Genomic DNA, 57671 nt, shown 5'->3' with positions numbered 1-57671 from the left:
GGCAAGGTGTGAACGCGAAAATGGCTTCCGGCGGCCCCGAAATCGAACAGCTCATCCAACTCCTGGCCCGCCTGCCGGGCCTCGGTCCGCGCTCGGCCCGCCGTGCCGTCTTGCAACTGATCAAGAAGAAGGATCAGCTCATGATCCCGCTCTCGGCTGCCCTCGACCGGGCCGTAAGTGCCGTCAGAACCTGCGAAATTTGCGGCAATGTCGATACGATCAGCCCTTGCTCGATCTGCTCGGACCCGCGCCGCGCCGACAGCGGCATGCTGATCGTGGTCGAAGACGTCGCCGACCTCTGGGCCCTGGAGCGGGCGGGCGTCGGGGCCGTCCGCTATCACGTCCTGGGCGGCGTCCTGTCGCCACTCGACGGCGTCGGCCCCGACGACATCTCCATCGATGACCTGCTGAAAAGAGCAGGCGATTTCAAGGAGATAGTCCTGGCCGTCAACGCCACCATCGAGGGCCAGACCACGGCGCATTACATCACCGACCGCCTCGCCGGCTCGGGCGCCAAGGTCACCCGCCTCGCCCACGGCGTCCCCGTCGGCGGCGAGCTTGATTATCTCGACGAAGGCACCCTCAGCCAGGCGCTCAAGGCGCGCACCGAGATTTAGTGTTAGTGTAAGTCCTTGTCGGGCCTGAATTCCTCGCCGCCGTCCCAGCGCTCTTCTTCAAGCCTATCGTCGTCCTCCTCGTCGCCCTCGATGGCTTGGCGGGCGTCCTCATCGTCCGGTGACAGGGCGTCCAGCCGGTCGGAAGGATCATTGTCGAAATTGGTGGCCAGCCCGGCATAGGCCTCGCCGTCCTCGCCATTGGCAATGGTGGCGCTCAATTCGTCTATGGCCCGGTCGAGTTCATCCAGCATGGCGGCGGGATCCTGGCCGCCCCAGTCGCCGCTTTCACGGATGGCGCTCTCGTCGCGCAATTCCCGCAACCGCGCCAGCCGCTCCTCGGCCGACCGATCGTCGCCATACAGCAGTTCCTCGATTTCGGTCTGCGTATAGGGCTGGGAAATGCCCGGCTGGTCGGCATTGTCGAAATTGGTGTCCTGCGGAACCATGGTTCCGTGATGGTCGTGATGCTGTGCCATTCTCGTCTCCCCTGGCTCGATAACCAAGGCAGAACGCGCGGCGCGGCAACCGGTTCGACCATTGTGATCCGATTATTCCCCGGCCAGCCGCTGCGGCTCTTCGAAGTCCATGGCATCGATGCGGTCGCCACGCTTGGCGATCTTGGCGGTGGAGGTAAGAATATTGCCGATATCGGCATTGGCCTGGGTGAAGTGGGCCTGCAGCTTGTTCACCCGATCGTCCAGCCGCGCAATGTCGCCCAGCAATTCACGCACTTCCTTCTGGATCAGATGCGCTTGCTCGCGCATGCTGACATCGCGCAGCAAGGCCTGGATCACCTGGATCGACAGCATCAGCAATGCCGGCGAGACGATGACGACGCGGGCCCGCGACGCCTTCTGCACCACATCCTCGAAATGCTCATGCAGGTCGGCGAAGATCGATTCCGAGGGCACGAACATGAAGGCGGTGTCCTGCGTCTCGCCGGGCAGCAGGTATTTTTCCGAAATGGCTTTGACGTGGACCGCAATGTCCGAGCGGAAGCCGGCATTGGCCTGCCGCACCTCGTCGGGCGTGGTCGCTGCGCTGATCCGCTGCCAGCTCTCCAGCGGGAACTTAGCGTCGATCACCAGCTTGGGCGCGTCATTGGGCATGATGATTAGGCAGTCGGGCCGGTAGCCGTTCGATAGCGTGGTCTGGAAGGAATAGGCATTGGGCGCCAGCCCATCGCCGATGATGGCTTCCATGCGACCCTGCCCGAAGGCGCCACGGGTCTGCTTGTTGGCCAGAATCGACTGCAGCGAGATGATGTCGCCTGAAAGCGATGTCATGGTCGATTGGGCCCGATCGATGACGGCCAGCCGCTCATGCAGCTTGTTGAGCCCCTCATCGGTCTTGGCCCGGCTTTCCTGCAGCGCCTGGCCGACGCGCTGGCTGGTGGAATCGAGCCGCTCGTTGACCAGCCGCGCCAGGTCCGACGTGCGCGAACCGAAGATTTCCGACATGGTCTGCATCCGGCCGGTCATTTCCGACTGTACCTGCATCAGGCCGGCCAGGTGGCGCTCCATTTCGGCCGACCGGTTCAGCGCCGCCTGCGCTTCTTCGGCGCGGGCACGATTGGTCCGCAGCGAGGCCACCAGACCGATAACCAGCAGAACCGCCATCACGGCCACGCCGGCGGCCATGGCGGTCGCCAGCGTCACCGGAAAATCGCCGACTACAAAGAGCACATTATCCATCCGTGCATCTTACCGCGATTCGCACGTTCGCATAATGTTCTCATTCGCGCCGCCCACAAGAGTTGACCGGACGCGCGGAAATACCATATCGAGGGGCAACTCCCTTTCTGCCGGACCTTTGCCATGGCTGTTCGCCCCATTCTCGTCATTCCCGATGCGCGCCTGCGCGCCGTTGCCGATCCGATCATCGAGGTTGACGATGAGATCAAGTCGCTGGCCAAGGACATGCTGGACACCATGTATGACGCGCCCGGCATCGGCCTTGCGGCGACCCAGCTTGGTGTGATGAAGCGCATCGTGGTGATGGACCTGGCGGCGGAAGGTGAACCTCCCGATCCAATGGTGCTGATCAACCCCGAAATCACCCATTTCGGCGACCAGATGCAGGTGACCGAGGAAGGGTGCCTGTCGATCCCCGAACTCTATTACGAGGTCGAGCGCCCCAATGAGGTCACGGTGAAATACACCGACCTCGACGGCAAGGAAGTCGTCAAGGAAGCCGAGGGCAAGCTGGCCGTCTGCATCCAGCACGAACTCGATCACCTCGATGGCGTGCTCTATATCGACTATCTCAGCCGCCTGAAGCGCGATCGGGTCATCAAGAAATTCGATAAGCAGGCCAAGCGCGCCGCCGGGTAGTGGCCTTTCTGCCGGCCGCCGGTCCTCCCTCATCACCGGGCTTGTCCCGGTGATCCATTTCCGGGCCAATGGATTGCCCGGACAAGCCGGGCAATGACGGTGGTTGGAAAATCCGGGCACGGCCCGGTCTGAGGAGCAATCAGCATGCGCGTCGTCTTCATGGGCACGCCGGATTTTTCCGTTCCCACCCTCACCGAGATCGTCTCTTCCGGGCACGAAGTCGTTGCCGTCTATACCCGTGCGCCCAAGCCTGCGGGACGCGGCCAGGAAGAGCGCAAGTCGCCGGTGCATCTGGCGGCCGAAGCGTTCGGCATTCCGGTCTTCACCCCGAAATCACTCAAGGGTGAGGCCGAGCAGATCGTCTTTGCCAGCCATGGCGCCGAGGTGGCCGTGGTCGTGGCCTATGGCCTGCTGCTGCCCAAGCCCATTCTTGATGCGCCCGAACAGGGTTGCCTGAACCTGCATGGTTCGCTCCTGCCGCGCTGGCGCGGCGCCGCACCCATTCAGCGCGCGATCATGGCGGGTGACCGGGAGACCGGCGTCATGGTGATGCAGATGGATGAGGGACTGGATACTGGTCCCGTTGCCCTGATTGACATGATCCCCATCAGCGCGGACCTGACGGCGGGCGAATTGCACGACCAGATGATGCGCGTTGGCGCCGATCTCATGGGGCGGGCCCTCGCCGCCCTGGAACGCGGAAGCCTCGATTTCAAGCCGCAGCCCGAGGACGGCGCCATCTACGCCAAAAAGATCGACAAGGCCGAGGCGCGCATCGATTGGTCGCGTCCGGCCGAAGATGTGCACAACCGTATCAGGGGCCTCTCGCCCTTTCCCGGCGCCTGGTTCGAGCTGGACCTGGGCGGCAAGCCGGTGCGCATCAAGGCCCTGCGGTCGACATTGGGGCAGGGGAGAGGTGCCCCCGGCGCGCTGCTCGACAACCTCACCATTGCCTGCGGCAGCGGCGCCGTGCGGCTGACCCAAGTGCAGCGCGAGGGCAAGGGCGCCATGGATGCGGCGACCTTCCTGCGTGGGGCGGGGGCGCTGCCCGCGTCCGTCAGCTGAACGCAAATGCTTTGCGCAAAATCGTCACCAATGCCTCGGCGCCCTGGCGATCAAGTTGGATGACCTGTGATACTTTGCCAGGAATTTCGCGATCAGGTCGTCCATACGTGTTGATCTGGACAAATCCTTTCCCATCCCGTTCAAACACAGCGTACCTAGCGTCGACCTCTTCGTGGAGTTGGGTCCGTTCGCTATCCAATTTTTCAAATTTCCTGACTAGAGCCAAAGGTTCCTCCTATTTCCGCCTACAGGTATAAGCTCACCATCGAATATGACGGAACCCCGTTTTCCGGCTGGCAGCGGCAGCCCGAGCGGCCGAGCGTGCAGCAGGCGCTCGAAGAGGCAATCTACGCCATGTCGGGCGAGGCGGTGACCACCCAGGCGGCGGGGCGCACCGATGCGGGCGTGCATGCGCTGGGACAGGTGGCCCATTTCGAGCTGAGCAAGACGTGGGATCCGTTCCGCATCCGCGAGGCGCTGAACTATCACCTGCGGCCCGATCCGGTGGCGATCATCGAGGCCGAGGCGGTCAGCGACAGCTTCGAGGCCCGCTTCTCGGCCACGGCGCGACACTACGAGTACCGCATCCTCAACCGGCGTGCGCCGCCGGTAATCGAGCGCAACCATGTGTGGCACATTCCCAAGAACCTCGATGCCGAAGCGATGGACCATGCGGCCGGCCTGATCCTGGGCACTCATGACTTCACCACGTTCCGCTCATCGGAGTGCCAGGCTAACTCGCCTTTGCGGACGTTGGATAAGTTTTCGGCGCGGCGGGAGCTGGACCACATCGTGATATCAGCCAGTGCCCGCAGCTTCCTGCATCATCAGGTGCGATCCATGGTGGGCTCGCTTCGCATGGTCGGCGAAGGCAAATGGTCGCCCGCCGATTTCCGCGCCGCGCTCGATGCCAGGGATCGCCGTCGCTGCGGCGCCATGGCGCCATCTTCGGGGCTCTACCTGACCCGGGTAGATTACTAGACAGGCGGTGGGCCGAGGATAACCGCGACCACGGCCAGCGCCAGGAACACGCCGACCGCCTGCGAAATGAACAGGATGCCGATCTGCAAGGCCGTCAGTGTGACAATGAAGCGGCCGATATTGATGAAGGTCGCCAGCGCCAGGATCACCACCAGCACCAGGATGACGATGCCGGCGGGGCCGAGCAGCGTCGAAAGCAGCAGCAGCAATGCCGAGGCCAGCGTCACCCAGTTGGACGCGACGAGATAGGGGATGAAGCCATCCTGCCGGCCCATCTGCCGCAGGGCGACGAAAGCAGTGGCGGCCTGGGCGACGAACAGGGCGCCATTGACGATGATCGACTGCGTCGCTGCCCCCGGCGGCAGGTCTATGCCGGTAAGGCGTGGCCCGAAGCCTGCCAGGCCGATGGCGATGATCGTCGCGATGAGGCTGCCGATCAGCCCGCGCTGGCTGAAATCGAAATAGGACGGCGCCTGCCGGTTGCCGATAAGCAGCGCGACGCAGCCGCGTGCGGCAGCCATCAGTTCATCGAGGAAGGTCGTGGTCGGCTGGGCCAAGGGCTTGTCTCGATAATCAGGTGGGAGAACCGGCAATGCTGCTCAGCATGTAGAGCGCCTGTCGCATGGCGACAAGCAGCAGCACGGTCAAAACTGCAAAGCCTATGGATATGGCGGTGGGCCAGCCGGTGGCCGCCCGCGCCAGCCGATAGAGCAGATAGCCCAATGCCAGCCAGCTCAGGATAACGATCGGCCCGCCGATCAGGCTCGCCAGCAGCCCCTCGATGACGATGAAAGCCATGAGCGCGTAGGTGGCGGGCACCACCAGGTCAAGCACCGGCTCAGTGCCGCGCACGACATTGCGCGTGCCCAGCAGCACCAGCACCATAGCGACAAGTGGCAAGGCCAGGGCGAACATGCCCGCCAGGATGGCGAACAGGCCCGGAATATCGGTACCGATAGCCACGATGATGACAGCGAGGAAGGTGACGAAGGCGAAGATCGCCAGGGCCGTCGCCAGGCCCGGCGCCGTACGCGTGAAGCGCTCGCGCCAGCCGGCCTTGCCGCCGAGCAGCATCGTCCAGCCGATGACGGCATTGCGCAGCGCGGCCCAGATCTTCATATGCTCACTCCAAAGAAGCGGACCATGAAGGCGCGGTAGATATCGGTCAACCCGATGAGATCGGCGATGGCGATATGCTCGTCCGCCTTGTGCATGGAGGGGCCGACAAGGCCGCATTCCACCACCGGGCCATATTGCGCGATGAAGCGGGCATCGGACGTGCCGCCGCCGGTGGAGAATTCGGGCCGGCGGCCGGTGACGCTGGCGATGGTATCGGCCAGGCTATCGACATCGCCGCTGAGCGGCGACAGGAACGAGCGCGACGGTATGCCGGCGACGGCAAAGGTCACGGTCGCACCGGCGGCATCGACGCCGGCGACGCGCCCGCGCACCCAGTCAGCCAGCGTGTCGGGTGTCCACAGGTCATTGTAGCGGATGTTGAACTTGATCGTGCCGGCAGCCGGGATGACGTTGGAAATGGCATTGCCGACATCGATCGAGGTGACTTCGAGATTGGTCGCGGGGAAATGGGCAGTGCCGTTGTCGATGACTGTATCCAGCGCTGTCACGATGCGCGCCAATGCCGGCAGCGGGTTGTTGGCCTTGTCGGGATAGGCGACATGGCCCTGAGTGCCGGCGACGGTGATGGTGCCCGAAAGCGAGCCGCGGCGACCGATCTTGATACTGTCGCCCAGCAAGGAGGCCGAGCTGGGTTCGCCGACAATGGCGAAATCGAAATGGTGCTGCTGCGCCTCGGCCCATTCCATCAGCTTGTCGGTGCCGTTGATGGCGTCGGCTTCCTCGTCATTGGTGATGGCGAGCATGATCGTGCCGGCATCATCGGGAATGGCGGCAGTGGCGGCGACGAAGGCTGCGATGCCCGACTTCATGTCGGCGGCGCCGCGGCCATAGAGCTTGCCGTCGGCCTCGCGCGGGGTGAACGGATCACCGGTCCAGTTGGCCGGATCGCCCGGCGGCACCACGTCGGTATGGCCGGCGAACAGCAGCCGGCGGCCGCTATTGCCCCTGACGGCGAAGAGATTGTCCACCGGATAGGAACCGTCACCCTCGAAACGCAGGCGGGTGACCGAGAAGCCGATCGCACTCAGGGCGCGATCGAGAACATCGAGAGCGCCAGCGGCCTCGGGCGTCACCGAAGGGCAGGCGATGAGCTGCTTGAGCAGATGGACGGGATCGTCCGCGATATCAGGCAAACTTCCCGCCTTTATTCTCAGTGTTTCAGGACGATGCGACCGGACGTTGCAGCACCCGAAAAATGTGCCGCGAGGCGGCTATTATAGTCCTGAAGCATGCCCGGAATGAGGAACGCGTCTACCAGCACCCAGATGCCGACAATGATAAAGCCAAAAATGCCGACGAAAACGATCGACAACACGATCGACAGAAGGGTGATCACCAATTGGGCAATAGCTGGGCCAGTGGAGCCCAGGTAGAAGCGGTGTGCGCCGAAGCCACCAAGAAAGAACCAGAGTAGATAGGCCACGACGCCACTTTTCTTGTTGGCGTCGTATTGCATGCTTGCCTGCGCATCACGGCTCACGCCATTTGCGGTTGTGGAACTGTAGTCGCTCATTATCTGCCCCCAAATCTTGACCTGCTATTCAATAGAGAGGAGCCTGCGGCTAAGCAACTGCAACCTTTCCGCCTTAATCGCGCAGCAGGTCGTTGATGCCGGTCTTGCTGCGGGTCTGGGCGTCCACCGTCTTGACAATGACGGCGCAATAAAGGTTCGGTCCCGGATTGCCGTTGGGCAGCGGTTTGCCGGGCAGGGAGCCCGAGACGACGACGGAATAGGGCGGCACCTTGCCGATATGGATTTCCCCGGTATTGCGATCGACGATCTTGGTCGAGGCGCCGATGAATACGCCCATGGAAATGACCGAGCCCTCGCCCACCACCACGCCTTCGACCACTTCCGAGCGCGCGCCGATGAAGCAATTGTCCTCGATGATGACGGGGCCCGCCTGCAGCGGTTCGAGCACGCCGCCAATGCCGACGCCGCCCGAAATATGGACATTCCTGCCGATCTGCGCGCAGGAGCCGACGGTGACCCAGGTATCGACCATGGTGCCCTCGTCGACATAGGCGCCGACATTGACGAAGCTGGGCATCAGGACGACGTTGCGGCCGATAAAGGCCGGGCTGCGCACCACGGCGCCCGGCACGGCGCGGAAGCCGGCCTCGCGGAAGGTATTCTCGCTCCAGCCCTCGAACTTGGTGGGCACCTTGTCCCAGTAATGCGAACCGCCCGGCGCGCCTTCGACCAGCTTGTTGTCGTTGAGTCGGAAGCTCAGCAGCACGGCCTTCTTGAGCCACTGATTGACCTGCCAGGCGCCGTTCACCTTCTCGGCCACGCGCAATTCGCCCTTGTCCAGCAGGCGCAGCGCCTCGCCGACCGCCTCGCGCACCGCACCCTGGGTGTGGAAATTGATCTCGGCACGCGCCTCGAAGGCGTCATCGATGGTCTTGGCGAGGTCGGTATGGGACATGAAGAAATTCCTGGCTGGGATGCGGAGCGGACCATAGCCGGGAGGGAGGCGGTGTCAATCGGACATACGGAGACGCCGCCTGCAACGCGGTTGTCGATAGACGAGCGGATCCCGAGACGGCCTTCGCCTCTGGTAAATTTAGTAGTGAGACGGAAGCCGTCTCGGGATGCCGGGACTTGCTCGGACGGCGCGATCGCAGACCCTGGCGGTTAGCCGTAGCACCCCGCCCAAACGCCTCGTGATACGCGCGGTTTTGGGGTGGGGGATAAGTTTTGCTTTTGGGCACCACGCTTTCCTCATGCGCGGTGTCATCCCGGCTCAAGGCCGGGATGACATCAAGGGTGGGGTGCGATTGTGCCACGTCCACAGCATGCCGTTTCCGGGGCAATGACGAACGTCCCGCTGGCATTTTGCCTTGCATAGTCATAGACTTGCCGCCGATTGGAGGGGGCGGTCATGTCGGAACAATTCGATGCCATTGTTATCGGTGCAGGCCAGTCCGGCCCCTTCCTGGCCGCGCGGCTGGCAGGGGCCGGACGCAAGGTGGCGCTGATCGAGCGCGAACATCTGGGTGGGACCTGCGTCAATGACGGCTGCACGCCCACCAAGACACTGGTGGCCAGTGCCCGCGCGGCCTGGGCCGCCCGCCACGCCGCCCAGTTCGGCGTGGTGGTCAAGGGGCCGGTCACGGTGGACATGGCGGCGGTCAAGGCGCGCAAGGACAAGGTGGTCGGTGCCTCGGTCAAGAGCCTCACCGAGTGGATCGGCGGCCTGAAGACACTCGAATATATCAAGGGCGAGGGCAGCTTTGTTTCGCCCACCGAGGTCAAGGTGGGCAAGCGGGTGCTGACCGCGCCGCAAATCTTCATCAATACCGGCGCCACGGCCAGCGTGCCCAACTGGCCCGGCATCAAGAGCGTGCCCTACCTGACCAACACGTCGATGATGAACCTCGACACGCTGCCGGGGCACCTGATCATCGTCGGCGCCAGCTATATCGGGCTCGAATTCGCGCAGATGTATGCACGCTTCGGCTCCAAGGTCACGGTGATCGAGCGCGGTTCGCGCCCGGCCATGCGCGAGGACGCCGATATTTCCGCCGCCATCCGATCCATCCTCGAAGCCGAGGGCGTCACCTTCATGTTCGGCACCACGGTCGAGGCGGTGGCCAAGGCCGGGCATGGCGTGCTGCTGTCGCTCAAATGCGGTGACCGGCTGGCTTCGATCGAGGGCACCCATATGCTGGTGGCTCTGGGGCGCACGCCCAACACTGCCGGCCTCAACCTGGCCGCTGCCGGTATCGAAACCGATGCGCGCGGCTATATTCCGGTGGACGACCATCTGCGTACCGGCGTCAAGGGCATCTGGGCCATGGGTGACATCAATGGCCGCGGCGCCTTCACCCACACGTCCTATAATGATTTCGAGATCGTCGCCGACAATGTCATCGATGGCGGCAAGCGCTCCATTGCGGGCCGGATCCCGGTCTATGGCCTGTTCATCGATCCGCCGTTGGGCCGTATCGGCATGAGCGAGGCCGAGGTCCGCAAATCGGGCCGCAAGGCGCTGATGGGCGTGATGCCGATGGCCAGGGTCAGCCGCGCCAAGGAGCGGGGCGAAACGCAGGGCCTGATGAAGGTACTGGTCGATGCGCAGAGCAAACAGGTTCTCGGCGCGGCCATATTGGGCATTGGCGGCGACGAGGTGGTTCATTCGCTGCTGCAGCTCATGGCCGCAGGCACGCCCTATACGACCATGATGCACACGGTGCATATCCACCCCACGGTGACAGAACTGATCCCGACGCTGCTGGCGGATTTGAAACCGCTGCAATAGCGTAGGTCCTTGAATGCCGTTATGCGCCTCCCTCCCCCTTGTGGGGAGGGATTGAGGGTGGGGGTGATGAGCGTCGAGCGGGCACGCCAGCTACGGATGCGCATGACCGCATTCCGAGTGTCACCCGTTGCTTCAACAGCCGCCGACTAGGCTTCCCTCCCCCTTGGTGGGGAGGGAATGAGGGTGGGGATGTTGCGCCGTCCCATGCCTGATGTTTTGAAGGTGACCCTCACATATCCCCGAACGACACCGCTATCCCCCGCCCGCGGGCCTTGGCGGCGTAGCACGCCGCGTCCGCCTCGCCCATGAAGCCCAGGGGGGAGGCTGGTTCGCCGGTGACCATGGTGAGGCCGACGCTGGCGCCGATATGGTAGGTGCGGCCGGCCCAGCCGAACGCGAGGGCAGCGATGGCGCGCACCACCTTTTCAGCGATGCGCTGGCCCACTTCGGCCGGACAGTCGTTGAGCAGCACGGCAAATTCGTCGCCGCCGATGCGCGCCGCCACATCGTGGCTGCGGCAGGAGCCTCTGATAGTCTGGGCCACCTGCTTGAGCAGGGCGTCGCCGGCGGCGTGGCCGGCATTGTCGTTGACCGGCTTGAAGCGGTCGAGGTCGATATAGAGCAGGCAATGACGGCGGCCGCTATCGCGGGCCGAGCCGATGGCGCCGTTCAGCGCCCGCTCGAAGGCGGCACGGTTGGGCAGGCCGGTCAGGTCGTCATGGGTAGCCGAATGGGCCAGTTCGCGCTGCATGGCGCGGCTCTGCGTCACGTCCTGGAACACCAGCACGGCGCCGGTGAGCTTGCCCGTTGGCGTGCGCACCGGCGCGGCCGTGCAGCGGATATCCCGCTCGCTGCCGCTCTTGCCGATCAGGATCATGTCATCGTCGAGATGCGCCGGCCGGTCGGTGGCGAGGCAAATGGCGACGGGGCAGTCCTGCGCCTCGCCGGTCATGCCATCGCGCAGGGTGAAGATGGCCCTGACTTCCTGGCCGACAGCCACAGCCGAGCTATAGCCTGTCAGCAGTTCGGCAGCCGGATTCATGAATACGACGCGACCATTCTCGTCGGTCGAGATCATGCCGTCGGCGATGGAATCGAGGGTGATACGCAGCCGTTCCTTCTCGGCCGCCAGCTCAAGCTCGATGGTCTTGAGACGGGTAATGTCGGTATCGGTGCCCAGGGTGCGCACGGCATTGCCATGCTCGTCCCATTCCACCGGCTTGCCGCGGCTGAGAATCCAGATGTAGCTGCCGTCGCGCGTGCGCTCGCGATATTCCAGCGCATCGAGTCCACTGTCGCCCTTGTCCTGGCGGTCCACATTGTCCTGAATATATTGCAGGTCGTCAGGGTGGATGCGGGCCAGCCACTTGGCCTGGTCACCATCGACATCCTCGTCGGGCGGAATGCCGCGCATGACGCGCCACATGCGCGAGTAAAACATGGTGTCGGTGCGGATATCGTGATCCCACACGCCCTGGCGCGCGCTTTCCAGTGCGAAATTCCAGCGGCTCTCGGAATGGGCGAGAGCCTCTTCGGCCTTTTTCTGCAATTCGATGCTGGTGATCTGGGTGATGAGGTAGAGCGGCTGGCCGGTCGTGTCCGAGCGCAACACCGAGGCGGCGACCATGACCCAGAGCGGTCCGCCATCGGCATGGCGGAAGCGATGCTCGCCGCGATACTCGCCGGACTCGCCGCGCATCAGCCGGCTCAGGCGCTGCCTTGCGGCGGCGCTGTCATCGGGGTGGATCAGCTCGAGGATATTGTCATTGGAGGCGTCGTCGACGCGGTGCCCCAGCAGCTCGACAAAGGCGCGGTTGGCATAGACCATCCGGCCGTCCATTTCGGACACCACCATGCCCACTGCGGCATTGTCGACGATCTTGGCCAGCATCGAGCCGATCCGCTCGAAGCGGAGGATGGTCGGAGCGACAGTTTTCGACACACGAGCGGGCATTTGCGCACTCTGCGTGACACTCCCTTAATAACTGGCTTAAGCGGAGTCAGACATCGCGCGATGTGATGAAGTCGCGCTCGGTGGCCAGACCATGCCATTCGCCGGGGACTTCGCTGTCGAAGATCAGCGTATAGGGGCCCTTGTAGCCGGCCTCTTCGGCCAGGGTGACGCAGGCGCCATAGTCGGCCTCGTCGAGCTCGCCGTCGATGAAGCTGGCCTTGGCGTGGCACAGTTCGGCCCGGCCGAAGATCGACTTGAGGTCGGCATATTTGGCGGCCCCGCCCCAATTGCCGAAATCGCCCAGCAGGCCGATGCGGCCATCGAGCTTGTCGAGCAGGTAGTGGACATGGGCCGGCTCGGCCAGCAGGTCGAACCAGTTCTCGGTGACGAGGCGCACCGATGAGCCGGCATTGCCATCGGCCAGTGCGGTCAGTGCCTTGACCGAGCGATCGAGCGCATCGCGGGTCGGCTTCTGCTTGCCGGCGATGATGCGGGCATTGTCGGCGCCCAGTTCATTGGCGATCTCGATCCAGCTCGCAATCCAGGCGGTGTCGCGGGCGCCGTGCTGGGGATGGCTGATATCGCCGGCATCGATCAGCAGGGTCTGCAGCCGGACATTGGAAATCTTGAGCTGGTCGCGCAGTTCCCCCAGATAGACCCTGTCGCGGCTGCGCAGGTGGAAGGAGACGATTTCGAGCCGGTGATAGCCGTGATTGGCCAGCACCGAAGGCAGGCCGAGCAGCGATTCCTCGCCCTCGCCATAGGCCTGCTGCTCCGCCCCGATCTCGGTGGTGGTGAGGTCGTGCGGATAGATGGCGCCCAGCAGGCGGTGCAGCGACCAGGTGGAAACGGCAATGCGATCGGGGCTGACACTGGCCATGTTCTGGCTCTCCTGTTCGTGGCGGGTCTACATGTTCCGGAGTTCGAATTCGAAGGTCTTGAGCAGGCGAGTACCGGCTTTGACGTCGATGCGATAGGCGCCTGCGGGATCGCCCTCGGCAACGCACCAGCCACTCCAGATCCAGCCGTCTTCGGGCGTGAGCGTCAGTGGCGTGGTGGCGGTGCGCTGGTCGTCGGAGATGACCGTAAGGCTGCCCTCGCCGAGGCCCCAGCTCGCGGGTGCTGCGGGAAGGGTATAGACCTCGGTCACCTCCACCGCGCCCTTCACCTTGCCGAGGTGCAGATGCCAGTCGTAGCAGGTGCCGGCGAGCAGCGGCACGAGCGTCGTGCTTTCCACAAGGTCGTCCTGCCCAGGCATGCGCGGCACCGAAATGGTGAAGTCGCTGTCCAGCACGGTCTGGGCCAGAGCGGGCTGCGCCAGGACGAGCAGGCTCAACGTCGACAACAGTTTCTTCATGCCGCTCCTCCCTGGCGCATTGGCTGTCAGTTGGCCCACTCGCCGCCGCGCATTACCGGTTCGGTGGTGCCATCGGCATGCACGCCATCGATGTCGATCTTGTCCGAACCGATCATCCAGTCGATGTGGATATTGCTCGTATTGCCACCCTGGGCGCTGATCTGGTCCTGGGTGAGGTCCTTGCCGCCGACGAAGCAGTCCGAATAGCACTGGCCCTGCGCGATGTGGCAGGAGGCGTTTTCGTCGTAGAGCGTGTTGAAGAACAGGATGCCCGAGGCCGAAATCGGCGAGGAATGGGGCACGAGTGCCACTTCGCCCAGGCGCCGGCCGCCTTCGTCGGTATCGAGTACCTTGTTGAACAGGTCGCCATTCTTGCTGGCCTTGAACTCGACCAGCTTGCCGCCCTCGAAACGGGCCTGCATGTCTTCGATCAGCGCGCCATTATGGCTGAGCGGCTTGGTGCCCGAGACATGGCCTTCCACGCGCAGCTTGTGCGGGGTGGTGAACACTTCCTCGGTCGGGATATTGGGGTTGCAGGTAATGCCGTTCTTGGCTTCCGAGGCGCCGCCCTTCCACCGATGGCCATCGGCGAGGCCAACGGTGAGATCGGTGCCGGGGCCGGTATATTTGAGTGACGCGAAGCTCTTGCCGTTGAGCCAGGTCCAGCGCTTCTTGAGGTTGGCATTGTGCTCCTTCCAGGCGGCGATGGGGTCTTCCTGGTCGACGCGCGATGCCTTGAAGATGGCATCGGCCAGCTTGGAGACGGCTTCCTCGTCGCTGTCATTGGGGAAGACGAGCTTCGCCCAGGCGGCGCTGGGATAGGAGACGATATTCCAGTTGATGTCGAAGCCGGTGATGAGCTGGAGGGCCGGCTTGTAGGCGGCCGAATTGGCGCGCATGGCGCGGGTCACCTTGTCGGGGTCCTGACCGGACAGCATCATCGGATTGTCGCCGGCGATGGCGAGGCGTGCCGCATTGTTCCTGAAAGCCTCGGCCATGCCCGAATAGAGCCAGCCGGCCGCCTTGTCGAAGCTGGCGGCATTGGCATGCTTGTAGCGGGCGAGGGTAGACTCCTCGTCCGAATAGATGGTGGTGACCAGCCCGGCGCCGGCCTTGTAGGCATGTTCGGTGATGCGGCGGACCAGCGGGGCGGCGGTCATCGGCGCGGTCATCACCAGATCCTGGCCTTCGGCCAGTTGCAACCCGACCTTGATGGCAACCTGGGCGAGCTTGTCGAGCTTGACGGGATCGATGGTCATTTGGGCGAATGCCTCTTGGTTTTGAATCGGTTGGCCGGAGGGTAATCCCGGAAGGGGGCGGGACGCCACAGGGGAGGGCGGGGAAATTTACTGGCTGCGACCGCCAACCATCTCCTCCCCACCCACCGGGCTTCCCGCGGACTTGATCCGCGGGTCACTTTCAATCTGGCACAAGCGACGAGAGACCCCCGGATCAAGTCCGGGTGAGGCGATTGTGGGTGGGCAACCTCACACTCCGGGACGAAACGTCCTCTGTGGCTTTCCTGCATCACCTGTTGTGACGTTGCAAAATACCCCGTTGGCAAGTCCGAACGGTTTCGTTACAAACCGTCCACCGCTTCAGATCGAACAAGGGAGGCGTTGTATGGCAGTGACATTCATGCTCTCCCCATCTGGCGACACTCGACGTTAGGTCGTCGCCATCCGCGGCCCGCCTGTGGCCGCCCGCGGTTTTCTTCTTCATCACAGCCCGATTGATCTGACGGGGATCATTTCGTCCTCGGTACCGGCTGTGCCTTCATCTCTCTGTCTTTGAGGGCCGGTTGCCGGATAACGGGACCGGGCTGCCAAAATGAGTCGCAAGAAACTCGATTTCCGTGCCGATGCCTATCGCAACGTGCTCGGCTTCACCTTCCGCCACTGGTCCAGCCGGCTGCCGCTGGTCGCGGTCATCTGCGCGCTGGTCATTACCTCGACGCTGGCCGAAGTCATGGTGCCGGTATTTTCCGGGCAGATCGTCGATGCCATTGCCGGCGGAACGAATGGTGGCGCCGATGTCGCCCTGCGCGCCTTCAGCATCGTCGTCGGCCTGGGCCTGACCAGCGTCATCCTGCGCTGGTTCATCTTCCAGGGCGTGATCCGGCTGACCATCCGCATGATGGCCGAGCTGGTCAATGACGGCTTCTACCGGGTGCAGCGCTTCTCGACCGACTGGCACGCCAACAGCTTTGCCGGCTCGACCGTGCGCAAGATTACCCGCGGCATGTGGGCGCTGGATTCGCTCAACGACCTGCTGCTGGTGATGCTGCTGCCATCGGTGGTGATGCTGGTCGGCGCCAGCGTCATCCTGGGCTCGTATTGGCCGGTCATGGGCCTGATCGTCGCGCTCGGCTCGGTCATCTATATCGGCGTGACCGTCATGCTCTCGATGGGCTTTGTCTCGCCCGCAGCGAGCCTGGCCAATGCCTGGGACACCAAGCTGGGCGGCGCGTTGGCCGATGCCGTGAGCTGCAATTCGGTGGTCAAGGCCTTCGGCGCCGAGACCCGCGAAGAAGGGCGAATGCGCCATGTGCTGGGCAAGTGGGACATCCGCACCCGCCGCACCTGGAAGCGCGGTACGCTGAGCGGCACCATCCAGGGCTTCATGATGGTGACGATGCAGGCCGGCATCCTCGGCACCGGGTTGCTGATGTGGCAGCGCGGGCTGGCCAGTCCGGGCGACATCACCTTCGTCCTCGCCATGTTCTTCGTGCTGCAGGGCTACCTGCGGGACGTGGGCCAGCATATCCGCAACCTGCAGCGGGCGGTCAACGACATGGAGGAGCTGGTGGCGCTCGACAAGACGCCGCTGGGCATCGACGATGTCAAGGGTGCCAAACCCATCGCCATCGGCAAGGGCGAGATCGCCTTCGATCACGTCACCTTCCAGTATGGCGCGCATCCGACGCCGCTCTATCGCGACTTCTCAGTGACCATCGCGCCGGGCGAGCGGGTGGGGCTAGTCGGCCATTCGGGCTCGGGCAAGACGACCTTCGTCAAGCTGATCCAGCGGCTCTACGACGTGAAGTCGGGCGCGATCCGCATCGATGGGCAGGATATCGCCCAGGTGAAGCAATCGAGCCTGCGCGGCCAGATCGCCATCGTGCAGCAGGAGCCTATCCTGTTCCACCGCACGCTGGCCGAGAACATCGCCTATGCCCGCCCCGACGCGACACGCGCCGAGATCGAGCTGGCGGCCATGCAGGCCAATGCGCATGACTTCATCCTCGACCTGCCCAAGGGGTACGAAACCATGGTGGGCGAGCGGGGCGTGAAGCTCTCGGGTGGCGAGCGGCAGCGCGTCGCCATCGCCAGGGCGTTCCTGGCCGACGCAAGGGTACTGATCCTCGACGAGGCGACATCGAGCCTCGACAGCGAGAGCGAGGTGCAGATCCAGCAGGCCATGGAGCGGTTGATGGTGGGACGGACGACGCTGGTCATCGCGCATCGGCTGTCCACGGTGCGGGCGCTGGACCGGCTGCTGGTCTTCGACAAGGGCAAGATTGTCGAAGAGGGCGACCACGACCAGCTCATCCGCCTCAATGGCGGCATCTATCGCCGGCTGTTCGAACGGCAGGCACTGGAGCTGACCAAGGGGCTGGTGGCGTAAAACGGAAGCGCCGGGGTGTGAGCCCCGGCGCTTTTTTGTTTGTTTCGTGCTGTATTCCCCACCCACAATCGCTTCCCCCGGACTTGATCCGGGGGTCTCTTACCGCTTGTGCCGGGCCGAGAGTGACCCGCGGATCAAGTCCGCGAGCGCCGGTGGGTTGGCAGAATCAGCGACCTAGACCACGTCCAGCGTCACGTCGAACCCCTTCCGGCTCACTTCGCTATAGGGGCAGATCACGTGGGCGCGCTGGATGATGTCCTCGGCCTTGGCCTTGTCCATGCCGGGAATGTGGGCCTTGAGGGCGGCTTCGATCCAGAAGCCTTCGCCGTCGGCGCGGTCCTTGAAGCTGACTTCGGCGGTGACGGTGGCGTCCTCGGGGATTTTGTCGCCGCTCTTGCGGGCGGCGGCCTTCATGGCGCCGAGGAAACAGGCCGAATAGCCGACGGCGAACAGCTGTTCGGGATTGGTGCCGCGGGCGCCGTCGCCGCCCATCTCCTTGGGCGTGGTCAGGGTGACATCCAGCACGCCGTCATCGGTGGCGCCATGGCCGGAACGGCCGCCGGTGGATGTGGCGCGCGCGGTATACATGATCTTGGGCATGCGAAGTCTCCTGGAAACGAGTGAGACCGCACTCCAGCATGAAACTATGAAGAGCGGAAGGCGAGTGATTGCCCGCATTTTGCCGAACAATGCCTTCGGCACCGGGGCGCTGGCGCGACCAATGCCGGGGCCTATATGCTCTGCAGGACAATTCAGGAGGTCGCCATGATCGACACATCCGTACAGATTAACGTGAAATCCAAGCCCATCCTGCCGCTGACCACCACGCTGGGCGCGGTGCATATCGCGGTGACCGACCGCAGCAAGGCGCTCGCCATCTGGCAGGACGTGGTGGGGCTCGACCTCATCGCGGAAAATGGCAATGAACTGGTGCTGGGCGCCGGCGGCAAGCCGCTGATCGTGCTGGAAACCGGGGCGACGCGGCCTTCGGTGCAGCGCACGATCGGGCTGTATCACGTCGCCATCCACGTCCCCTCGCGGGCCGAACTGGCGCAGATGGCGGTGCGGGCCTTGCAGCGCAATGTGCGCATTTCGCCGACCGACCATCTGGTGAGCGAAGCGATCTATCTCTGGGATCTCGACGGCAACGGCATCGAAATCACCTTCGAGACGCCATGGCGCGGTACGCTGGGCGACCCCGACAAGGGCGAAACCTATGCGGTGACCGCGGACGGCCAGCCTCATTCGGGCCGCGACCCCATCGACATGGACGGGCTGCTGGCCGAACTTGGACCCGAGCCGGTGCTGGCGGCGCGTATGCCCGCTGGTACGCGGATCGGCCATGTGCATGTGCATGTGGGCGACCTGCAGCAGGCCATGGACTTTTATCGCGATGTCATCGGCTTTGCCGGCTTCCTGCTGATCAGCTCGTTCGGCATGGGCGATGTTGGGCTCGACTACATGCCCCATACGATCGCGTTCAACATCTGGTCCGGGCCGAATGCCATGCTGCCCCCGGCGGGTGCTGCCGGGTTGCGCTGGTTCACCATCAATGTGCCGGATGCGGCGACGCTGGAGGGCCTGAAGACGCGGCTTGCCGGGGCAGGGGCATCGGTGGCGCCGGTCGAAGGTGGCATCGAGACGCAGGACCCGTTCGGCAACCGGATCAGGGTGCTGGTGGGGTAGACATGAAGCAATTCCCTCCTCACAAGGGAGGGAATTGCACGCAGCAATCCGGGAGAAATCATGCGCACAGCCGAGGATGTTCTTCGCTTCTGGTTCGTCGAGCATGGCATGGACGACTGGTTTGGCGGCAAGGCGGAATTCGATGCGGCGCTGGCGGCCGAATTCGCCGATACGCATCCGCGTGTGGCGCTGGGCGAAGCCTGGGAGTGGCGAGCGACGCCTGAGGGGCGGCTGGCCGAGATCATCGTGCTGGATCAGTTTTCGCGGCAATTGCATCGCGGTTCGCCCGAGGCTTTCGCGCAGGACAAGATGGCCGTGGTTCTGGCGCAGGAGGCGATTGCCGCCGGAGCCGACGAGGCCATTGCCATGGATCGGCGTATGTTCCTGTTCATGCCCTTCATGCATGCGGAGTCGCTGGTGATCCAGGAGGAGGGGTGCCGGCACTTCGAACAGTTCGGCGAGGAACTGATGAAATTCATGGCCGGGCACCGCGATACCATCGCCCGGTTCGGCCGGTTTCCGTTCCGGAACAAGGCGCTGGGGCGGGTGAGCACGCCGGAGGAAGTGGCGTATATGGAAGAGCAGAAGGATCGGGTGTTTTAGGAGTCTTTGGACTGCCTTTGCTGTTGCACCAACCACGGTGTCACCCCGGCCTTGAGCCGGGGCCAATCCCGAGATTGAGCCGCAGCCGCAAGGTGGCTCGAACAGGCACCTGGCGGCAGGACATACATCTCAGGATGGATCCCGGCTCAAGGCCGGGATGACATCGCGTGTGTGGCAGCGCTCGTTGAACGCACCTATTCCGCAAGCAATTTCGGATCGACCAGCGCGCCCTTTTGCCCGATGACCACGCCGGCCACGCGGTGGGCCGCTTCGGCGGCCTGTTGCAGTGACTTGCCGGCCAGCCGCGCGCTCAGATATGCCCCGTTGAAACTGTCACCGGCCCCGGTGGCGTCGACCACCTTGGCGCCCGGCTGCGGCGCGACCTTGACGCGCTCGGCAGCCGTGGCGATCAGGGCTTCGCCCGCGCCATCCTTGACCACGACTTCCTCGACACCGAGTTCGAGATAGCGGTCGGCCGTGTCATCGACCGACTTGTCGCCGAACAGCGGCGCCTCGTCGCCATGGGTGGGCAGGACCACGTCGCACATGGTTGCCGCGGCGGTGAGCACCGATGTCATGACGCGCGGACTGGTCCAGAGGGCAGGGCGGATATTGGTGTCGAACACGACTCTGGCGCCGGCATCGCGCGCCCTGACGATGGCGCCGAGCAGGCGGCCACGGGCGCGCGGCGCGAGAATGGCGAGGGTGATGCCGGAAAAATAGACCATGCTGGCGCCCTTCACGGCCGCGGCCAGAGCGTCCTTGTCATCGGCGAGCAGCTTGGCAGCGGAGGTGTCGCGCCAATAGGTGAAGTGGCGGTCACCCTTTTCCTGGTGGATCATGTAGAGGCCGGGGCGGCGGCCGGGCACGGTGCGGATGTGGCTGGTGCCGATATCATTGGCATCGAGAAAGGTGCGGATGTCGGACGAATAGCGGTCTTCGCCGAGACCGGTGAAATAGTCCACCGACCAGTCCCTGCCGAGCAGAGCGCGCATATACCAGGCGGTATTGAGCGTATCGCCGGCATAGCCGAGGCGATATTGGCGATCCTCGCCGCCACTCATCTCGATCATGCATTCACCGATGCTGACGAAACGCTGCTGTGCCAAAACGTTGCTCTCCCTTGTTGCGCAAGGCTTATGCCGGTAAAGCCCGGAGGGCCGCAAGCTACTATCTTCCATACAAGATCGGAAGGCATTATGGTGCGCCCGATTTCATCCTGGAGACGACCATGACGCGCCTCAGCGCCAGCACTCTTGCCAATGCCCCCTCGGGCGTCCGCCTGCCTGACTACGATCGCAGCCAGGTCACGGCAGGTATCGTGCATCTGGGCATCGGGGCGTTTCATCGCGCGCATATGGCCGTTTACGTCGATGACCTGCTGAAGGATAATCCTGACTGGGCCATTGTCGGCGCCAGCCTGCGCCGGTCCGATACCAAGGAGGCGCTGGAGCCGCAGGACGGGCTCTATACCGTGGCAGTGCGCGACGCAGCCGGTACGCATCCGCGGGTGATTGGCTCGATCCTCAAAGTGCTCGACGCCAATACCGAACGCGAGGAATTGCTGGCGCTGATGGCGAGCCCGGCCATCCGCATCGTGTCGCTGACCGTAACGGAAAAGGGCTATTGCCACGATCCGGCCACCGGCGAGCTCGACCAGCGGCACCCCGATATCGTGCATGACCTGGCCAATCCCGCCGCGCCGAAATCGGCACCGGGCATGCTGGTCGAGGCGCTGGCGCGACGGCAGGCAGCCGGCATCGCCCCCTTTGCGGTGATGAGCTGCGATAACCTGCCGAGCAACGGCGAAACGGTGAAGCGCATCGTGACGAAATTCGCTGCACTCCGTGATGCCGCGCTGGGCGAGTGGGTCGGCAAAGTGGCCTTCCCGGGTACCATGGTGGATCGCATTGTGCCTTCGACCACCGATGCCGATCGCGAGACCATAGCCGGGCTGATCGGGGCGGAAGACGCTTGGCCGATCATGACCGAGCCCTTCACCCAATGGGTGATCGAAGATCATTTTCCCGATGGCCGCCCGCCCTTCGAGAAGGCCGGGGCGCAGCTGGTCAGTGACGTGGAGCCCTTCGAGCGCATGAAACTGCGCATGCTCAATGGCAGCCATTCGACCATGGCCTATCTCGGCTATCTGGCAGGCTATGAATATATCTCGGACGTGATGGGCGATCCCGATTTCGTCAGGCTGATCCACGGGCTGATGACCGAGGAAGCCATGCCGACGCTGGACATGCCCGGCGTGGACCTGGGCGCCTATCGCGACCAGTTGCTCGACCGCTTCCGCAACCCGGCGCTGAAGCACCGGACCTGGCAGATCGCCATGGATGGCAGTCAGAAGCTGCCGCAGCGACTGCTCGGGACGATCCGTGAGCGCATCAAGGCCGGGCAGGGTTTCGAGCGGCTGGGGCTCGGGGTGGCGGCGTGGATGCGCTATGTCACCGGCATCGACGAAAAGGGCGAGAATATCGACGTGCGCGATCCGCTGGCCATGCGGATGATGGCGATTGCGGCGGACGCGGGGGATGACGCCGAGGCGCTGTATGAGGGGCTGGTCGGACTGGTGGAAGTGTTCGGCAGCGATCTGGCTGACAATCAGGCCTTTGGGGAGACCGTGGCGACGGCGCTGGATGCGCTGTTCGAGCTGGGGGTGAAGGAGACGGTGCGAGGTGTGGTCGAGGGCTGAACTCCACTCTTGCCACACCCACTGCGCGGCACCTCCCCCTTGACGGGGGAGGCAGGGAGGGGGTGGCGGTTGGCCCGAATATCGGGGCTAAACACCCCCCCACCCTTGATCCCTCCCCGCAAGGGGGAGGGTGTCGACTGAGAATTTTGTGGACGCTCTAAACCCGCCCCTCCATGGCCCGGTCGAAAATCTCCAGCGCTCTTGCCTTGGTCAGTTCCACCGGATTACCGCCTGCAGTCGGATCGACAATGGCCATGTCGCCGATCAGCTCGCGCTTGCTGCCATCCACCTTGAAGTCGGCCAAAGTGTGCGGCACGTCCAGGCGCATGCGCAGGCCGATGACGGCGTGCTGGAAGGCCTCGAAGCTGGGGGCGAGGCCGAGATAGGCGGCTAGCCGGGCGATGCGGGCCTCGATAGCTGATTTGTTGACCGCCAGCACATAGGGCATGAACACCGCATTGGTCATGCCGTGATGGGTGTCGTAGAGCGCGCCGACCGGATGGCTGAGGGCGTGGATGGCGCCGAGGCCCTTCTGGAAGGCGGTGGCGCCCATGGCGGCGGCGCTCATCATGTGGCCGCGTGCTTCGACATCATTGGGATTGGCATGGACCTTGGGCAGGTTCTCGAAGACGAGGCGGATGCCTTCCACCGCAATGCCGTCGGCCATGGGGTGATAGCCGGGTGCGCAATAGGCTTCGAGGCAATGGGCGAGGGCGTCCATGCCCGTGCCAACGGTGATGAATTTGGGCATGCCGACCGTGAGTTCTGGATCGGCTATGACGACCTTGGGCATCATCAGCGGGTGGAAAATGACCTTCTTGGTGTGGGTCGTCTCGTCAGTGATGACGCCGGCGCGGCCGACTTCCGAGCCGGTGCCGGCCGTGGTCGGCACGGCAATGATGGGGAAGATGCCCTTGGGATCGGCGCGGGTCCACCAGTCGCCGATATCCTCGAAATCCCACATCGGGCGGGTCTGTCCGGCCATGAAGGCGATAACCTTGCCCACATCGAGCCCCGAGCCGCCGCCAAAGGCGATGACGCCATCGTGGCCGCCGTCGCGCAGGACTTTTATACCGGCTTCGACATTGGCCGAGATGGGGTTGGGCTTCACATCGGCGAAGAGCCCGACCGGGATGCCGGCGTCCTTGAGGAGCCTGAGTGTGTTCTGGGTGACCGGCAGGCCGGCGAGACCGGAATCGGTGACCAGCAGGGGTTTGGTTATGCCTGCGGATTTGAGGGCTTCGGGCAGTTCGGCGATGCGGCCGGGGCCGAATTTGACTGATGTGGGGTAGTTCCAGTTGGCTTTGGTCATTTTGGCCTCGTTGTTCTCGATATCTTCCCACACTCGGTGTCATCCCGGCCTTGAGCCGGGATCCATCTCGAGATGCTTAGTCTTGCCGCAAGGTGCTTCGCTCGATCCACCTTGCGGCGGCGGCTTGATCTCGGGATGGGCCCCGGCTCAAGGCCGGGGTGACATCGGGGTTTGGGATACCGGGTGCCTATACCCGTTTCAAATGATAGCTCTTGGGCTGCGTCAGGTTCGCATAGCCGATCTCGCTCAGCGCGCCGCCCTTGCCGGTGTCCTTCACCCCGGTCCAGACCAAAGCCGGATCGAGATAGTCGCACCTGTTGGCGAAGACCGTGCCGGTCTCGATGCTGCCGCCCAGCCTGGCGGCAGCGTCGAGGTCTTCGGTCCAGATCGAGGCGGTGAGGCCATAGGGGCTGTCATTCATCAGGGTAATGGCCTCGGCGTCGTCGGCCACCTTCATGATGCCGACGACGGGGCCGAAGCTCTCCTCGCGCATGACGGACATCTGGTGGTTGACGTTGGTCAGCACTTCGGGCGCCAGATAGGGTGAGCCGGGTTTGTCGAGGTCATGCCTGACATTGAGATGGCGCGTGGCGCCACCACGAACGGCTTCTTCGGTCTGCTGGCGAACATGGTCGGCGAAATTGCCGCGCGCCATGGGGCCGACAATGGTGTCGGCGTCGAGCGGATTGCCCAGGGTCCAGCTCTTCGCATTGTCGATGAAGCGCTCGACGAAACTGCCATAGACTGCTTCATGCACATAGATGCGCTCGACGCCGCAGCAGGACTGGCCGGAATTGAAGAAGCTGCCATCGACCAGATTTTCGACGGCATTGTCGAGATCGGCGTCCGCCCGGACATAGGCCGGATCCTTGCCGCCCAGTTCGAGCCCCAGCGTGGCGAATGTGCCGGCGGCGGCCTTTTCGATGCGGCGGCCGCCTTCCACCGAGCCGGTGAAATTGATGTGGTCGATGGCGCCCGAGGCGATGAGCTTTTCGGTGTCGGCATGGCCGAGCACCAGGTTCTGGAACAGGCCGGCGGGTAGGCCCGCGCTTTCGGCGGCGGCGGCGAAGCGCTCGCCGACCAGCAGGGTCTGGCTGGCATGCTTAAGGATGATCGCATTGCCGGCCAAGAGGCCCGGCACGATGGAATTGACCGCCGTGAGGAACGGGTAATTCCATGGCGCGATGACCATGACCGTGCCCAGCGCCTCGCGGGTAATGTAGCGGGTGAAGCCGTCCTTCTCGGGCCGCATCGAGGGCGCCAGCGCTTCGGCGGCCAGTTCGATCATGTAGCGACTGCGCTCCTCGACGCCGCGCTTTTCGCCGCCGAAGCGGATGGGGCGACCCATCTGCCAGGCCAGTTCGGGCACGATGTCGTCATTCATGAGCAGCAGGGCGTCGACGAAATGGCTGAGGATTTTCTGCCGTTCTGGGATGGTGGTTTCGCCCCAGACGTGACGGGCGGCCCTGGCGCGGCTGACGGCATTGTCGATTTCGGCAGCGCTCGCCAGCGGCCGCTCGGCATAGATGCTGCCGTCGATGGGGGAGATGATCTTGACCGTTTCGGTCATGGGGTCGGTCCTCTGGTCAACAGGCAATGGCGCGGACATGGCCTTGGGCGGCGTAGCGAAGGATTGCGCGATCACGCGTTATTAGCGTCAAGTCGTAGGCACGGGCAGTTGCGATCAGAATGCGATCGGCAGGGTCGCCGTGTAGTGGGGGCGGTAGGAATGATGCGTCTGTCAGTATTTCAGGCGTGAGTGCTGCGATGGCGATTTGCGGGCTGGAAACCACCTTCTGAAACCACGTTTTGGGTGGCAATGGTGAGGACAGGCGACCTTTGGCTATCAACATTCCGCGTTCCCAAGCAGTTATCGGCGATACATGTATGGCTTGTCCCATGGCGGCAGCGGCGCTGATTACGGCTTCCGCTGCCGCGCTGATGGGCTGATCGTCGATTGTCCAGATCAGGGCATGTGTGTCGAACAGATAGCCAGGATCCGATTGCATCACCCGGCCTTTCTAGCATCGGCTGTCAGCACATTTCGGACATGCTGGTATCGCTTGCCGAGAAGCCTAGCTATCTGAGCACGCGAAACCCCCATCTCATTCAGTTCGCGTATTTTGTCGGAGATACTGAGGGACCTGTCCTCCACCACCAGTTTTGCACTCGGAGGCACATAGTCATCGTCATAGACCTTGCCCCAATCCGGATCGGCCGGTTCGGTCAAGTCAACGCCAGGGGCGATAATCGATGTCCCCTTCATCAAGCCGAAGAGCGGACTACGTGGAACGGCAGGTTGAGCCGTCTCGATAGGGATGGCGACGTGTTCAGCCATTGTGTCCCGCACAAAAACGACCTGCTCTCCGGCAATATCGACTTGGCTCGACTTGAAACCCGCATCCAGCCAAACCTTGGTCATGACATTGTTCCAGGGATTGTTACTCCACCAAGCCTGGTAGGACTTGGATGCAGGAAGAGGGAAGCCCAGGATTGCCTCAATCTCGGCGAAAGTGAGCCGAATTTCCGGTTTGTGGCTAGCGGACAGAAAGCTCGCAAACTTGTCATATTTGCTCATAAAAGGCCTCCTTTCAGGAGGCTTGTATCATAAAGGTTTTGTTTTTGTTGTAAACTATCAAAATAGAGTTTTAGCTCCGCTCGAACCCGCGCTGCAATTCCCAGTCCGTGACGCGCCGGTCATACTCGAACTGCTCCCACTCGGCCGTGTGGACATAGTGATCGATGACCCCTTCGCCGAAGGCCGCTTTCAGCATTTTCGATTTGCGCATGGTCTGGGTGGCTTCGCGTAGCGTCTTGGGGATTTCGCGGAGTTTTTTGGTCGTATAGGCGTCGCCAACAAAGGCCGGCTCCAGCTCCAGCCTGTCCTCGATGCCCTTTATGCCGGCGGCCAGCAGGGCGGCGATGGCGAGATAGGGGTTGAGGTCGGCGCCCCCCATGCGGCATTCGACGCGGATGGATTTGCTGTGTTCACCGCACAGGCGGAAGCCGGCGGTGCGGTTGTCGGGCGACCAGATCGCCTTGGTGGGGGCGAAGGTGCCGGCCTGGAAGCGCTTGTAGCTGTTGATATAGGGCGCGAGGAAATAGGTGATCTCGCGGGCATGGGCGAGCTGGCCCGCCATGAAGTGCTTCATCACCGGGCTCATGCCGCGTTCGTCACTGGTGTCGACGAAGGCCGATTTGCCGGCTTTGTCGGCCAGCGACATGTGGATGTGGCTGGATGAGCCGGCGAGGGTGTAGTCCCACTTGGCCATGAAGGTCACGGCCTTGCCGGCCGCCCAGGCGATTTCCTTGGTGGCGTTTTTCAGCACGACATGGCGGTCGGCCATGGTGAGGGCATCGGCATATTTGATGTTGATCTCTTCCTGCCCCGGTCCCCATTCGCCCTTGGAGCTTTCGACCGGGATGCCGGAGGCCTGCAGGTGCCGGCGCAAGGCGCGCATCACCCCTTCTTCCTTGGTGGTCTGGAAGATGTGGTAATCTTGGATATAGGCGCCGGCGGTCCGGGCGTTGGCATGGCCCTTCTCGCTGATCGTGCGATAGTCCTCGTCGAACAGGTAGAATTCCAGTTCCGTCGCCGCATTGGCGGTGTAGCCCATGGCGGCAAGGCGCTCGATCTGGCCCTTGAGGATGGCGCGTGGGCTGTGCGGGATCGGCGCGTGATGGTGGTGGTCGGAGAGGTCGCACAGCACGATGGCGGTGCCCTCGAGCCATGTGGCCTTCATCAGTGTCGCCAGGTCCGGCTTCATGACGAAATCGCCATAGCCCTTGCCCCAGTTGGCCGCCGCATAACCGGGCACGGGCTCCATGTCGATATCGTCCGCCAGCAGATAGTCGCAGCCATGGGTTTCGTCATTGGCGACTTCGAGGAAGTATTCGGCCTGGAAGCGCTTGCCGATCATCCGCCCCTGCATGTCAGGAAAGGCGACAAGCACGGTGTCGATGCCTCCGGCTGCGACATCCTTTTTGAGCTCGGCCAGGGTATAGGACATGTGTGGCTCCTCGATATTGTCACCCACCGGTCACCCCGGCCGGCGCCGGGGTGACCTCATGGTTGGATCGCTAGATCTTGTGCCCGAGTGCGAACTCCTCTTCCGGCGACATGATCAGCTTGTGGCGGCCGATCAGGGCGAAGTAGGCGATACCCACCGCGCACCACAGCACCACCCAGATCACGCCCTTGAAGAAGTTGGGATCCTGTAGCTGGTAGAACAGGGTGACGGCCGCGATGATGATGGTGAGCACGGCACCCGGAATACCCACGGGAGAACGGAACGGCCGCTCGATATTGGGCAGCTTGCGCCGCAGGATGATGAAGCTCAGCGCCTGCATGATGTAGCTCAGCATGGCGCCGAACACGGCCATATTGAGCAGCACCGAGCCGATGATGTCGTCACCGAGTTGGGTTTCGCCCGCGCCGCCACCGCCATTGACGAACCAGATGACCAGCATGACCACGAGGCCGAGCAAGGCGCCCGAGATCATCGCCAGATGTGGCGTCTTGTACTTTGGATGCGTGATCGAGAGCGCCGACGGGAAATAGCCGGCGCGGCTGAGCGAATAGACCTGGCGGCCCTGGGCATAGAGGATGGTGTGGAACGAGGCGACGAGCCCGACCAGAGCCACGATGCCGAACAGCGGTGCGGCGGCGTCGCCATAGATGGCGCGGATGCCGTCAAGGGCGGGCTCGAGCGAGGAGCCGAGCGCAAAGCTGCCGACGCCGGCAATCGAGGGGTTGAGCAGCACGATCATGAACGCGCTGAGCAGGAGCGTACAGAAGCCGAGCAGGATGCCCTTGGGCATGTCGCGCTTGGGATCGACCGATTCTTCGGCAGCCAGCGGCACCTGTTCGATGGCGAGGAACAGCCAAACGGCGAAGGGCAGGGTGGCAAGCACGCCCTGCCAGCCAAAGGGGAACCACGAACCATTACCCTCGGGCAACTCGACCGCGCCACCATCCGGGCCGACACCGATATTGAGCGCCCACCGGCCGAAATCGATATTGGGGAAGGCGCTGACCCAGAAGAACACCAGTCCTGCCAGCGAGATCAGCGTGACGATCAGCGTCACCTTGTAGCTCAGCGCTACGCCATAGATGTTGAGCGCGAGGAAAATGGCGAAGAACACGATCCACAGGATCGGGTAAAGCGCCGTATCCATGCCGGTGATCGAGCCGAAATAGCCCGAGATGAAGGTGACGATCACCGCCGGGGTGAGGACGTATTCGACATTTTCGAACAGGCCGGTGACGAAGCCGCCCCATGGGCCCATCGAGGTGCGGGCGAAGGAATAGGCCGCGCCAGTATGCGGCAAAGCCGGGCTCATTTCGGCGATGGATGAGACGAGGCCCAGATACATCACCGCGATGATGGCGGCGGCGACCACCATGCCGCCCCAGCCGCCGGTTATGAAGCCGAAATTCCAGCCCGAGAAATGGCCCGAGATCACCGCGCCGACGCCGAGCGCCCACAGCGACCAGATGCCGGCATAGCGTTCGAGGCCTCGTTTGGCGAAATAGTCCTTGTCGCGCGTCGCATAGGCGACACTGCCGACTTTCCTGGTATCAGTCATAGTCACGTCCCCCTGAATAAGCCCACGGTTAAGTCCGGCGGGTTCGGAAACACCACCGGACGACGACACCGGACATTTCGACATTCGAGGAATGGCGGAATGCCCTAGACTGCCATTGCCCCTTTGCGCACCTGCCGCGCCGTTTCGAGGCAACGGGCCAGCCGGGTCGACCACAGGGTCACGCCGGCGGGTTCGAGGATTTCGTCATTGCGGATTTCAATCATCGTGGCGTCGAGGCCGCGCCCGTCGCCATGCTTTTCCAGCGTCAGCGTCACGCCGTTGAGCGCGGCATAGGGCTCGTTCCAGCCGATGTTGAGGCCCGGATCGTCGGCGGCGAGCGCGTCCAACAGCGCCTGCGTGTAGCTGGTGTCCACGCCGTGGATCAGCCCGATCGGCCAGGGCCGGGCGATGTTGTGAAAGACCGGCGTGAAGGAATGCAGGCAGACCAGGATCGTTTCCTGTCCTGCATGGCGCCGCGCCTCGAGCAGCGTTTCGATCGCGGCATGGTAGGGCCGGTGAAAATGGTCGATGCGATATCGCCGCTCGGTCGCGTCGAGACTCTCATTGGCGGTGATGCGGGTGGTTTCGGACAGCGTCCAGATCAGGTCCGGCGCGTCGAGATCGCGATTGCAGTCGATAACGATGCGCGAGACGGTTGACTGCACCAGCGGCGCGTCCAGCAGTTCGGAGAGGCGGTGACTGACCGCCAGTGCGCCGGGATCCCAGGCGATGTGGCTCAGCCTCTCTCTGGTGCTGAGGCCCATATCACCATATTTGGCGGGAATGCGGTTGCTGGCGTGATCGCAGACGATGACGAAGGGCGAGCGCCCCCGCGCATTGGAAACCAGCACCGCTTTTTGACCGCTGACGTCCACTGAACCCCTGGCAGGATCGGTTAACTTCTGTATCAGTAGTTTCATACTGATAAAAACTGTCAATGCTGAAATCATAAATTCAGAGGGGCACATGGAAGGAAAGTCGGTCGCCGGGCGTATCCATGATGCGATTCACCGGCTGACGTCAGCCGAGAAACGCGCCGCACGTGGTCTGCTGGGCTCGTATCCGACGCTGGGGCTGGCCCCGGTCGCCGAATTCGCACAGCAGGCGGGGGCCAGCTCGGCCACCGTGCTGCGCTTCGTCTCCCAGCTCGGCTACAAGTCCTATCCCGACTTCCAACGCGCCTTGCGCGAAGAACTGGAGGAGCGGTCCAAGTCACCCCTGCAGCGCAGCTCGGCAAGCGGCGGCCGGGCGAGGGCCGACGAGCATTTTCTCGACCGTTTCGTTACCCAGGCCGTGGACAATCTGCGCGGATCGGCGGCGCTGATCCCGGCCTCCGAATTCGAGGCAGTCTGCACCCGGCTCGCCGAGAACCGGGGCGCCTGCTACCTGGCCGGCGGGCGGTTCACCGACTTTCTGGCCGGCTATATGGAGGCGCATCTGCGGCTGGTCCGGCCGGGTGTGCGGCGGCTTGATGGGCGGCCGGCGACGCGGGCTGACCAGTTGATCGACGTCAGGCCCGGGGACCTAGCCGTTGTCTTCGATGTGCGGCGCTACGATCCGAGCCTTGTCGAAGTGGCCACCGACCTGGCGGCGCGGCGGGCGCAGATCGTGCTCATCACCGACGAGTGGATGAGCCCAGTCAGCCGCTTTGCCCGCTTTGTGCTGCCCTGCCGCACCGAGATAGGACGAACCTGGGACGCCAACGGCTCGCTGTTCACGCTGGTCGAAGCTGTCATCGCCCGCACGACGGAACTGAGCTGGCCGACGGCCAGCAAGCGCATGGGGTCGATCGAAAAGGGCTAATGCTCACCCTTTGCCAGCATCAGGAACTGTTGCGCGCCATAAACGATCTTGAGATCGAGCTCGCCTATTGCCTTGGTGTCCTTGCCCTCGAAATCCATGCGGTCAAGCACCCGACGAATGACGTTGAGGCGTGCCCGATTCTTGTCGTTGGAGCGGATGACGGTCCAGCGCGCATGCGGAGAATCGGTGCGGCGCAGCATTTCGTCTCGTGCCGCCGTATAGGCGTCCCATTTGCCAAGGGCCTCGAGATCGACCGGCGAGAGCTTCCAGACCTTCAATGGGTCGTGCCGGCGGTCATGGAACCGTTTGAGCTGCATTTCCTGCCCGATGGAAAGCCAGAACTTGAACAGGTGAATACCGTCATTGGTGATGCGTTTTTCAAATTCCGGCGCTTCTTCCAGGAAATGTTCGGTCTGCTCGGGCGTGCAGAAGCCCATGACCGGCTCGACACCGGCCCGGTTATACCAGGAGCGGTCGAACAGCACGGTTTCGCCCCCAGCGGGAAACCAGTCGACATAGCGCTGGAAGTACCATTGCGTGCTTTCCCGGCTGTTGGGCTTGGGCAGGGCGGCGATGATGTTGTAGCGAGGATTGAGATTTTCGAGATAGCGCTTGATGGTGCCGCCCTTGCCGGCGGCGTCGCGGCCTTCGAAAACGATCATGACACGCTCGCCGCTTTTCGCCAGATGGGCCTGCAGCAGCACCAATTGCTTCTGCAGCGCATACATCTGCTCTTCATAGCTGTCGTCATCCAGCTTATCCTCGTAAGGATAGCCGCCCGAACGCATGGCATGCTTCTTTATTGCTTTGGGCAGTTCGGGATTTTCGAGGTCGAAGCCGTCGAGAGGGTTGGTCACTGGTGTCTCTCCGTTGTCATCTTCACCGTGCTATGAAGGCGCCCCCGCGCGCAAGGGGCGTCGCAACTGGTTGATTCCCGGAAACAAAACATGGACGAACCGCATTCTGGCCAGCCTGTTTCCCGCCTGACCATGGTGCTGGCGCGCATGGCCGCGCAGGCCAGCCTGCTGGCCGGCATCTTCGGCGTTTTCGTGGTGCTGGTGCTGTTTGGTGAAATCGGCTTGCTTGCGGCCCTTGTCAGTTTCCTCGTCATTGTGGCCGGAATTGCCGTGTTGCCGAGCAGCACGATCACCTTGACGCAGACGGTGGAATCGCCGCGGGTGGCCGTGGTCGCCGGTGAGGATGCGGTTTTCGCCTTCGCCGATGCGCTGGCCGATCCCTGCCTCGTGCTGGACAGGCGCAGCGTGGCGGTACACGCCAATGCTGCAGCGCAGCGGCAGTTTCCCGCCGTGAGCAATGGCAATCCGATCACCTTCTCGCTGCGCAATCCCGAACTGGTGCAGGCCATCGACCTGGCCATGCGCACCGGCACGACCCGCAGTATCGAGCTGCATGAAACCGTGCCTTCGGAGACCTGGGACAAGGTGGTGGTGTCGCCCTTGCGCCGGCAGGGCCGAGACTGGCTGGTCGATGATGAGCGGCAACTGGTGGTGACCTTCCAGAGCCTGACCGAACTCAAGCGGGTCGATGCGTTGCGCAGCGATTTCATCGCCAATGCCAGCCACGAACTGCGCACGCCGCTGGCCTCGCTGCTCGGCTTCATCGATACCCTGCTGGGCTCGGCGGCCAAGGATGCGGCGGCGCGCGAAAAATTCCTCGGCATCATGCGCGGCCAGGCCGAGCGCATGAGCAAGCTCATCGATGACCTGCTGAGCCTGTCGCGCATCGAGATGCATCAGCATGTGCGTCCCACCGGCAGCATCGACCTGGCGGCACTGCTGCGCGAAGTGCGCGAAGGGCTGATGATGCAGGCCAAGACGGCCGATGTGGAAATCCGCCTGACACTGTTCGAGGGGCCGAGCATGACGATGGGCGATCGCGGCCAGCTCTATGAAGTGTTCGAGAACCTGCTCGACAATGCCATCAAGTACGGTGCCGGCGGCAAGTTCGTCGAGGTGAGCCTGGCGCCGGCCGAGCGCGCCGGGTTTCAGCATCAGGTAACGGTGATCGACCATGGGCCGGGGGTCGAGCCCGAACATGTGCCGCGGCTGACGGAGCGGTTCTACCGCATCGACGCCGATGCGAGCCGCCGGAAGAAGGGCACGGGCCTGGGGCTGGCCATCGTCAAGCACATCGTCAACCGCCATCGCGGGCAGATGACTATCAGGAGCAAGCCGGGCGAGGGCATGCGGGTGGATGTGTTTTTGCCCTGACGGGTTTTAGTGGGGATACCTCCACCTGACCTCCCCCTGATAGGGGGAGGAATCCAAGCAGTGGTCGGAGCGCAATAGCGCCGTAGTCGCGATCCACCTTCTCCCCTTGTGGGAGAAGGTGCCCGAAGGGCGGATGAGGGAGCGCCGAGTTATCCACTCGCATTGAAGCATAGGCGAGCGCAGCCCCCTCACCCGCAATTTCCTCTGGACGAGGAAATTGCCCCCTCTCCCACGAGGGGCGAGGGGTGGCTCCACTCCTGGCAAGGCATGGTGCCTAAACAAAAGGGCGCCTCGTTGGCGCCCTTGTTATTCCTGAATGCCGCGGTTACCGCCGCTTCTTGTCGACCTGGTGGTAGGCCCGGCGCGAGTGGAACTCGCAATAGGGGCCGGTTTCCAGGCTATGCTGGCCGCAGAAGTAGAAGTCCTTGGTCAGCGGATCGCCGATCGGCCACTTGCAGGTATGCTCGTTGAGCTGCAGCAGGTTGAGGCGCTTGTCTTCGGGAATGAAGAGCTCGGCCACCGCAGGCGCTACATAAAGGTCGGCTTCAACCTGCGGGTCATGCGCCAGGGCCGTCGCACCCACCGATTGCGGGCGCGGCATGGATGAACGCATCTTGGCCGCGCCACCCATGCCGGAAAGACCGGAGGACGGGCTGGCCACGCGGCGCGGCGCCGGGCGCGAGGCCGGACGGGCGCGCGGGGTCGAATTGGTCGGCTTGGCGCGGGCCGAGAGCTTGAGGCGGTGTACCTTGCCGATCACGGCATTGCGGGTCACCCCTTCGCCGAGTTCGCCTGCAATCTGGCTGGCCGACAGGCCTTCCATCCAGAGCTTTTTCAAAGTCTCGACGCGCTCGTCAGTCCAGCCCGCCGGTTGTGCTCCTGAAACCATCGTCAAAACAGAATCCTTCATTGCGCCGCCAAAAGATAAATGGCAGCCATCAAACGCTAGGCGTCGTATGTCAGGTGGGTCCGCCACACGAGATATCGTGTTCCCAATGGAGGAGAGTTTACGACATCGGCGGAATCGGGATCAAGAGTCGGGCTCGACTTTCCCCGTAAATTCACTGGTTAAAATTGTCCTAACAAACTCGCGAGTCAAATCAGGCACTTGGGGCATAATCATTGACTTATCTGGCGAAATTGGCCTAACTCTGACGCCGAAACGCGCTGCGCAACGAGCGCGTTTTTGGTTTTTGTGGCGCTATTGTCACGTTGCGCCACTTGCCTGCTTTCAACCCTGCCAACACGAGGAAACGTCCATGTCTGCGCTCTACGGCACCTATGCCCGGTCCGATCTCGCTTTCGAGCGGGGCGAGGGCATGCGCCTGTATGACCAGCAGGGCCGAGACTACCTCGATTTCCACTCCGGCATCGCGGTCAACGCGCTGGGCCATGGCGACCCTCATATCGTATCGGCGCTGAAGGCGGCCGCCGACAAGGTGTGGCACACGTCCAACGTCTTCACCATTCCCGAGCAGGAAAAGCTCGGCCAGCGGCTGGTGGACGCCACTTTCGCGGATTCGGTGTTCTTCACCAATTCAGGCGCCGAGGCGCTCGAATGCGCCATCAAGACGGCGCGGCACTATTTCTGGGCCAAAGGCGAGGTGGACCGCTACGAGATCATCGCCTTTACTGGCTCCTTCCATGGCCGCACCATGGGCACCATCGCGGCGGGCGGCAATCCGAGCTATATCGAAGGCTTCGGGCCGCCGATGGCCGGTTTCAAGCATACCAGGCCGGGCGATCTCGACGCGGTCAAGGCGCTGATCACGCCGCAGACCTGCGCCATTCTCATAGAGACGGTGCAGGGCGAGGGCGGCGTGACCGCCATGACGCCCGAATTCATGCAGGGCCTGCGCGCGCTGTGCGACGAGCATGGCATGTTGCTGGTGCTCGACGAAGTGCAATGCGGCTATGGCCGGACCGGGCGCTTTTTCGCCTTCGAATGGACCGGCATTACGCCCGATATCGTCGCGGTGGCCAAGGCCATCGGCGGCGGCTTCCCGCTCGGCGCCTGCCTGGCGCGGGGCGATGTCGCGGCCTCCATGGTGCCCGGTACGCATGGCTCGACCTATGGCGGCAATCCGCTGGCAACGGCGGTCGGCAATGCGGTGCTCGACCGGATTCTTGCGCCCGGCTTCATCGACCATGTCAACCAGATGGGCCAGAAGCTTGCCTGGCACTTGCAGCAACTGGCGCAGAAGTACCCGGACTATGTACTCGAACTGCGCGGCAAGGGCCTGCTGGCCGGCATCAAGATTACCCCGCCGGTGCGCGACTTCGTGGCGCGGCTGCGCGACGATCAGCGCCTGCTGGCCATCGGCGCCGGCGACAACGTGCTGCGGCTGATCCCGCCGCTGATTGTCACCGAAGCCGATATCGAGGAAGCCATGAGCAAGCTCGCCGCCGCTTTTGATGCAATCGAGGCGGAGACAGCCTCGGTTCCGGCGGTCGGATAAGATCATGCTCCTTTTCCCTCAGGCACGGCGCCGACGATGATCGCCTCCCTCCCCCTTGAGGGGAGGGAATGAGGGAGGGGGTGGTTCAGTGGACCACTGAGGGACCCCCACCCCCGACCCCTCCCCTCAGGGGGGAGGGGAGGGCAAGAGCCGGAAGCGCTGACTAAGCGGCTCACTTTTCAATAGCGTCCACAAAGGAACCCGGCCCATGACCTCGACCGGCACCCCAAGGCATTTTCTTTCTATCGACGATTTCACCTATCCCGAACTGCGCGGCATGCTCGACACCGCCGCCTCGCTCAAGGCGCGCCTCAAGGATGGCGACCGGCCGCAGCCGCTCAAGGACAAGGTGCTGGCGATGATCTTCGAGCGCCAGTCCACCCGTACTCGTGTCAGCTTCGACGTCGGCATGCGCCAGCTCGGCGGCGAGACCATCATGCTGTCCGGCCAGGAAATGCAGCTCAGCCGCGAGGAGACGCTGGGCGATACGGCACGCGTGCTGAGCCGCTATGTCGATGCCATCATGATCCGCATCCTCAGCCATGCCGACCTGCTGGAACTGTCGGAAGCGGCCACCGTGCCGGTGATCAACGGGCTGACGCGGCGGGCCCATCCCTGCCAGATCATGGCCGATCTCATGACCTTCGAAGAGCACCGCGGCAATATCAAGGGTGCGAAGGTGGCCTGGGTCGGCGACAGCAACAATGTGCTGCATTCCTGGGTGAATGCCGCCGAACTGTTCGAGTGCCACCTGACCATCGCCACGCCAGAGGAATACAGCCCGGAAAAGGACCTGATGGACGACATCCGCCGGGCCGGCGACTATGTCAAACTGATCGAGGATCCGCGCGAGGCGGTCGAAGGCGCCGACCTGGTCATCACCGATACATGGGTGTCGATGGGCGACGTGGATATTGCCGAGCGCCGCCGGGTCTTGAAACCCTACCAGGTCAACACCAATTTGATGGCCTTGGCGGACAAGAACGCCCTGTTCATGCACGATTTGCCCGCCCATCGCGGCGACGAGGTGACCGACGAGGTGATCGACGGTCCGCAATCGGTTGTGTGGGACGAGGCCGAAAATCGCCTGCATGCCCAGAAAGCCATCCTGTGCTGGGCCTTCGGGGTCGAAACGAACTAACAACTGGCGCCTGGTTTAACGCCGCGTCATTCCCGCCTGCGCGGGAATGACGTTGTGGTTTTGACAAGGCAGTGGTGCGTTTTGCCTTGAGGGTCTAGCCTCAAGAAAGCCAAGTGAATGACCACGGATACGACTGCCATGAGCGAGAACATGATGGGCGCCTTCGGGCTCGACCGGCCGGAAAGCGGTGACGATACCGTAGTGCCGTTCACGCTCGACCAGTTGGACACGCGCGGCCGCAGCGTGCGGCTGGGACCGGCGCTCGACGCTATTCTCAGCCGCCACAACTATCCCGCGCCTGTCGCCCGCCTGCTGGGCGAGGCGGTGGTGCTGGCCGCGCTGATCGGCTCATCGCTCAAATTCGAGGGCCGCTTCATCATGCAGACCCAGACCGATGGCCCGGTGAACCTGATTGTTGTCGACTTCGATGCGCCGGACGGATTGCGCGGCTATGCCCGCTTCGATCGGGACGCGCTGCTCAAGGCCGCCGAGGAGGGGCGCACCAGGCCGAGCGAATTGCTTGGCAAGGGGCACCTGGCCATGACCATCGACCAGGGCGCACACACCGAGCGCTACCAGGGCATTGTCGCGCTCGACGGCAATTCGCTGGAAGAGGTGGCCCATACCTATTTCATGCAATCGGAGCAGATTCCGACCCAGGTGCGCCTGGCGGTCGCCGAATTCACCAGGAAAGGCGACCACCGCCCGCATTGGCGCGCCGGCGGGGTGCTGATCCAGCATCTGCCCGAGCATGGCATGTCCCATATGGCGGACCTGCCGGGCGACGGCAATTTCGACAATCCGGAAACAGCCGACCCCGATTTCGTCGAGTCCGACGGCTGGAACGAGGCCAAGATTCACCTGGCGACGCTTGACGACCTGGAACTGGCCGATCCGGACCTGAGCTCGGAACGCCTGCTGTTCCGGCTCTATCACGAGACCGGCGTACGGGTGTTCGCGCCGCTGCCGATGGTCGAGCGCTGCACCTGCTCGGCCGATCGCATCGAGGACATGCTGGCCACCAGCTTCACCGCCGAAGATCGCGAGGAAATGGCGGTGGACGGGGAGATCGAAGTGGTCTGCGAATTCTGCTCGACCGCCTATCGCTTCAATCCGCATCACTTCGACGCCAAGAACTAATGCGGACCAAGAACTGACATAGAAAACGGCGCTTCGGCGACCGTTTTCCGGCTGCTTGCCAACCCTGCCGAATATGATCAGTATCTGAACATAAGTATCCGGGCGGAGGGGCAACCGGTGAACGCGGATTTGATGTCGACTATCGAGGCGATTCAGCAGCAGACCGACAATGCTGGCATCCTCGAAATCATGTATGACGCGATCGAGGATTACGGGTTCGAGCGGTTCATCATTTCGGGCCTGCCAGATCGCGGCATGGATGTGCGCCCCTTCGTGCTGCTCTCCGGCTGGAATGATGAATGGTACGAGCGCTACACCAGCCTCGGCTATGTCCATCTCGACCCCGTGGCGCGCAACTGCTTTTCCACCACCCTGCCATTCGACTGGTCGGACGCTCCCTTCGATCGCGAGGCCGACCTGCCGGCCCGCCGCGTCATGGAGGAGGCGCGTGATTTCGGCATGGATGAGGGCTTTTGTGTCCCCATCCATATGGAAGGCGGCATGCAGGGCGTGGTTTCGCTGGTCGGCGACACGAGCGAGCTGGATGACAAGAGCCGGCTCGAACTGCATATGCTGGCGCTTTACGCGCACGGCCAATTGCGTTTTCTCAACACCCGACGCACCGATCTGGTGCCGCGGCGTGCCATCACCAGCCGCGAGGGCGAGGTGCTCAAATGGGTCGCCGCCGGCAAGACTGCGTCTGAAATCGCCGCCATTGCCGGCCTCTCTCAACGCACGGTGAACCAGCATTGCGAGAACGCGCAGAAGCGGCTGGGCACCAACAACCGTGTACATACCGTAGTCGAGGCGATCCGCCACAAACTGATCGCGCTGTGAGGTCGGTGCGGCTCGGCCGCTGACGACCATTCATTGGGATTTATACCAATATCGCCGCGCCCGAGCTGCGTGCCAACTGGTGCATGACATCTCGTGCTTGGGGGCAGAGCGATGAGAGTGCATATAGTCCGCGATCCAGCGGACGGCTATTCTATTGACTTGCTGGAGCGTAACTATCGCCTCAGGCACAAGATTTTCGTCGACATGCAGGGTTGGGAGGCGATCCGTCGCCCCGACGAGCGCGATGTCGATGCTTTCGATACGGCCGACGCAACCCACCTGCTGCTGCTCGATGATGGCGAGCTGGTCGGCGGGTCCCGCTTCACGCCGCTCGATAGGCCGAACTTGCTGCAGACAGTCTTTTCCGACCTCGTGCAAGGAGAATTCCCCGCCTCACCCTCACTTGGGGCCGATTGGACACGCTTTTACGTGCGATCCGATCGACGTGAGGGTCGGCGCCGTGCACCGGAGTCTGCGGCCCTTTTCTGCGCGATGATGGAATATGCCCTGTTCGAGGGCTATTCCTTCATCACCTTCGTCTCGACCATCTACATGCTCGAACATGGCGTGAGCGTGGGTTGGCATATCACCCCGCTGGGGGCGCCGGCGATGATCGATGGCAAGCCCACGATTGCCGCATGGATAGAGGTGAGCGAACAGGCGCTCGACAATGTCCGTCGCACGACCCGACAGCCGGCACCAATGCTTGCCTTGAGTGGCGTCACCCGCCGCTCCCCGCAAACCCCGGCAATCATCCGGCACTAGCCGGGCGCTCGGCATGTCGGACGCGCTGGAACTGATCAAGGCCGTTCTACTGAATGGCCCCGATGACGCCGCCGCCCTTCGGGTCCTGGAAACGGCGCTGGAGCGCGAGGTCGATGTCCTGCGCTATTGCGCGACCACGCTCGGCCTCGGCGCGGCGCTGGTCATGCAGCGTGCGGCAGGCTGGGCGGGGTTCGCCTCCTACCACCGGGTGCCGCGGGGACTGCAGGGGCGGGTCGAACCGACCCGGCTGGAGGCCCTGGCCGATGTACGCATGTTCCGGGTACGGCTGCTGGATCGTGAAATCGCCTTCGTGGCCCCCGATTTCCTGGGGGTCATCCGTCTCAAACATCGGCTGAAGTCGACGCCGCATCTGCGCAATCTGTTGTGCCTGGTGCCCGAGGTGGCGCTGCGCGACTATCTCGCCGCTGCCGCCACGCCGGCCCTTACCGCCGCGGCGCGGCAGAATTTGGCGCGTCGCTGGCCCTATGCGTCGGCGCATCTCGAACTCACCAAGCTGACCCGCCATGGTTTCGTCGGGGGACTGGCCTTGTTGGTTGTGCTGTTGCTGGCAGCACCTTTTCTTGCCCAGCTCTGGCTGCTGCCGCTGGCTTTCGGCATGCTCGTCGTGCCGACAATGATCCGGCTTGGCGCCCTGTTTAGCCCGGTCCCGTCGGTGGCGCCCCCACAGAGACCGCCGGACGAGCAACTGCCCGAATATTCCGTACTGATCCCGCTGCGCGACGAAAGCGGCATGGTACCACAACTCTTTGCCGCCATGCGAGCGCTGGACTATCCAGCCGAGCGTCTCGATATCAAATTCGTGGTCGAGTCCCGGTCTGTCCACACCCTCGCCGCCGTCCGGATGCGACTCGGCGATCCTCGCTTTTCGCTAGTGTCGGTGCCCGATGCGTTACCGCGCACCAAGCCGAAGGCGCTCGATTTCGCCCTGCCGCTATGCCGGGGTGAGCATGTCGTGGTGTTCGACGCGGAGGATGTGCCGGATCCCGATCAACTCTGGAAGGCGGCATTGCGGTTTCGCGATGCTCCCGATATTGCCTGCCTGCAGGCGCGGCTGGTGATCGACAATGGCCGGCGCAACGGGCTGACGGCGTTGTTCGCAGGCGAATATGCCGGGCTGTTTCTGGTGCTGCTCCCGGCGCTGGCCCGCTGGGGCCTGCCTATGCCGTTGGGCGGGACGTCCAATCATTTCCGCTTGCAGGTGCTGCGCGAACTGGGCGGCTGGGACGCCTATAACGTCACCGAGGATGCCGATCTTGGTGTGCGGCTGGCCCGGCGGCGGCTGCGGGTTGATGTGCTCGCTTCCGCCACGCGGGAGGCCGCTCCCCGCCGGCTGATGCCCTGGATCGGGCAACGCACGCGCTGGATGAAGGGCTGGATGCAGACTCTCATCGTCCACAATCGCGATCCTGGCCGCCTGCGCCAGGAGATGGGTCTGCCCGCCATGCTGGCCTTCGAGGCGCTGGTGCTGGGCATGATCACCGCGCCGATCCTGCACTGTGGTTTCGGTTTGGTGCTCCTGATCCGCTGGGGGACCGGCATTGCGGGCGGCGATGGTGCCATCTGGACGATATTCTACCTGGCGGTGCTCATCCTGGGTTATGGCAGCGCCCTTGCCATGACCGCGATTGGCCTGCTGCGCCTGGATCGACGCAACCTGCTGCCAATCCAGGTCCTGCTGCCCATCTACTGGCTGCTGATCGGCGTGTCGACCATCCTTGCGGCGCGTGACCTGATCGTGCGGCCCTTTTACTGGTTCAAATCCCCGCATCGGCCGGAAAGCAAGCCACGGGCGGCACCGATGCGCGCCGGGGCGCCGCGACCGGTCAGCCGCACTCCATCCAATTAGTAACTTGACTAGGAATATCATAATATATAGCACCTGCCTCGACCAAACAGTCGGTGACGCAGATGTTTCACGAAGCCACGGTGCTGTCGCGCCAGAACCTGACGCCGGGCATGATCCGGCTGACCTTTGGCGGGCCCGGCCTCGGCACGTTCCGCACCACAGGCATCGGTGACGAATATCTCCGTCTGTTCTTTCCCAACGAAAAGACCGGCAAGCTGCATCTGCCGCACATTACCGAGGATGGCCGCTGGACCTATCCCGATGGGCAGGAATCCATCCGCTGCTCGACCTATACCGTGCGCCGCTTCCGGCCCGATGCGGGGGAGGTAGATATCGACTTCGTGGTGCATGAAGGCGGGCTCGCCAGCGAATGGGCGCAAAGGGCCAATCCGGGCGATCGCATCACCATCAACAATCCGCGCGGGCTCTATACGCCGCCGGGCGACATCGTCTGGCAATTGCTGGTAGCCGACGCCACCGGCCTGCCGGCTTTGTCGCGCCTGCTGGAGCAGACGCCTAAACACGTGCAGTCGCGCGTCTTCGTCGAAGTGGCGCGCGCCGAGGACGAGCAGGAATTGCCGGCCCATCCCGGCGCCACGGTGACCTGGTTGCACAAGAGTGGCAATGGCGTGGCCCCGAGCCGCATGGGCGAAGTGGTGCGCGCCGTGCCGCTGCCGGCGACCCCCGGCTATGTCTGGGTGGCGGGCGAGCAGAAAGTGGTGCGTGCCATCCGCAAATTCGTGCGCCAGGAGCTGAAGCTCCCCGCCGAACGCTACGAACTGGTCGGCTACTGGACCGCCAATGGAGAGGACTGGGACGCCAGATGGGATGCGCTCGACCCCGCCATCAAGGCACAGATCGACGCCGCCTGGGATTCAGGGCGCGACCCCGAAGAGGTTCGCGACGAATACGAGGCGACACTGGAGAAGTTCGGTCTTTGACCGTAATTTGACGGCTGATGCCGTGGGGCAGCGGAGCAACGACATGATCGGGATGATTTTGCGCAGCGGGGCCAATCCAGGATGAGCCTTGCTGCCACCAGCCAGGATCTGGCCAGCCGGGATGCAAGGCGTCCCGGCCTCGCGCAGACCAATGCGACGCGGCTGGGCTGGCTGGCAGTGGCGCTTGCCGTGCTGGTCGTGGTGCTGCTGGCCAGCATCGCCGTCGGCTCCAAGGACATCCCCGTCTCCACGGTGCTCGATGCGCTGTTCGCCTATGACGATAGCGATGACCACGCCATCATCCAGGCTTTGCGCGTGCCGCGCACGCTGATGGGGCTGGCCGTGGGGGCGGCGCTCGGCATGGCGGGTGCGCTGATCCAGGCGCTGACGCGCAATCCGCTGGCCGATCCGGGCATTCTCGGCGTCAATGCCGGTGCGGCCTTCTTCGTCGTGCTGGCGGTGGGCCTGTTCGGCCTCGGCTCGATCCAGTCCTATATCTGGTTCGCCTTTCTCGGCGCCATCGTCGCGACCGTATTGGTCTATGCCGTAGGCTCGGCCGGGCGCGCCGGGGCGACCCCGGTGCGGCTGACATTGGCCGGCGTGGCCATCGGCGCGGTGCTTTCGGGTATTGCCTCGGGTATCACCCTGCTCAACCCCGCCACTTTCGATCGCATGCGCCAATGGGGCGCCGGCTCGCTGGTGGCGCCGGGCTATGAAACACTATGGGCGGTGCTGCCCTTCATCGTCATTGGCCTGGTCATAGCGATGCTGGTGGCACGGCCGCTCAACGCGGTGGCTTTGGGCGACGACCTGGCCGCCGCACTCGGCGCCAACATGCTGCGCACGCGGGCCTTGGTGGTGGTGGCGACGACGCTGCTGGCCGGCGCCGCCACGGCCGCCGCCGGCCCCATCGGCTTTGTCGGGCTGATGGTGCCGCATGTGGCGCGCTGGATCGTCGGACCCGACCAGCGCTGGATTTTCCTCTTTACCGTGGTGCTGGCGCCCATCCTGTTGCTCACCGCCGATATTGTCGGGCGCGTGGTGATGCGTCCGGGCGAATTGCAGGTGGGTATCGTCACCGCCTTTATCGGGGCCCCGGTGCTGATCGCGCTGGCCCGCCGCCGCAAGGTGAGCGGGCTATGAGCGCCGTCGAACAGCCCAGGGGCGTCGACTTCGGCCGCCCGGTCCGGGCGGTGCGCTGGTTCGGCGATGCGGTGTCGCATCGTCTTGATCTCAAGGCCGTCAGTGTCTGTCTGGTGCTGTTGGGCATCGCCCTGATGGTGGCGCTTGTGACTCTGGCGAGCGGCGAATACCAGGTGCCGCTGCCCGACGTGGTGCGCGCGCTGCTGGGCCAGGCTGAAGGCCGTGTCCACATGGTAGTGGTGGAATGGCGCCTGCCGCGCACGGCGCTGGCGCTGATCCTCGGCGCGGCCCTGGGCATGGGCGGGGCCATCTTCCAGTCACTGACCCGCAACCCGCTGGGCAGCCCCGACATTATCGGCTTCGACGCCGGCGCCTATACCGGCGCGCTGGTCGTCATCATCCTGCTGCAGGGCGGCTACTATGCCATTGCCGGCGGGGCGCTGGCGGGCGGCCTCTGCACGGCTTTGCTGGTCTATGTGCTGGCCTATAGCCGTGTCGTGCAGGGGTTCCGGCTGATCATCGTCGGCATTGGTGTCTCGGCCATGCTGACCTCGCTCAATACCTGGATGCTGCTGCGCGCCAAGCTGGAAGTCGCCATGGCCGCCGCCATCTGGGGTGCGGGCACGTTGAACGGGCTGGGGCTCGACCGGCTGGGGCCGGCGGCGCTGATCCTGGCCGTGTTGATCCCGCTGGCTTTGCTGATGAGCCGGCCCATGGCGCAGCTCGAACTGGGCGACGACGCGGCGCGGGCACTGGGCGTCAATGCCGAGCGCACAAGGCTGGCGCTGCTGGTGCTGGGTGTGGCGCTGACTGCGACTGTGACGGCCACGGCCGGCCCCATCGGCTTCGTGGCCCTGGCGGCGCCGCAACTGGCACGCCGCCTCACCGGCTCGGCGGGCGTTTCCATGTTGCCATCGGCGGCGATGGGCGCGCTGCTGCTCGTGGCGGCCGATTATGTGGCACAACGCGCCTTCGCTCCCACCCAGATTCCGGTCGGCATCGTCACGGTCAGCCTGGGTGGCGTCTATTTCGTCTGGCTGCTGCTGCGCGAAGCGCGGCGGCAATGAGGGACACATTCATGAACCGACACGATCCTGCTCTCACCAGCGCCAAACCGCGCCTCTTCGCCGAAGGCGTCACTATCGGCTACGACGATCGCATCATTTCCACGGACCTGTCGGTCGCCATCCCCGACCGCTCCTTTACCGTCATCGTGGGCGCCAATGCCTGCGGCAAGTCCACTCTGCTGCGGGCCCTGTCGCGGCTGATCAAGCCCGCGACCGGCAGCGTCGTGCTGGATGGCCAGTCCATATCGAGCTTCCCGGCCAAGGAAGTCGCCCGCCGGCTGGGCCTGCTGCCGCAGACGTCCATTGCCCCCGAGGGCATTTCGGTGGCTGACCTCATTGCTCGCGGCCGCTATCCGCACCAGAAGCTGCTGCGCCAATGGTCGCGCGAGGACGAGGCGGCCGTGGTTGCCGCCATGGAGGCGACCAGGGTCACCGAACTCAGCCACCGGCTGGTCGACGAACTCTCGGGCGGGCAACGTCAGCGCGTGTGGGTCGCCATGGTGCTGGCGCAGCAAACCCCGCTGCTGCTGCTGGACGAGCCCACCACCTTTCTCGACATCACCCACCAGATCGAACTGCTCGACCTGCTGGGTGAGCTCAACCGGCGTGATGGCCAGACCATCGTTGCCGTGCTGCATGACCTCAACCATGCTTGCCGTTATGCGACCCACATCATCGCCATGCGCGAGGGCGCCGTGATTGCCGAGGGTGCGCCGCGCGACATCGTCACCGCCGAACTGGTCGAGGCGGTGTTCGGTCTGCCCTGCATCATCATTGATGATCCCATTTCCCATACGCCGCTGGTCATTCCGCGCGGTTCACTGCCCACGACCTGACATTCCGGGCCGGAAAATGACGAAAAGTGTCGCCAAAATTTGGAAGCGCTAACAGATAGTTGCGCAATTATATCGTTTCAGATTTTGCTGTATTTGTCAGATTATCGGCGTTTTTGGCAAGTCAAAGGAGGTATTTGACAGCGCTAACATTTGATGCTTTCTTGCGCCCCCAAGGACGTGAGCCGGCAACAAGGTAGCCGGTGGAGGGAAGGTGGCCAAGGGAGTGGCCGCCCCGGCATGCGTGCCTCACGCCCGACGCCTGAATCCTTGGGAGGAAACCGATGAAACTGTCCGCATTGTTCAAACTTGCCGGCGGCACGGCCGGCGCGCTGGTGCTGTCGACCGCATTCAGCACTGTTGCCATGGCCGATCCGGCCATTGTCGCCGGCCCCGCCAGCGATCCCCAATGTCATGTGCCATGGGCGGAAGACACCCAGTTCTTCCAGTATCCGGCCAAAGAGGGTCCGTATCGCATCGCCCTGGCCAATGGCTATATCGCCAACACCTGGCGCATCCAGATGATCCAGACGGCCAAGGCCTATGCGGCCCAGCCCGATGTCGCGGCTCTGCTCTCCGAGTTCAAGGTGGTCTCGACCGGCGAGGACGTCGCCGCGCAGATCTCGGCCATCAACAACTTCATCGACAGCGGCTATGACGCCATTGTCGTCAACGCACAGAACCCGCAGGCCTTCGCCCCGGTGATCAAGCGCGCCAAGGAGGCCGGCGTCGTGCTGGTGGCCTTCGACAACATCCTCGACACCACCGACGCCATCAACGTCAATGTCGACCAGAAGGGCCTGGGCGAGCTCTGGGGCAACTGGCTGGTAGACCACCTGCCCGATGGCGGCAAGATTCTCGAAGTGCGCGGCGTGGCCGGCACCTCGGTCGATACCGACCGCCACAACGGCATCCACGAGACGTTGACCGCCAGCGGCAAGCCCTTCGACGTGTTCGAGGTGGTGGGCAAGTGGGACGATGGCACGGCCCAGAAGGCCACCGCCGACGCCATCGCCGTGCAGGGCGCCTTCGACGGCATCACCGCCCAGGGCGGCGATACCGGCGTGGTGCAGGCCATGATCGATGCCGGCCATGCCTTCGTGCCGTTTGGCGGCGAAACCGAGAATGGCTTCCGCAAGTTCTGCGCCGCCCACTCCGCCGAAGGGCTGAAATGCTCGTCGGCCGGTACCGGCCCGGCCCAGGTTGCCGTAGCCATCAAGACCGCGATCGATGCCCTGCAGGGCAAGATCGTACCCCAGTCGGTCAAGCTCCCGCTGGCCATCGTCGAAGACCCCGACTTCAAGGACGGCGAGAATTTCTACTCCGCCCAGTCCGACAATTTCTTCGTTGGCAATGCCTTCCCCACCTGCGGCATCAACTTCACTGCCCAGGAAATCATGGGCCAGTCGGAAGCCGATCAGTAATCGTCCGCAATGAACCTGGCCGCGGGACGCCCCCGCGGCCGATCGGGCAGGGGTATCTACCGTATGGATGACGCAGTTCCGCTCTTCCGCATGGAAGGCATTTCCAAGCGCTATGGGGGCGTGCATGCCCTCGACAAGGCGGACCTGGTGGTCCATGCCGGCAGGGTCCACGCCATCCTCGGCGAAAATGGCGCCGGCAAGTCGACGCTGATCAAGATCATGTCCGGCGTCGTGGCCCCCGACGAGGGCCGCATGCTGCTCGATGGGCAGGCGGTCAGCTTTGCCGACCCCGCCGCGGCCAATGCCGCCGGTATCGCCTGTATCTTCCAGGAATTGTCGCTGATCCCCGACCTCAGCGTGGCCGACAATATCGTCATTTCCAATCCGCCGACCCGTTTCGGCATGATCGACCGCAAGGCGCAGCAGGCCATTGCCATGGCGGCGCTGGAGCGCGCCGGCGGTGGCGATATCCACCCCATGGAGCTGGTCAAGAACCTGCCTTTGTCGCGCCGGCAGATCGTCGAGATCGCCAAGGCGCTGGCCCGCAAGCCGCGCGTGCTGATCCTTGATGAGGCCACCTCGGCGCTGACCGCTGCCGATGTCGAGACGGTGTTCGGCGTGCTCAGGCGCCTGCGCAGCGAAGGCATCGCGCTGCTCTACATTTCGCACCGCATGCACGAAATCGCCGAACTGGCCGATGACTGCACCGTGTTCCGCAATGGCCGCAAGATCGCGACCTACCCGGCCGGCAGCAAGACCGACGATGAGGTGGTCGAACTGATGATCGGCCGCGAGTACAATTCGGTATTTCCGCCCAAAGCCGACAATGTCGACCGTGTGGCGACACCGGTGCTGGAGGCGCGCAACCTGAGCTGGATGCAGCGCCTCAACGGCGTGTCGCTGACGGCGCGAGCCGGTGAAGTGGTCGGCCTCGGCGGGCTCGACGGGCAGGGGCAGCGCGAATTGCTGCTGGCTCTGTTCGGCGTGCTGCGCGGGGTTTCGGGCGATGTGCTGATCGATGGCGAGAAGCGCATCATCAACGGGCCGCGCGCCGCCAAGGCCGAAGGTATCGGCATGGCGCTGATCCCCGAGGACCGCAAGACCGAGGGGCTGATGCTGCCGATGTCGGTGCGCGACAATCTCTCCTTTGCCGCCATGAGCCGGGTCTCGCGCGGCGGCATCGTCGACCGGCGGGCCGAAAGCACCGCCATAGACCGCATGATGAAGCTGCTTGCCATCAAGGCGGCGAGCCCATCCATTCCGGTCGCGTCGCTGTCGGGCGGCAACCAGCAGAAGGTGGTCATCGCCAAGTGGCTGATGGTCGAGCCGCGCATCATCCTGCTCAACGACCCGACCCGGGGCATCGATGTCGGCACCAAGCAGGAAATCTATGCGCTGCTGCGCCAGCTCGCGGCCGAGGGCGCTGCGATCATTCTCTATTCGACCGACTATGACGAACTGATCGGCTGCTGCGACCGGGTGCTGGTGCTCTATGACGGGGCGGTCAAGCGCGAACTTGTCGGATCAGACATCACCGAGCATGCGCTGATCGCCTCGGCGCTCAATATCGACCATCAGGAGGCCGTGGCATGATCGGGCTGCGTTACCGCTTCGCCGAGCAGCGCGGCATGCTGCTGGCCCTTGCCATCTTCATCCTCATGTTCACCCTCTATGTCGCCAACCATCCCGCCGGCTTCACGCCCAACGTGGTGCAGACGGCGGCCAACAAGGGCGTGCTGCTGGCGCTGGTCGCCATGGCGCAGACCTTCGTGGTGCTGACGGCAGGCATCGATCTATCGGTCGGCATGATCTTCATCCTCGCCAATTGCCTCGCCTCCTACTTGCTGGTCGGCACACCGGTCAGCGTGGCCCTTGGTGTCAGCGGCGTTCTGCTCACCGGCCTTGCCTGTGGCGCAGTCAATGGGCTGCTGGTTATCTATGGCAGGCTCCAGCCCATCGTCATCACCATCGCAACGGGCGCGGTGTTCTTTGGCATTGCCCTCTGGATCAGGCCCTATCCCGGCAGCGCCGACGGATTTTCGTCCGACCTCGCCGATGCGCTGACCGGCAAGGTCTTCGGCGTCTTCCCGGCCAGCCTGCTGTTCCTCATTGTGCTGGTGCTGGTAGTGTGGGTGCCGTTCCGCCGCTCGGTGGTCGGGCGTGCCGTCTATGCCGTGGGCTCGTCCGAGCCGGCGGCCTATATGTCGGGCGTGCCGGTAAAGCGGGCCAAATTCACCGCCTATGTGCTGAGTGGCCTTTTCGCCGCCATGGGCGGACTGTTCATGACCTTCTTCACCTATTCGGGCGAAGCGTCGCTGGCCAATGGCAACACCTATACACTGAGCTCCATCGCCGCCGTGGTGCTGGGTGGAGTGTCGCTGTTCGGCGGCCGCGGCAGCGCCATCGGCGCTATTTTCGGGGCCCTGGCCTTCCGGGCCATCGGTGACCTGCTCTTCGTCTTCGATTTCGATCCGCTGTGGCAGCCCTTGTTTCAGGGCGTGGTGCTGCTGCTGGCCGTATCGCTCGGTGCCGCCCGCCTGTTCCAGGTGCGCAACCGGCTTGATCTGTTTACCTGAGGCGCTGATGACCACGGAAAAACTCGACACCGTCAAGGCGCCCCGGCCCAACTGGACCAGCCGCATCGACCTGCCGGTGGCCACGGCCTTCGGCTGCATCATCCTGTTGCTGCTCATCGGCAGCCTCTATTCGCCCAACTTCCTGTCGCCGGAATACCTGCTGCAGCAGCTCAAGGTCGGCGCCTTCCTGGGTGTCATCGCCACCGGCATGATGCTGGTCATCCTGCTCGGCCAGATCGACCTCTCCGTGCCCTGGGCCGTGACTTTGGGCGCCATGATGGCTTCGGCGGCAACGGCCTATGGCCCCATGGGCGAAGTCCTCGCCATTCCCTTCGGCGTGCTCTGCGGCGTGCTGATGGGGTTGGTCAATGGTATCGGCGTTGCCTATCTGCGCATCCCCTCGATGATCGTCACCCTGGCGGTCAATGTCGTGGCGCAGGGCCTGATGGTGGCCTATACCGGCGGCTTCGCCCCGGTCGACAGCGCCTCGCCCGCCATGCGCTACCTTGCCGCTGGCACCCTTATGGGCATTCCCAATGCCGTCATCGTCTGGGCCGTTACCGGCATTCTCGCTGTGTTCCTGCTCGGCCGCACCACATTCGGCCGCGCCATCTATGGTATCGGCAACAAGGAAGCGGCCGCCTATCTTTCCGGCGTGCCGACGCAGCGCGTGGTGATGATCGCCTTCGCCCTTTGTGGCGGGCTCGCGGCCTTTGGTGGCGTGCTGCTGGCCGGCTATGCCGGCAAGGCGGCGCAATCGATGGGCGACGCCTATCTCTTGCCGGCCATCGCCGCCGTGGTGCTGGGCGGCACCTCCATCCTGGGTGGGCGGGGCAATTATCTCGGCACCATTGCCGGGGTGATCCTCATCACCCTGCTGCAATCCATCCTTTCGGTGATGCAGATCGCCGAATTCGGCCGCCAGATCATCTATGGCGGCGTCATCATCGTCATGCTGCTGCTCTACGGCCGGGAGAAGTCCGGCAGGTAACTCGACATGACTGCAGAATCGTTCTTCAACAGGCGCTTGGGGGTGTGATCCGCGCAATGGGACGAGAACGAAAGACATCCGGCCTGCCGACATTGTCGGACGTGGCCAAGGCTGCGGATGTCAGTGCCATCACGGTGTCGCGGGTATTGCGCCACCCCGAGGCGGTGTCCGAGCCGTTGCGCGAGCGCGTGCAGGCGGCCATCGCCAAGATCGGCTATGTGCCGAACACGGCGGCGCGCCAGCTTGCCTCGGCGCGCACCGACGTTATCGCCGTGGTGATCCCCTCGGTGATCAACGCGGTGTTCGCCGACGTGGTGCGCGGTATCTACGACGCCGTGGAAGGCACGCGCTTCCAGGTGCAGCTCGGCACCACCAACTATTCCCAGCTCAAGGAAGAGGGGCTGATCCGCCTGTTTTCCGGCCAGCGCCCCGCCGCCATGCTGGTGACCGGTGTCGAGCATACGCGCGAAGTGACGCGGCTGCTCAAGGGCAATGACTGCCCGATCGTGCAGATCATGGACCTGGCGCCCGAGCCGGTCGACATGCAGATCGGCTTCTCTCATGTCGAGGCCGCCTATGGCGCTACGCGGCATCTACTGGACAAGGGCTATCGCCGCATCGCCTTCCTCGCCGCGCAGATGGACCCGCGCACCCAGCGCCGCATGGAAGGCTATTCCCGCGCCCTGCACGAGGCGGGATTGTTCGATGACGACCTGATCGTCACCACCACCAAGCCGTCATCGGTCGCCATGGGCGCCGTCCTGTGCTCGGAACTGCTGGCGCGCGGCGTCGGCGCCGATGCGGTGCAGGCCAACAATGACGATATCGCGCTGGGCACCATGTTCGAATGCCTGCGCCGCCGCATCCGCATCCCGCAGGATTTCGGCATTGTCGGCTTCAACGATCTCGAACTGATGGCGGTGGCCAGCCCATCCATCACCAGCGTCGTCACCCATCGCTACGACATGGGTCGCCGCGCCATCGAAATGCTGTTGGCGGCCATGGATGGAAAGCGGCCGGAACGCACGGTGGATCTGGGGTTCGAGCTGGTGCCGCGCCAGAGCACGGCGCGGTAAATACCCAATCGACTTGATGGTTACGGCGGCACCAACAACCGCCGCCGCTTCCCGCGGACTTGATCCGCGGGTCTCTCTCAGCCCGGCACAAGCGGCGGGTGACCCGCGGATCAGGTCCGCGGGAAGCGATTGTGGGTGGGAGCAGATTGAGCTTCAGCCCCTCGGGTCAAGGCCGAGAGTGACGATCGGGTTTGTGGCAGCCCCGGGCTACCGGCGTTCAGCTCCTAAGCCCCGGCGCTTCCTGCCCGGTGCTCTGCACATATTCGGTATAGCCGCCGCCATAGGTGTGGACGCCTTCCGGCGTCAGCTCCAGCACGCGATTGGAGAGGGCGGCGAGGAAGTGGCGGTCGTGGCTGACAAACAGCATCGTGCCTTCATAGGCGCTGAGCGCCGATATCAGCATTTCCTTGGTGGCGATGTCGAGATGGTTGGTCGGCTCGTCCAGCACCAGGAAATTCGGCGGATCGAACAGCATGATGGCCATGACCAGTCGGGCCTTTTCCCCGCCTGACAGGACGCGGCACTTCTTGTCGATGTCGTCGCCGGAAAAGCCGAAGCAGCCGGCCAGTGCCCGCAAGGGGGCCTGTCCGGCCTGCGGGAAACTGTCCTGCAACTGCTCGAACACGGTGCGGTCGCCGTCGAGCACATCCATGGCGTGCTGGGCGAAATAGCCCATCTTGACGCTGGGGCCGCGCGAGACGGTGCCCTGGTCGGGGTCGGCCGTGCCGGTGATCAGCTTGAGCAGGGTGGATTTGCCGGCGCCGTTGACGCCCATGATGCACCAGCGCTCCTTGCGGCGGACGTGAAAATCGAGCCCATCATAGATGGCGCGGCTGCCATAACTCTTGCTGACGCCCTTGAGCTGCGCCACGTCCTCGCCCGAGCGCGGGGCAGGGCGGAATTCAAACTCGACCACCTGCCGCCGCTTGGGCGGCTCGACGCGGTCGATCTTGTCGAGCTTTTTCACCCGGCTCTGCACCTGCGCCGCGTGGCTGGCGCGGGCCTTGAAGCGGGCGATGAAATCCAGCTCCTTGGCCAGCATCGCCTGCTGGCGCTCGAACTGCGCCTGCTGGTTCTTTTCGGCAATGGCGCGCTGCTGCTGGTAGAATTCGTAATTGCCCGAATAGGTGGTGAGCGAGCCGGCATCGATCTCGACGATCTTGGTGCAGATGCGGTTCATGAATTCGCGGTCATGGCTGGTCATGAACAGGGCGCCCGAATAGTTCTGCAGGAACGCTTCGAGCCAGATCAGGCTTTCGAGATCGAGATGGTTGCTCGGCTCGTCCAGCAGCAGCGCGTCGGGCCGCATGAGCAGGATACGGGCCAGGGCCACGCGCATCTTCCAGCCGCCTGACAGAGCGCCGACATCGCCATCCATCATTTCCTGGGAGAAGCCGAGGCCATCAAGCACTTCGCGGGCGCGGCCATCGAGGGAATAGCCGTCCAGCTCTTCGAACTGGTGCTGCACCTCGCCATAGCGCTCGATGATGGCGTCCATCGCGTCGGCTTTGTCGGGGTCGCCCATATCGGCTTCCAGCGCGCGCATTTCAGTGATGAGCGCACTGACCGGGCCGGCGCCGTCCATGACTTCGGCGACGACGCTGCGGCCGGCCATCTCGCCGACATCCTGGCTGAAATAGCCGATGGTGATGCCGCGATCCATCGACACCTGGCCCTCGTCGGGCTGCTCCTCGCCGGTGATCATGCGGAACAGAGTGGTCTTGCCGGCGCCATTGGGGCCGACCAGGCCGATCTTCTCGCCCTTCTGCAACACCGCCGACGCCTCGATGAAGACGATCTGCTTGCCGTTCTGCTTGCCGATGCTTTCGAGACGTATCATGCGATGTGGAACCCTGCGCGCCGCGCCGACGGGCGCAGCGGAAGCGCCCGTAAAGCATTGCAGGCCGGCCGGCGCAAGGCCGCCTGTGTCACAGGGGGTATGCTGATTATTATTGGTAGAGATATCGGATCTGTCGCCTCCCTCCCCCTTGAGGGGAGGGATTGAGGGTGGGGGTCGTTTTGTGGCTCACCGAAGGACCCCCACCCCAGCTGTGCTACGGCCCTGCGGGCCGAGCGCCGCTACGCTCCCCTCAAGGGGGAGGGGGCGATAGCGAATTGCTTTGGGGAGAATGAAGCGCTCTTTACCGCTTATGCCGAGCCGCTCCGTCCGCGCCGAAGATGATGGCGCGGGCGGGATCGAAGGTCAGCTCCACGCCCTGGCCGGACCGCATGTCGTGGTCGCCATCGAGCACCACCAGCCAGGACGCGCCGGATGGCAGCTTGAGGCTGATATTGGTCTCGTTGCCCAGCCGCTCGACCAGCACCACCTCGCCGACAATGGTGCCGGCCTGGTTGAGCAGGTCATGCGGGCGGATGCCGAGGGTGACGGTATCGCCGGGCTTGATGCCGGTGCCATCGGCCGGGATGGCCATGGTGGCGAGGTCCTTGCCGGCCACGGTGACGGTGTCGGCAGCAACGGACTCCACGGTCACGCTGATGAAGTTCATCTTGGGCGAGCCGATGAAGCCGGCGACGAAGAGATTGGCCGGGCGCTGATAGAGCTCGATAGGCGCGCCCACCTGCTGCACCACGCCGCCATTGAGCACCACGATCTTGTCGGCCAGGGTCATGGCCTCGACCTGGTCATGGGTGACATAGACCATGGTGGCGCCGAGATCCTGATGCAGCTTGGCCAGCTCCATGCGCATATCGACACGCAGGGCGGCGTCGAGATTGGAGAGCGGTTCGTCGAACAGGAATACTTCGGGCTGGCGCACGATGGCGCGGCCGATGGCGACGCGCTGGCGCTGGCCGCCGGAAAGCTGGCTCGGTTTGCGGTCGAGCAGATGTTCCATCTGCAGGATTTTCGCGGCTTCGCGGATTTTCTGGTCGCGCACGTCTTTGGGTGTCTTTGCCAGTTTCAGGCCGAAACCGACATTGTCGTAGACCGTCATATGCGGATAGAGCGCGTAATTCTGGAACACCATGGCAATACCGCGGTCGCGCGGTTCGACGGCGTTGCACAGCTTGTCGGCGATCCAGAGTTCGCCCCCGGTTATGTCCTCCAGCCCGGCAATCATGCGCAGCAAGGTGGATTTGCCGCAGCCCGAGGGGCCGACAAAGACGACGAATTCGCCATGGGTGACGCTGAGGTCGACGCCCTTGATGACTTCGACTTCGCCATAGCTCTTGTGGAGGGATTTGAGTTCGAGGCCTGCCATGGGTCTATCCTTTGACGGCGCCAGCGGTCATGCCCGCCACGATCTGCCGGTTGAAGAACAGGAAGACCAGCAGGGGCGGAATGGTGATGAGGGCGATATTGGTGAAGAGCAGATTGTAGGACGTCTGGAACTGGCTCTGGAAATTGTAGAGCGTTAGTTGCACCGTCGCATTGGCGTTGCCCGGCAGGTAGTAGAGCGGGTTGGTGAAGTCGTTGAAGACCGCCACCGACTGCACCACGATATTGGTGACCGTCACCGGCCAGAGCAGCGGCAGGATGACCCGGAAGAACACGTCGAACGGCCGGGCGCCGTCGATGATCGCCGCCTCGTCCAGCTCGCGCGGAATGGTGGCGATGAAGGCGCGGTAGAGGATGATGGAGAAAGGCAGGCCATAGGCCACCTCGATCAGCACCATGCCATGCAGCTTGCCGAAGAGCCCGATGCCCTGCAGCAGCCAGATGGTGGGGACCACGGCAGGCGGGATCATCAAACCGGCCAGGATCAGGAATTCGATCAGCCCGTTGAAGCGCGTCTTGCGGCGCTGCAGCACGAATCCGACCATGGCGGCAAAGATGACCAGCAGCGTCACGCTGGCCACTGTCAGGATGGTGGAATTGATGAAGGCGGTGAGCAGCATCCAGTTGCGGGTGGTGACCACCTCGACGATGTTGCTCCACAGATAATTGCCATCCGGCCAGGAGAAGTCGCGCAAGGCGGACTGCTTCTGGTCCTTGAACGCCGTCAGCACAATGAAGGCGAAGGGCAAGAGGAACACCACACCGGAGACGAGTATGGCGACGACGCTGAGCCAGTAGCGGCGGAGATAGCTCATTCATGCCCCTCCCGGCGATTGAGCAGCATGGTCAGCGGCACGACCAGCACGGCGATGAGGATGAACAGCACCACATTGCCGGCGGTGGAGAGGCCGTAGAAGCCGGCCTGATACTGCTTGTAGATGACGGAGGCGACGGTATCGGAGGCAAAGCCCGGTCCGCCGCGCGTCATGGCCCAGATGAGATCGAAGGTCCGCAACCCGCCGATGAAGCTGAGGATGATGACAGTGACCGTCGCCGGCCGGCAAAGCGGCAGGGTGATGTAGAGGAAATTCTGGAACGAAGTGGCGCCATCGATGCGCGCGGCCTCGTAATAGTCCTTGGGGATGGCGACGATGCCGGCAATGTAGATGACGGTGGCAAGGCCCACCCCTTTCCACACATCGACCAGGGCCACCGAGAACAGCGCCAGATTGGGATCGACCAGCCAGCCCGGTCCCTTGATGCCGAGCAGCGCCAGGCCTTCGTTGATCATGCCCTGGGTCGGGTGCATCAGCACGGTGAAGGTGATGCCGACGCCGACGGTCGACACCAGCACCGGAAAGAAGACCACCGAGCGCAGATAGCCTCGCGCCCTGATCTGGCTGGTGAGCAGCACGGCCAGCAGCAGGCCAAGCACGACCTTGAGCCCCGACGTCACCAACGCATAGATCACGGTGTTGATGAGCCCCTTGATGAGGAAGGGCTCGCGCAGGAATTGCGCGAAATTGTCGAAGCCGATGAAGGTGGAGCTGAAGAGGTTCCAGCGGGTGAGGCTGAAATAGAGCGATGCCACGGTCGGCAGCAGGAACAGTATGCCGTAAATGATGGCGGCGGGCAGGAAGAACCAGCCGGGATAGGGCGAGCGGCGCTTCATGGCCGGAAGGGGAGCGGCGCCGGCCACTCCGGTCTCAGTCATCACGGCCATATACCTCTCCTCGGGAAGATGGCGGCTCCGGGTGAGACCAGGCACCCGAAGCCGCCCATGTGCAAGAGCTTACCAGCCCGGGAGGCCAAGCTGCTGGGCCTGCTTGCGCACGTCCTCGTCATAAAGCGCGGCGCCATCGGCCGCCGGGCGGATGCCCGAACCGACTTCGACCGTGATCTGCTCGAGTGCCGGACCCTTGATGGGGGACAGGAATTCGAGCGCCGGCCCGTTCTGCCCGCCTTCGGCGAAATAGGGCAGCATGTCGCTGACAGCCGGCGGCACGTCATCGGGCAGGGTGCAGCCATTGACCAGATAGGGGCCCGAAGCGCCACCGGCCCGGGTCTGGGCTTCGCAACCCTCGACGCTGGCGACGAAGGCCACGAACTTCTTGGCTGCGTCCAGGTTCGAGGTGGTGGTGGGAATATAGATGCCATCGGGCATCCAGACCGTCAGGCCATTGAGGCTGGCATCGTCGCCGGGCTGGGCGAAGAAGCCGACATTGTCGAGCATGTCGGGATAGGACGCGGCGATGGCCGTGGTGGCAAAGGTCAGCATGGGATAATGCGCGCCTTCGCCGGCCGCCACCATGCGGATGCCGTCATCATATTTGGCGGCGCCGAAATCCTCGTTGAATAAGCCCGCGTCATGGGCTTCCTGCAGCTTCTCGAAGCCGCGCAGGGCCGCTTCGTCGGTGGCGAACTTGGCCTCGCCCGCGGTGTAGCGGCTGGCAAAGCTCGGGTCCTTGGCCGAGACGTTGTAGTAATCAGCCAGCACGAACAGCTGGCTGGTCCAGGTGTCGCCATAGGTCTGGATCACGGCGACCTTGCCGGCAGCCTTGATCTTCTCGTTATTGGCCATGAACTCGGCCCAGGTCTTGGGGATGGAAAGCCCCAGTTCCTCATAGATCGCCTTGTTGTAATAGATGCCGCCGCCCATCGCCGCGCCCATCGGCGCACCGCGCACGGTGCCATCGGGCGCCGTCACCACCTGCTTGAACGAGGCCTGGACGTCGGCCTGCCAGGGTTCGTTGGTCAGGTCGACCAGGAACTGGGCCGGGTTGATGGCCTGGAACAGCGAGCCCGAATTGTAGCGGAAGATATCGGCCATGCTTGATGTGGCCAGCCGCGTCTTGACGAGGTTGTCGCCTTCCGAGCCGCCGGGGCGGGTTTCGATGTCGATATTGATA

At 63.6% G+C, this 57671-nt stretch carries 53 protein-coding genes (1 of these 53 running past the window's edge); 26 read left to right on the top strand and 27 right to left on the bottom strand.

All coding sequences use genetic code 11. The features are described 5' to 3' along the window. Positions 1-20 precede the first annotated feature (20 nt). Entirely contained in the window at positions 21-617 is a 597-nt protein-coding gene (gene recR, locus ASD80_RS16475) for a recombination mediator RecR (RefSeq protein WP_056235220.1), read from the top strand. Positions 618-619: 2 nt separating this feature from the next. Here the strand turns inward: recR and ASD80_RS16470 are convergent, their stop codons facing one another. Beyond that, a complete protein-coding gene (locus ASD80_RS16470) occupies positions 620-1093 on the bottom strand; it encodes a hypothetical protein (RefSeq protein WP_156460509.1) in 474 nt (157 codons plus the stop codon). A gap of 72 nt (positions 1094-1165) precedes the next feature. Then, positions 1166-2311, bottom strand: a complete 1146-nt coding sequence (locus ASD80_RS16465) for a DNA recombination protein RmuC (RefSeq protein ID WP_056235206.1) — start codon at positions 2309-2311, stop codon at positions 1166-1168. A 123-nt stretch (positions 2312-2434) separates the two neighbouring features. Here ASD80_RS16465 and def point away from each other — a divergent pair, with 123 nt between their 5' ends. The 3 genes from def to truA all read left to right on the top strand — a co-directional run bounded on the left by def (position 2435) and on the right by truA (position 4996). Beyond that, positions 2435-2950, top strand: a complete 516-nt coding sequence (gene def / locus ASD80_RS16460; protein WP_056235204.1) for a peptide deformylase — start codon at positions 2435-2437, stop codon at positions 2948-2950. A gap of 144 nt (positions 2951-3094) precedes the next feature. After that, entirely contained in the window at positions 3095-4015 is a 921-nt protein-coding gene (gene fmt, locus ASD80_RS16455) for a methionyl-tRNA formyltransferase (RefSeq protein WP_056235201.1), read from the top strand. 237 nt (positions 4016-4252) lie between these two features. Beyond that, positions 4253-4996, top strand: coding sequence for a tRNA pseudouridine(38-40) synthase TruA (gene truA / locus ASD80_RS16450; protein ID WP_056235198.1), 744 nt, complete (start codon positions 4253-4255; stop codon positions 4994-4996). Here the strand turns inward: truA and ASD80_RS16445 are convergent. The 5 genes from ASD80_RS16445 to dapD all read right to left on the bottom strand — a co-directional run bounded on the left by ASD80_RS16445 (position 4993) and on the right by dapD (position 8565). After that, on the bottom strand, positions 4993-5553 hold the full coding sequence (locus tag ASD80_RS16445) for a hypothetical protein (protein WP_056235195.1): 561 nt from the start codon (positions 5551-5553) through the stop codon (positions 4993-4995). The genes truA and ASD80_RS16445 overlap by 4 nt on opposite strands. 16 nt (positions 5554-5569) lie before the next feature. After that, positions 5570-6115 carry a hypothetical protein gene (locus tag ASD80_RS16440; protein WP_056235192.1) on the bottom strand — a complete coding sequence of 182 codons (546 nt, stop codon included), beginning with the start codon at positions 6113-6115 and terminating at the stop codon, positions 5570-5572. Continuing rightward, positions 6112-7269, bottom strand: coding sequence for a succinyl-diaminopimelate desuccinylase (dapE, locus tag ASD80_RS16435; RefSeq protein WP_056235190.1), 1158 nt, complete (start codon positions 7267-7269; stop codon positions 6112-6114). The genes ASD80_RS16440 and dapE overlap by 4 nt, the downstream gene beginning before the upstream one ends. A gap of 17 nt (positions 7270-7286) precedes the next feature. Beyond that, the gene (locus ASD80_RS16430) at positions 7287-7649 is read right to left on the bottom strand and encodes a TM2 domain-containing protein (protein WP_056235185.1); all 363 of its coding nucleotides are present in this window, start codon (positions 7647-7649) and stop codon (positions 7287-7289) included. Positions 7650-7722: 73 nt separating this feature from the next. After that, complete coding sequence (gene dapD / locus ASD80_RS16425) at positions 7723-8565, bottom strand: 2,3,4,5-tetrahydropyridine-2,6-dicarboxylate N-succinyltransferase (protein ID WP_056235183.1); 843 nt, start codon at positions 8563-8565, stop codon at positions 7723-7725. 456 nt (positions 8566-9021) lie between these two features. Here dapD and ASD80_RS16420 point away from each other — a divergent pair, with 456 nt between their 5' ends. Continuing rightward, positions 9022-10401, top strand: coding sequence for an FAD-containing oxidoreductase (locus ASD80_RS16420; RefSeq protein WP_056235180.1), 1380 nt, complete (start codon positions 9022-9024; stop codon positions 10399-10401). A 229-nt stretch (positions 10402-10630) separates the two neighbouring features. On the opposite strand, the gene ASD80_RS16415 is transcribed toward ASD80_RS16420, so the two are convergent. Genes ASD80_RS16415 through ASD80_RS16400 form a run of 4 tightly spaced genes read right to left on the bottom strand, consistent with a single transcriptional unit; the run spans position 10631 to position 14971 of the window. Further along, a complete protein-coding gene (locus tag ASD80_RS16415; RefSeq protein WP_082555370.1) occupies positions 10631-12355 on the bottom strand; it encodes a PAS domain S-box protein in 1725 nt (574 codons plus the stop codon). A gap of 46 nt (positions 12356-12401) precedes the next feature. Further along, positions 12402-13235 (bottom strand): sugar phosphate isomerase/epimerase family protein, encoded by an 834-nt coding sequence (locus ASD80_RS16410; RefSeq protein WP_056235176.1) that lies wholly within the window; start codon positions 13233-13235, stop codon positions 12402-12404. 27 nt (positions 13236-13262) lie between these two features. Then, a complete protein-coding gene (locus ASD80_RS16405; RefSeq protein WP_056235173.1) occupies positions 13263-13712 on the bottom strand; it encodes a hypothetical protein in 450 nt (149 codons plus the stop codon). 26 nt (positions 13713-13738) lie between these two features. Further along, positions 13739-14971 carry an aminopeptidase gene (locus ASD80_RS16400; protein WP_056235169.1) on the bottom strand — a complete coding sequence of 411 codons (1233 nt, stop codon included), beginning with the start codon at positions 14969-14971 and terminating at the stop codon, positions 13739-13741. Positions 14972-15542: 571 nt separating this feature from the next. Here ASD80_RS16400 and ASD80_RS16395 point away from each other — a divergent pair. Continuing rightward, a complete protein-coding gene (locus tag ASD80_RS16395; RefSeq protein ID WP_056235166.1) occupies positions 15543-17339 on the top strand; it encodes an ABC transporter ATP-binding protein in 1797 nt (598 codons plus the stop codon). A 174-nt stretch (positions 17340-17513) separates the two neighbouring features. Here ASD80_RS16395 and ASD80_RS16390 read toward each other — a convergent pair whose 3' ends face one another. After that, positions 17514-17939 carry an organic hydroperoxide resistance protein gene (locus ASD80_RS16390; RefSeq protein ID WP_056235164.1) on the bottom strand — a complete coding sequence of 142 codons (426 nt, stop codon included), beginning with the start codon at positions 17937-17939 and terminating at the stop codon, positions 17514-17516. Between the two features lie 165 nt (positions 17940-18104). Here ASD80_RS16390 and ASD80_RS16385 point away from each other — a divergent pair, with 165 nt between their 5' ends. Both ASD80_RS16385 and ASD80_RS16380 read left to right on the top strand, forming a co-directional pair. Continuing rightward, the gene (locus tag ASD80_RS16385) at positions 18105-19025 is read left to right on the top strand and encodes a VOC family protein (protein WP_056235162.1); all 921 of its coding nucleotides are present in this window, start codon (positions 18105-18107) and stop codon (positions 19023-19025) included. Positions 19026-19085: 60 nt separating this feature from the next. Next, positions 19086-19628: a DUF924 family protein gene (locus ASD80_RS16380; protein WP_056235160.1), complete on the top strand. Its 543-nt coding sequence runs from the start codon at positions 19086-19088 to the stop codon at positions 19626-19628. 194 nt (positions 19629-19822) lie between these two features. Here ASD80_RS16380 and ASD80_RS16375 read toward each other — a convergent pair whose 3' ends face one another. Beyond that, positions 19823-20737, bottom strand: coding sequence for a sugar kinase (locus ASD80_RS16375; RefSeq protein WP_274532324.1), 915 nt, complete (start codon positions 20735-20737; stop codon positions 19823-19825). A gap of 122 nt (positions 20738-20859) precedes the next feature. Between ASD80_RS16375 and ASD80_RS16370 the strand changes: the two genes are divergently transcribed. After that, a complete protein-coding gene (locus ASD80_RS16370) occupies positions 20860-22329 on the top strand; it encodes a mannitol dehydrogenase family protein (RefSeq protein WP_056235157.1) in 1470 nt (489 codons plus the stop codon). Positions 22330-22486: 157 nt separating this feature from the next. Here ASD80_RS16370 and ASD80_RS16365 read toward each other — a convergent pair whose 3' ends face one another. From ASD80_RS16365 to ASD80_RS16335, 7 genes are all read right to left on the bottom strand, one after another. Then, positions 22487-23641, bottom strand: coding sequence for an iron-containing alcohol dehydrogenase (locus tag ASD80_RS16365; protein ID WP_056235431.1), 1155 nt, complete (start codon positions 23639-23641; stop codon positions 22487-22489). Positions 23642-23828: 187 nt separating this feature from the next. Continuing rightward, a complete protein-coding gene (locus tag ASD80_RS16360) occupies positions 23829-25211 on the bottom strand; it encodes an aldehyde dehydrogenase family protein (protein ID WP_056235156.1) in 1383 nt (460 codons plus the stop codon). Between the two features lie 16 nt (positions 25212-25227). Then, the gene (locus ASD80_RS16355) at positions 25228-25650 is read right to left on the bottom strand and encodes a type II toxin-antitoxin system VapC family toxin (RefSeq protein ID WP_056235153.1); all 423 of its coding nucleotides are present in this window, start codon (positions 25648-25650) and stop codon (positions 25228-25230) included. After that, a complete protein-coding gene (locus tag ASD80_RS16350) occupies positions 25650-26219 on the bottom strand; it encodes a hypothetical protein (protein ID WP_056235151.1) in 570 nt (189 codons plus the stop codon). Before ASD80_RS16350 ends, ASD80_RS16355 begins: the two co-directional genes overlap by 1 nt. Before the next feature lie 70 nt (positions 26220-26289). Further along, the gene (locus ASD80_RS16345) at positions 26290-27651 is read right to left on the bottom strand and encodes a glutamine synthetase family protein (RefSeq protein ID WP_056235148.1); all 1362 of its coding nucleotides are present in this window, start codon (positions 27649-27651) and stop codon (positions 26290-26292) included. Between the two features lie 70 nt (positions 27652-27721). Then, complete coding sequence (locus ASD80_RS16340) at positions 27722-29230, bottom strand: amino acid permease (RefSeq protein WP_056235144.1); 1509 nt, start codon at positions 29228-29230, stop codon at positions 27722-27724. A 104-nt stretch (positions 29231-29334) separates the two neighbouring features. Then, positions 29335-30105 carry an N-formylglutamate amidohydrolase gene (locus ASD80_RS16335; RefSeq protein WP_056235141.1) on the bottom strand — a complete coding sequence of 257 codons (771 nt, stop codon included), beginning with the start codon at positions 30103-30105 and terminating at the stop codon, positions 29335-29337. A gap of 91 nt (positions 30106-30196) precedes the next feature. Here ASD80_RS16335 and ASD80_RS16330 point away from each other — a divergent pair, with 91 nt between their 5' ends. Beyond that, positions 30197-31033 carry a MurR/RpiR family transcriptional regulator gene (locus ASD80_RS16330; RefSeq protein WP_056235138.1) on the top strand — a complete coding sequence of 279 codons (837 nt, stop codon included), beginning with the start codon at positions 30197-30199 and terminating at the stop codon, positions 31031-31033. Here ASD80_RS16330 and ppk2 read toward each other — a convergent pair. After that, entirely contained in the window at positions 31030-31890 is an 861-nt protein-coding gene (gene ppk2, locus ASD80_RS16325; RefSeq protein ID WP_056235136.1) for a polyphosphate kinase 2, read from the bottom strand. The two genes, ASD80_RS16330 and ppk2, sit on opposite strands and share 4 nt — an antisense overlap. A gap of 90 nt (positions 31891-31980) precedes the next feature. Between ppk2 and ASD80_RS16320 the strand changes: the two genes are divergently transcribed. Beyond that, positions 31981-33264 (top strand): sensor histidine kinase, encoded by a 1284-nt coding sequence (locus ASD80_RS16320; protein ID WP_082555367.1) that lies wholly within the window; start codon positions 31981-31983, stop codon positions 33262-33264. A gap of 325 nt (positions 33265-33589) precedes the next feature. Here the strand turns inward: ASD80_RS16320 and ASD80_RS16315 are convergent, their stop codons facing one another. Next, complete coding sequence (locus ASD80_RS16315) at positions 33590-34153, bottom strand: GcrA family cell cycle regulator (protein WP_056235133.1); 564 nt, start codon at positions 34151-34153, stop codon at positions 33590-33592. Between the two features lie 370 nt (positions 34154-34523). On the opposite strand from ASD80_RS16315, the gene ASD80_RS16310 reads away from it, so the two are divergent. The 15 genes from ASD80_RS16310 to ASD80_RS16240 all read left to right on the top strand — a co-directional run bounded on the left by ASD80_RS16310 (position 34524) and on the right by ASD80_RS16240 (position 51524). Continuing rightward, positions 34524-35723, top strand: a complete 1200-nt coding sequence (locus tag ASD80_RS16310) for an aspartate aminotransferase family protein (RefSeq protein WP_056235131.1) — start codon at positions 34524-34526, stop codon at positions 35721-35723. 208 nt (positions 35724-35931) lie between these two features. After that, on the top strand, positions 35932-36864 hold the full coding sequence (gene argF / locus ASD80_RS16305; RefSeq protein ID WP_056235128.1) for an ornithine carbamoyltransferase: 933 nt from the start codon (positions 35932-35934) through the stop codon (positions 36862-36864). 150 nt (positions 36865-37014) lie between these two features. Continuing rightward, positions 37015-38004, top strand: coding sequence for an Hsp33 family molecular chaperone (locus ASD80_RS16300; RefSeq protein WP_413813385.1), 990 nt, complete (start codon positions 37015-37017; stop codon positions 38002-38004). Positions 38005-38121: 117 nt separating this feature from the next. Then, positions 38122-38841, top strand: coding sequence for a helix-turn-helix transcriptional regulator (locus tag ASD80_RS16295; RefSeq protein WP_156460507.1), 720 nt, complete (start codon positions 38122-38124; stop codon positions 38839-38841). A 159-nt stretch (positions 38842-39000) separates the two neighbouring features. Further along, the gene (locus ASD80_RS16290; protein WP_210168429.1) at positions 39001-39606 is read left to right on the top strand and encodes an acyl-homoserine-lactone synthase; all 606 of its coding nucleotides are present in this window, start codon (positions 39001-39003) and stop codon (positions 39604-39606) included. A gap of 13 nt (positions 39607-39619) precedes the next feature. After that, a complete protein-coding gene (locus tag ASD80_RS16285; RefSeq protein ID WP_056235119.1) occupies positions 39620-41473 on the top strand; it encodes a glycosyltransferase family 2 protein in 1854 nt (617 codons plus the stop codon). Positions 41474-41535: 62 nt separating this feature from the next. Beyond that, the gene (locus ASD80_RS16280) at positions 41536-42414 is read left to right on the top strand and encodes a siderophore-interacting protein (protein WP_056235426.1); all 879 of its coding nucleotides are present in this window, start codon (positions 41536-41538) and stop codon (positions 42412-42414) included. Positions 42415-42495: 81 nt separating this feature from the next. Next, positions 42496-43557 (top strand): iron chelate uptake ABC transporter family permease subunit, encoded by a 1062-nt coding sequence (locus ASD80_RS16275; protein ID WP_056235117.1) that lies wholly within the window; start codon positions 42496-42498, stop codon positions 43555-43557. Then, positions 43554-44624: a FecCD family ABC transporter permease gene (locus ASD80_RS16270; RefSeq protein WP_056235114.1), complete on the top strand. Its 1071-nt coding sequence runs from the start codon at positions 43554-43556 to the stop codon at positions 44622-44624. Before ASD80_RS16275 ends, ASD80_RS16270 begins: the two co-directional genes overlap by 4 nt. Positions 44625-44635: 11 nt before the next feature. Then, positions 44636-45460, top strand: a complete 825-nt coding sequence (locus ASD80_RS16265; RefSeq protein ID WP_056235111.1) for an ABC transporter ATP-binding protein — start codon at positions 44636-44638, stop codon at positions 45458-45460. Between the two features lie 362 nt (positions 45461-45822). Further along, on the top strand, positions 45823-46881 hold the full coding sequence (locus tag ASD80_RS16260) for a sugar ABC transporter substrate-binding protein (RefSeq protein WP_244489031.1): 1059 nt from the start codon (positions 45823-45825) through the stop codon (positions 46879-46881). A 63-nt stretch (positions 46882-46944) separates the two neighbouring features. Next, positions 46945-48474, top strand: coding sequence for a sugar ABC transporter ATP-binding protein (locus ASD80_RS16255; RefSeq protein ID WP_056235106.1), 1530 nt, complete (start codon positions 46945-46947; stop codon positions 48472-48474). Further along, complete coding sequence (locus ASD80_RS16250) at positions 48471-49457, top strand: ABC transporter permease (RefSeq protein ID WP_056235103.1); 987 nt, start codon at positions 48471-48473, stop codon at positions 49455-49457. The genes ASD80_RS16255 and ASD80_RS16250 overlap by 4 nt, the downstream gene beginning before the upstream one ends. A gap of 7 nt (positions 49458-49464) precedes the next feature. Then, positions 49465-50448, top strand: coding sequence for an ABC transporter permease (locus ASD80_RS16245; RefSeq protein ID WP_056235100.1), 984 nt, complete (start codon positions 49465-49467; stop codon positions 50446-50448). Between the two features lie 56 nt (positions 50449-50504). Beyond that, on the top strand, positions 50505-51524 hold the full coding sequence (locus ASD80_RS16240; protein WP_056235097.1) for a LacI family DNA-binding transcriptional regulator: 1020 nt from the start codon (positions 50505-50507) through the stop codon (positions 51522-51524). Positions 51525-51741: 217 nt separating this feature from the next. On the opposite strand, the gene ASD80_RS16235 is transcribed toward ASD80_RS16240, so the two are convergent. From ASD80_RS16235 to ASD80_RS16215, 5 genes are all read right to left on the bottom strand, one after another. Continuing rightward, positions 51742-53364 carry an ABC-F family ATP-binding cassette domain-containing protein gene (locus ASD80_RS16235; protein WP_056235095.1) on the bottom strand — a complete coding sequence of 541 codons (1623 nt, stop codon included), beginning with the start codon at positions 53362-53364 and terminating at the stop codon, positions 51742-51744. Positions 53365-53665: 301 nt separating this feature from the next. Next, the gene (locus ASD80_RS16230; protein ID WP_056235092.1) at positions 53666-54745 is read right to left on the bottom strand and encodes an ABC transporter ATP-binding protein; all 1080 of its coding nucleotides are present in this window, start codon (positions 54743-54745) and stop codon (positions 53666-53668) included. A 4-nt stretch (positions 54746-54749) separates the two neighbouring features. Then, on the bottom strand, positions 54750-55577 hold the full coding sequence (locus tag ASD80_RS16225) for a carbohydrate ABC transporter permease (RefSeq protein WP_056235091.1): 828 nt from the start codon (positions 55575-55577) through the stop codon (positions 54750-54752). Next, positions 55574-56476 (bottom strand): carbohydrate ABC transporter permease, encoded by a 903-nt coding sequence (locus tag ASD80_RS16220; RefSeq protein WP_413813383.1) that lies wholly within the window; start codon positions 56474-56476, stop codon positions 55574-55576. Before ASD80_RS16220 ends, ASD80_RS16225 begins: the two co-directional genes overlap by 4 nt. A 78-nt stretch (positions 56477-56554) precedes the next feature. After that, positions 56555-57671: the 3' portion of an ABC transporter substrate-binding protein gene (locus tag ASD80_RS16215; RefSeq protein WP_056235086.1), read on the bottom strand. 182 nt of this gene lie beyond the right edge of the window; only the last 1117 of its 1299 coding nucleotides appear in the window; the start codon falls outside the window, past its right edge — the gene reads right to left on this strand; its stop codon occupies positions 56555-56557.

Source organism: Devosia sp. Root635 (assembly GCF_001427605.1).
GTDB lineage: Bacteria > Pseudomonadota > Alphaproteobacteria > Rhizobiales > Devosiaceae > Devosia.
Note: the sequence above shows the minus strand (reverse complement) of the source record. Positions and strands in the feature narration are given on the sequence as shown.

Coding starts and splice junctions, on each gene's coding strand:
- recR (WP_056235220.1), top strand. CDS start 21: ATGGCTTCCGGCGGCCCCGAAATCGAACAGCTCATCCAACTCCTGGCC.
- ASD80_RS16470 (WP_156460509.1), bottom strand. CDS start 1,093: ATGGCACAGCATCACGACCATCACGGAACCATGGTTCCGCAGGACACC.
- ASD80_RS16465 (WP_056235206.1), bottom strand. CDS start 2,311: ATGGATAATGTGCTCTTTGTAGTCGGCGATTTTCCGGTGACGCTGGCG.
- def (WP_056235204.1), top strand. CDS start 2,435: ATGGCTGTTCGCCCCATTCTCGTCATTCCCGATGCGCGCCTGCGCGCC.
- fmt (WP_056235201.1), top strand. CDS start 3,095: ATGCGCGTCGTCTTCATGGGCACGCCGGATTTTTCCGTTCCCACCCTC.
- ASD80_RS16440 (WP_056235192.1), bottom strand. CDS start 6,115: ATGAAGATCTGGGCCGCGCTGCGCAATGCCGTCATCGGCTGGACGATG.
- ASD80_RS16430 (WP_056235185.1), bottom strand. CDS start 7,649: ATGAGCGACTACAGTTCCACAACCGCAAATGGCGTGAGCCGTGATGCG.
- dapD (WP_056235183.1), bottom strand. CDS start 8,565: ATGTCCCATACCGACCTCGCCAAGACCATCGATGACGCCTTCGAGGCG.
- ASD80_RS16420 (WP_056235180.1), top strand. CDS start 9,022: ATGTCGGAACAATTCGATGCCATTGTTATCGGTGCAGGCCAGTCCGGC.
- ASD80_RS16415 (WP_082555370.1), bottom strand. CDS start 12,355: ATGCCCGCTCGTGTGTCGAAAACTGTCGCTCCGACCATCCTCCGCTTC.
- ASD80_RS16410 (WP_056235176.1), bottom strand. CDS start 13,235: ATGGCCAGTGTCAGCCCCGATCGCATTGCCGTTTCCACCTGGTCGCTG.
- ASD80_RS16405 (WP_056235173.1), bottom strand. CDS start 13,712: ATGAAGAAACTGTTGTCGACGTTGAGCCTGCTCGTCCTGGCGCAGCCC.
- ASD80_RS16400 (WP_056235169.1), bottom strand. CDS start 14,971: ATGACCATCGATCCCGTCAAGCTCGACAAGCTCGCCCAGGTTGCCATC.
- ASD80_RS16395 (WP_056235166.1), top strand. CDS start 15,543: ATGAGTCGCAAGAAACTCGATTTCCGTGCCGATGCCTATCGCAACGTG.
- ASD80_RS16390 (WP_056235164.1), bottom strand. CDS start 17,939: ATGCCCAAGATCATGTATACCGCGCGCGCCACATCCACCGGCGGCCGT.
- ASD80_RS16385 (WP_056235162.1), top strand. CDS start 18,105: ATGATCGACACATCCGTACAGATTAACGTGAAATCCAAGCCCATCCTG.
- ASD80_RS16380 (WP_056235160.1), top strand. CDS start 19,086: ATGCGCACAGCCGAGGATGTTCTTCGCTTCTGGTTCGTCGAGCATGGC.
- ASD80_RS16370 (WP_056235157.1), top strand. CDS start 20,860: ATGACGCGCCTCAGCGCCAGCACTCTTGCCAATGCCCCCTCGGGCGTC.
- ASD80_RS16365 (WP_056235431.1), bottom strand. CDS start 23,641: ATGACCAAAGCCAACTGGAACTACCCCACATCAGTCAAATTCGGCCCC.
- ASD80_RS16360 (WP_056235156.1), bottom strand. CDS start 25,211: ATGACCGAAACGGTCAAGATCATCTCCCCCATCGACGGCAGCATCTAT.
- ASD80_RS16355 (WP_056235153.1), bottom strand. CDS start 25,650: ATGCAATCGGATCCTGGCTATCTGTTCGACACACATGCCCTGATCTGG.
- ASD80_RS16350 (WP_056235151.1), bottom strand. CDS start 26,219: ATGAGCAAATATGACAAGTTTGCGAGCTTTCTGTCCGCTAGCCACAAA.
- ASD80_RS16345 (WP_056235148.1), bottom strand. CDS start 27,651: ATGTCCTATACCCTGGCCGAGCTCAAAAAGGATGTCGCAGCCGGAGGC.
- ASD80_RS16340 (WP_056235144.1), bottom strand. CDS start 29,230: ATGACTGATACCAGGAAAGTCGGCAGTGTCGCCTATGCGACGCGCGAC.
- ASD80_RS16330 (WP_056235138.1), top strand. CDS start 30,197: ATGGAAGGAAAGTCGGTCGCCGGGCGTATCCATGATGCGATTCACCGG.
- ASD80_RS16320 (WP_082555367.1), top strand. CDS start 31,981: ATGGACGAACCGCATTCTGGCCAGCCTGTTTCCCGCCTGACCATGGTG.
- ASD80_RS16315 (WP_056235133.1), bottom strand. CDS start 34,153: ATGGTTTCAGGAGCACAACCGGCGGGCTGGACTGACGAGCGCGTCGAG.
- ASD80_RS16310 (WP_056235131.1), top strand. CDS start 34,524: ATGTCTGCGCTCTACGGCACCTATGCCCGGTCCGATCTCGCTTTCGAG.
- argF (WP_056235128.1), top strand. CDS start 35,932: ATGACCTCGACCGGCACCCCAAGGCATTTTCTTTCTATCGACGATTTC.
- ASD80_RS16300 (WP_413813385.1), top strand. CDS start 37,015: ATGATGGGCGCCTTCGGGCTCGACCGGCCGGAAAGCGGTGACGATACC.
- ASD80_RS16285 (WP_056235119.1), top strand. CDS start 39,620: ATGTCGGACGCGCTGGAACTGATCAAGGCCGTTCTACTGAATGGCCCC.
- ASD80_RS16280 (WP_056235426.1), top strand. CDS start 41,536: ATGTTTCACGAAGCCACGGTGCTGTCGCGCCAGAACCTGACGCCGGGC.
- ASD80_RS16275 (WP_056235117.1), top strand. CDS start 42,496: ATGAGCCTTGCTGCCACCAGCCAGGATCTGGCCAGCCGGGATGCAAGG.
- ASD80_RS16270 (WP_056235114.1), top strand. CDS start 43,554: ATGAGCGCCGTCGAACAGCCCAGGGGCGTCGACTTCGGCCGCCCGGTC.
- ASD80_RS16265 (WP_056235111.1), top strand. CDS start 44,636: ATGAACCGACACGATCCTGCTCTCACCAGCGCCAAACCGCGCCTCTTC.
- ASD80_RS16260 (WP_244489031.1), top strand. CDS start 45,823: ATGGCCGATCCGGCCATTGTCGCCGGCCCCGCCAGCGATCCCCAATGT.
- ASD80_RS16255 (WP_056235106.1), top strand. CDS start 46,945: ATGGATGACGCAGTTCCGCTCTTCCGCATGGAAGGCATTTCCAAGCGC.
- ASD80_RS16250 (WP_056235103.1), top strand. CDS start 48,471: ATGATCGGGCTGCGTTACCGCTTCGCCGAGCAGCGCGGCATGCTGCTG.
- ASD80_RS16245 (WP_056235100.1), top strand. CDS start 49,465: ATGACCACGGAAAAACTCGACACCGTCAAGGCGCCCCGGCCCAACTGG.
- ASD80_RS16240 (WP_056235097.1), top strand. CDS start 50,505: ATGGGACGAGAACGAAAGACATCCGGCCTGCCGACATTGTCGGACGTG.
- ASD80_RS16235 (WP_056235095.1), bottom strand. CDS start 53,364: ATGATACGTCTCGAAAGCATCGGCAAGCAGAACGGCAAGCAGATCGTC.
- ASD80_RS16230 (WP_056235092.1), bottom strand. CDS start 54,745: ATGGCAGGCCTCGAACTCAAATCCCTCCACAAGAGCTATGGCGAAGTC.
- ASD80_RS16225 (WP_056235091.1), bottom strand. CDS start 55,577: ATGAGCTATCTCCGCCGCTACTGGCTCAGCGTCGTCGCCATACTCGTC.
- ASD80_RS16220 (WP_413813383.1), bottom strand. CDS start 56,476: ATGACTGAGACCGGAGTGGCCGGCGCCGCTCCCCTTCCGGCCATGAAG.